General features: G+C 34.3%; 44 protein-coding genes and 1 tRNA gene (2 of these 45 cut by a window edge). 38 read left to right on the plus strand and 7 right to left on the minus strand.

Annotated features, from left to right (window positions below; genetic code table 11):
* On the minus strand, positions 1 to 99 hold the 5' portion of the coding sequence (gene polA, locus ATO12_RS07080; RefSeq protein WP_117590012.1) for a DNA polymerase I. It extends 2,733 nt beyond the left edge of the window; the window shows 99 of its 2,832 coding nt (coding positions 1-99); its start codon is at positions 97 to 99; its stop codon lies off the left edge, out of view.
* Between the two features lie 401 nt (positions 100 to 500).
* Between polA and ATO12_RS07085 the strand changes: the two genes are divergently transcribed.
* Together ATO12_RS07085 and ATO12_RS07090 are read left to right on the plus strand one after the other, a co-directional pair.
* Positions 501 to 1,745 carry a metallophosphoesterase gene (locus ATO12_RS07085; protein WP_051575665.1) on the plus strand — a complete coding sequence of 415 codons (1,245 nt, stop codon included), beginning with the start codon at positions 501 to 503 and terminating at the stop codon, positions 1,743 to 1,745.
* 71 nt (positions 1,746 to 1,816) lie between these two features.
* Positions 1,817 to 2,113, plus strand: a complete 297-nt coding sequence (locus tag ATO12_RS07090; RefSeq protein ID WP_024772315.1) for a thioredoxin family protein — start codon at positions 1,817 to 1,819, stop codon at positions 2,111 to 2,113.
* Here the strand turns inward: ATO12_RS07090 and ATO12_RS07095 are convergent.
* Together ATO12_RS07095 and ATO12_RS07100 are read right to left on the minus strand one after the other, a co-directional pair.
* Positions 2,110 to 2,760, minus strand: a complete 651-nt coding sequence (locus tag ATO12_RS07095) for a polysaccharide deacetylase family protein (RefSeq protein WP_034240712.1) — start codon at positions 2,758 to 2,760, stop codon at positions 2,110 to 2,112. The two genes, ATO12_RS07090 and ATO12_RS07095, sit on opposite strands and share 4 nt — an antisense overlap.
* Before the next feature lie 48 nt (positions 2,761 to 2,808).
* Positions 2,809 to 6,114: a glycosyltransferase family 117 protein gene (locus ATO12_RS07100; RefSeq protein WP_034240715.1), complete on the minus strand. Its 3,306-nt coding sequence runs from the start codon at positions 6,112 to 6,114 to the stop codon at positions 2,809 to 2,811.
* 206 nt (positions 6,115 to 6,320) lie between these two features.
* Here ATO12_RS07100 and ATO12_RS07105 point away from each other — a divergent pair.
* A tRNA-Gln gene (locus ATO12_RS07105) sits at positions 6,321 to 6,393 on the plus strand.
* Between the two features lie 54 nt (positions 6,394 to 6,447).
* On the opposite strand, the gene ATO12_RS07110 is transcribed toward ATO12_RS07105, so the two are convergent.
* Positions 6,448 to 7,281 carry a universal stress protein gene (locus tag ATO12_RS07110; protein WP_316932918.1) on the minus strand — a complete coding sequence of 278 codons (834 nt, stop codon included), beginning with the start codon at positions 7,279 to 7,281 and terminating at the stop codon, positions 6,448 to 6,450.
* Between the two features lie 188 nt (positions 7,282 to 7,469).
* Between ATO12_RS07110 and rimP the strand changes: the two genes are divergently transcribed.
* From rimP to infB, 3 genes are read left to right on the plus strand one after another with little or no spacing between them, the layout of a single operon-like run.
* Positions 7,470 to 7,970 carry a ribosome assembly cofactor RimP gene (gene rimP, locus ATO12_RS07115; protein WP_240486103.1) on the plus strand — a complete coding sequence of 167 codons (501 nt, stop codon included), beginning with the start codon at positions 7,470 to 7,472 and terminating at the stop codon, positions 7,968 to 7,970.
* A 15-nt stretch (positions 7,971 to 7,985) separates the two neighbouring features.
* On the plus strand, positions 7,986 to 9,218 hold the full coding sequence (gene nusA / locus ATO12_RS07120; RefSeq protein ID WP_034240718.1) for a transcription termination factor NusA: 1,233 nt from the start codon (positions 7,986 to 7,988) through the stop codon (positions 9,216 to 9,218).
* Between the two features lie 43 nt (positions 9,219 to 9,261).
* Positions 9,262 to 12,072, plus strand: coding sequence for a translation initiation factor IF-2 (gene infB / locus ATO12_RS07125; RefSeq protein ID WP_034240722.1), 2,811 nt, complete (start codon positions 9,262 to 9,264; stop codon positions 12,070 to 12,072).
* An 87-nt stretch (positions 12,073 to 12,159) separates the two neighbouring features.
* On the opposite strand, the gene ATO12_RS07130 is transcribed toward infB, so the two are convergent.
* On the minus strand, positions 12,160 to 12,624 hold the full coding sequence (locus ATO12_RS07130) for an SPOR domain-containing protein (protein WP_131248786.1): 465 nt from the start codon (positions 12,622 to 12,624) through the stop codon (positions 12,160 to 12,162).
* 222 nt (positions 12,625 to 12,846) lie between these two features.
* On the opposite strand from ATO12_RS07130, the gene ATO12_RS07135 reads away from it, so the two are divergent.
* The 12 genes from ATO12_RS07135 to queG all read left to right on the plus strand — a co-directional run bounded on the left by ATO12_RS07135 (position 12,847) and on the right by queG (position 28,885).
* Positions 12,847 to 14,169, plus strand: coding sequence for a c-type cytochrome (locus ATO12_RS07135; RefSeq protein WP_034240725.1), 1,323 nt, complete (start codon positions 12,847 to 12,849; stop codon positions 14,167 to 14,169).
* 59 nt (positions 14,170 to 14,228) lie between these two features.
* On the plus strand, positions 14,229 to 17,363 hold the full coding sequence (locus ATO12_RS07140; RefSeq protein ID WP_034240728.1) for a TAT-variant-translocated molybdopterin oxidoreductase: 3,135 nt from the start codon (positions 14,229 to 14,231) through the stop codon (positions 17,361 to 17,363).
* 34 nt (positions 17,364 to 17,397) lie between these two features.
* Entirely contained in the window at positions 17,398 to 19,134 is a 1,737-nt protein-coding gene (nrfD, locus tag ATO12_RS07145) for an NrfD/PsrC family molybdoenzyme membrane anchor subunit (RefSeq protein WP_081801995.1), read from the plus strand.
* A 4-nt stretch (positions 19,135 to 19,138) separates the two neighbouring features.
* The gene (locus ATO12_RS07150) at positions 19,139 to 19,678 is read left to right on the plus strand and encodes a DUF3341 domain-containing protein (protein ID WP_034240730.1); all 540 of its coding nucleotides are present in this window, start codon (positions 19,139 to 19,141) and stop codon (positions 19,676 to 19,678) included.
* 5 nt (positions 19,679 to 19,683) lie between these two features.
* Complete coding sequence (locus tag ATO12_RS07155; protein WP_034240734.1) at positions 19,684 to 20,340, plus strand: c-type cytochrome; 657 nt, start codon at positions 19,684 to 19,686, stop codon at positions 20,338 to 20,340.
* 41 nt (positions 20,341 to 20,381) lie between these two features.
* On the plus strand, positions 20,382 to 21,713 hold the full coding sequence (locus ATO12_RS07160) for a hypothetical protein (RefSeq protein WP_034240737.1): 1,332 nt from the start codon (positions 20,382 to 20,384) through the stop codon (positions 21,711 to 21,713).
* Between the two features lie 33 nt (positions 21,714 to 21,746).
* The gene (locus ATO12_RS07165) at positions 21,747 to 22,820 is read left to right on the plus strand and encodes a cytochrome c oxidase subunit II (RefSeq protein WP_034240740.1); all 1,074 of its coding nucleotides are present in this window, start codon (positions 21,747 to 21,749) and stop codon (positions 22,818 to 22,820) included.
* Positions 22,821 to 22,863: 43 nt separating this feature from the next.
* Positions 22,864 to 24,681 carry a cytochrome c oxidase subunit I gene (locus ATO12_RS07170; protein WP_034240743.1) on the plus strand — a complete coding sequence of 606 codons (1,818 nt, stop codon included), beginning with the start codon at positions 22,864 to 22,866 and terminating at the stop codon, positions 24,679 to 24,681.
* Positions 24,682 to 24,912: 231 nt separating this feature from the next.
* Complete coding sequence (gene ruvB / locus ATO12_RS07175) at positions 24,913 to 25,935, plus strand: Holliday junction branch migration DNA helicase RuvB (protein WP_034240746.1); 1,023 nt, start codon at positions 24,913 to 24,915, stop codon at positions 25,933 to 25,935.
* A 39-nt stretch (positions 25,936 to 25,974) separates the two neighbouring features.
* Positions 25,975 to 27,306 (plus strand): cytochrome P450, encoded by a 1,332-nt coding sequence (locus ATO12_RS07180; protein ID WP_034240748.1) that lies wholly within the window; start codon positions 25,975 to 25,977, stop codon positions 27,304 to 27,306.
* 118 nt (positions 27,307 to 27,424) lie between these two features.
* Positions 27,425 to 27,955 carry a mechanosensitive ion channel domain-containing protein gene (locus ATO12_RS07185; RefSeq protein ID WP_034241325.1) on the plus strand — a complete coding sequence of 177 codons (531 nt, stop codon included), beginning with the start codon at positions 27,425 to 27,427 and terminating at the stop codon, positions 27,953 to 27,955.
* Positions 27,956 to 28,885 (plus strand): tRNA epoxyqueuosine(34) reductase QueG, encoded by a 930-nt coding sequence (gene queG, locus ATO12_RS07190; protein ID WP_034240751.1) that lies wholly within the window; start codon positions 27,956 to 27,958, stop codon positions 28,883 to 28,885.
* Between the two features lie 7 nt (positions 28,886 to 28,892).
* On the opposite strand, the gene ATO12_RS07195 is transcribed toward queG, so the two are convergent.
* Entirely contained in the window at positions 28,893 to 29,912 is a 1,020-nt protein-coding gene (locus ATO12_RS07195) for a LacI family DNA-binding transcriptional regulator (protein ID WP_034240754.1), read from the minus strand.
* 274 nt (positions 29,913 to 30,186) lie between these two features.
* Here ATO12_RS07195 and ATO12_RS07200 point away from each other — a divergent pair, with 274 nt between their 5' ends.
* The 10 genes from ATO12_RS07200 (at position 30,187) to ATO12_RS07245 (ending at position 49,586) form a co-directional block, all read left to right on the plus strand.
* Positions 30,187 to 32,814, plus strand: a complete 2,628-nt coding sequence (locus ATO12_RS07200; RefSeq protein ID WP_240486104.1) for a TonB-dependent receptor — start codon at positions 30,187 to 30,189, stop codon at positions 32,812 to 32,814.
* Positions 32,815 to 32,884: 70 nt separating this feature from the next.
* The gene (locus ATO12_RS07205) at positions 32,885 to 34,105 is read left to right on the plus strand and encodes an MFS transporter (protein WP_034240759.1); all 1,221 of its coding nucleotides are present in this window, start codon (positions 32,885 to 32,887) and stop codon (positions 34,103 to 34,105) included.
* Entirely contained in the window at positions 34,095 to 35,978 is a 1,884-nt protein-coding gene (locus tag ATO12_RS07210) for a trehalase family glycosidase (RefSeq protein WP_034240760.1), read from the plus strand. Before ATO12_RS07205 ends, ATO12_RS07210 begins: the two co-directional genes overlap by 11 nt.
* A gap of 204 nt (positions 35,979 to 36,182) precedes the next feature.
* On the plus strand, positions 36,183 to 38,492 hold the full coding sequence (locus ATO12_RS07215) for an NADP-dependent malic enzyme (RefSeq protein ID WP_034240761.1): 2,310 nt from the start codon (positions 36,183 to 36,185) through the stop codon (positions 38,490 to 38,492).
* 728 nt (positions 38,493 to 39,220) lie between these two features.
* Complete coding sequence (gene ruvA, locus ATO12_RS07220) at positions 39,221 to 39,802, plus strand: Holliday junction branch migration protein RuvA (protein WP_034240763.1); 582 nt, start codon at positions 39,221 to 39,223, stop codon at positions 39,800 to 39,802.
* Between the two features lie 4 nt (positions 39,803 to 39,806).
* Positions 39,807 to 46,958: a T9SS outer membrane translocon Sov/SprA gene (gene sov / locus ATO12_RS07225; RefSeq protein ID WP_449371649.1), complete on the plus strand. Its 7,152-nt coding sequence runs from the start codon at positions 39,807 to 39,809 to the stop codon at positions 46,956 to 46,958.
* Between the two features lie 134 nt (positions 46,959 to 47,092).
* Positions 47,093 to 47,476 (plus strand): glycine cleavage system protein GcvH, encoded by a 384-nt coding sequence (gene gcvH / locus ATO12_RS07230; protein ID WP_034240769.1) that lies wholly within the window; start codon positions 47,093 to 47,095, stop codon positions 47,474 to 47,476.
* Positions 47,448 to 47,870 carry a VanZ family protein gene (locus tag ATO12_RS07235; protein WP_051575668.1) on the plus strand — a complete coding sequence of 141 codons (423 nt, stop codon included), beginning with the start codon at positions 47,448 to 47,450 and terminating at the stop codon, positions 47,868 to 47,870. Before gcvH ends, ATO12_RS07235 begins: the two co-directional genes overlap by 29 nt.
* Positions 47,871 to 48,004: 134 nt before the next feature.
* Entirely contained in the window at positions 48,005 to 48,730 is a 726-nt protein-coding gene (locus ATO12_RS07240; protein WP_034240772.1) for an energy transducer TonB, read from the plus strand.
* Between the two features lie 112 nt (positions 48,731 to 48,842).
* Positions 48,843 to 49,586: an energy transducer TonB gene (locus ATO12_RS07245; protein WP_034240775.1), complete on the plus strand. Its 744-nt coding sequence runs from the start codon at positions 48,843 to 48,845 to the stop codon at positions 49,584 to 49,586.
* 49 nt (positions 49,587 to 49,635) lie between these two features.
* Here the strand turns inward: ATO12_RS07245 and ATO12_RS07250 are convergent, their stop codons facing one another.
* Entirely contained in the window at positions 49,636 to 50,505 is an 870-nt protein-coding gene (locus tag ATO12_RS07250; RefSeq protein WP_034240778.1) for an MBL fold metallo-hydrolase, read from the minus strand.
* Between the two features lie 249 nt (positions 50,506 to 50,754).
* Here ATO12_RS07250 and cyoE point away from each other — a divergent pair, with 249 nt between their 5' ends.
* From cyoE to ATO12_RS07300, 10 genes are all read left to right on the plus strand, one after another.
* Positions 50,755 to 51,657, plus strand: coding sequence for a heme o synthase (cyoE, locus tag ATO12_RS07255; protein ID WP_034241327.1), 903 nt, complete (start codon positions 50,755 to 50,757; stop codon positions 51,655 to 51,657).
* Complete coding sequence (locus ATO12_RS07260; protein WP_034240780.1) at positions 51,648 to 52,229, plus strand: cytochrome c oxidase subunit 3; 582 nt, start codon at positions 51,648 to 51,650, stop codon at positions 52,227 to 52,229. Before cyoE ends, ATO12_RS07260 begins: the two co-directional genes overlap by 10 nt.
* A gap of 139 nt (positions 52,230 to 52,368) precedes the next feature.
* The gene (locus tag ATO12_RS07265; protein WP_034240782.1) at positions 52,369 to 53,352 is read left to right on the plus strand and encodes a cytochrome c oxidase subunit 3; all 984 of its coding nucleotides are present in this window, start codon (positions 52,369 to 52,371) and stop codon (positions 53,350 to 53,352) included.
* A gap of 23 nt (positions 53,353 to 53,375) precedes the next feature.
* On the plus strand, positions 53,376 to 53,735 hold the full coding sequence (locus ATO12_RS07270) for a cytochrome C oxidase subunit IV family protein (protein ID WP_034240785.1): 360 nt from the start codon (positions 53,376 to 53,378) through the stop codon (positions 53,733 to 53,735).
* A gap of 220 nt (positions 53,736 to 53,955) precedes the next feature.
* Complete coding sequence (locus ATO12_RS07275) at positions 53,956 to 54,609, plus strand: hypothetical protein (protein WP_034240791.1); 654 nt, start codon at positions 53,956 to 53,958, stop codon at positions 54,607 to 54,609.
* 11 nt (positions 54,610 to 54,620) lie between these two features.
* Positions 54,621 to 55,355, plus strand: a complete 735-nt coding sequence (locus tag ATO12_RS07280) for an SCO family protein (RefSeq protein ID WP_034240794.1) — start codon at positions 54,621 to 54,623, stop codon at positions 55,353 to 55,355.
* Positions 55,348 to 55,896 (plus strand): DUF420 domain-containing protein, encoded by a 549-nt coding sequence (locus tag ATO12_RS07285; protein ID WP_034240797.1) that lies wholly within the window; start codon positions 55,348 to 55,350, stop codon positions 55,894 to 55,896. The genes ATO12_RS07280 and ATO12_RS07285 overlap by 8 nt, the downstream gene beginning before the upstream one ends.
* 16 nt (positions 55,897 to 55,912) lie before the next feature.
* A complete protein-coding gene (locus tag ATO12_RS07290) occupies positions 55,913 to 56,149 on the plus strand; it encodes a hypothetical protein (RefSeq protein ID WP_034241328.1) in 237 nt (78 codons plus the stop codon).
* A gap of 209 nt (positions 56,150 to 56,358) precedes the next feature.
* On the plus strand, positions 56,359 to 57,060 hold the full coding sequence (locus ATO12_RS07295; RefSeq protein WP_034240799.1) for an ABC transporter ATP-binding protein: 702 nt from the start codon (positions 56,359 to 56,361) through the stop codon (positions 57,058 to 57,060).
* Positions 57,053 to 57,671, plus strand: partial view of an ABC transporter permease gene (locus ATO12_RS07300; protein WP_034240801.1) — the 5' portion only. 611 nt of this gene lie beyond the right edge of the window; only the first 619 of its 1,230 coding nucleotides appear in the window; it begins with the start codon at positions 57,053 to 57,055; its stop codon lies beyond the right edge, outside the window. Before ATO12_RS07295 ends, ATO12_RS07300 begins: the two co-directional genes overlap by 8 nt.

The following is a 57,671-nucleotide window of genomic DNA, read 5'->3' on the forward strand; positions in this document are numbered from 1 at the left end:
CCCTTTAGAGTTAATTCTTGGGTTTTTAATAAGTGCATAATACCCTCGAAAAATAAGAGCGAAAGCATCCAGAAGAAAAAGGCGTTTTTGTGACATGATGTGAGTTAAATTTTAGAAATGCAATATAAAAAGAAGATTAATCAAATTAGCGTCAAAAACTATAATAAATATAATAAAGAAATGCCGCCAAAAACTGACGGCATTTCGCCCCAAAATAAAATTGATAACAATGTATCAACTGCTATAAATACGATAGTAATTTTTATATATAGTATATGATTTTTTAAATTGTAATTAAGCCCTAAAAAGGAATATGAAACGAAGTTACAAATAAAAATCTTAGTTCTAAAAGAAATTGTTAAGATTTATGCCGGGTAAAGACATGATTTTAACGCTTTTTGATCGTAAAATTTATTTATCGTTAATTTTTACTTAAAAAATAGCCGCAAATTAAAAAGGAGGGATAGCTTTGTTTAATAATTAAAATTTTACAACAAATTATGCGTTGGTTAGTCCCTATAATTCTATACATACTTATTGAAACTTATGCATATCAAGCCATTCGAACTATCACCAAAAATCAATGGGTGCAAATAGGGTATTTAGTATTGTCATTGCTTATCTTAAGCTATGTTATTTACATCTTTGCTAACTATGATCGCAGTGTTGGTCCAACCAAATACACATTAAGAGCTAGTGCACTTTTGTTACTCACTTTGGTGCCTAAGTTGATTATGATTTTGTTTTTATTTGGTGAAGACATTATTAGGGTTTGTGTGGCGGGATATAATTATCTCACTAATACTTTTTTTGAAGGTACAGCTACTCAATATTTTCCGGATCGCAGAAAATTTATAAGCCAATTGGCACTTGGTGTTGCTGCAATACCTCTTGGGGGATTGTTACATGGTATTTTTAGAGGGAAATATAATTTTAAAGTGATACGTCATGTATTGTATTATGAGGATCTTCCTGCTGCGTTTGATGGATTTCGGATTACGCAAATTTCAGACATACATTCAGGAAGTTTTGATGATGCTGCTAAAATCGAATATGCAGTAGATTTAATTAATGAACAAGAAACAGATTTATTGCTATTTACAGGAGATATTGTGAATACTGTAGCAGAAGAAATGGATGATTGGATAGATACTTTTAAGCGTATTAAAACACCTAAGTATGGCAAATATTCTGTTTTGGGAAATCATGATTATGGAGAATATGTTACCTGGAACAGTCAAGAAGAAAAAGATGCAAATTTTGAAGCAATAAAGGAAGTTCATACTAAAATTGATTTTAATCTGTTACTTAATGATAGTACTTTTGTAGAAAAGGATGGTGAGCGTATTGCTGTGATAGGAGTAGAGAATTGGGGGCATAACTTTAAGAAAGCAGGTGATTTGAAAAAAGCTTCTGAAAAAGTCGCTAAAGAAGATTTTAAAGTTTTGTTAAGTCATGATCCCTCACATTGGGAATATGAAGTGAAGAAACATTCGGATCATTACCACCTTACATTAAGTGGGCATACCCATGGATTTCAATTTGGGATTGAAATTCCCGGATTTGTACGATGGAGCCCAGTGCAATATGTATATAAGCAATGGGCAGGAATGTATGATGAAATGGGAAGGTATCTAAATGTAAATCGTGGTTTTGGATTTCATGCTTTTCCGGGACGGGTTGGTATATGGCCCGAGATTACAGTTATTGAATTGAGAAAAGGATCTAATGGTAAAGGCACATAATTCAGAAAGTGTTATATTTACAACTGTTTAATGGCCAATTATTAAAGGCTCAAACATAAAAGTTTTTGAACATGTCAAAGTTTGGAGATATAATAGGTATTGAAGTTCCTGTCTTATTAGACTTTTTTACCGAATGGAACGAACCCTCTCTGGCAATGCATCCTGTGTTAAGAGATGTAGCTGCGGCACTTGGAGATAAAGGGAAAGTTATAAAGATTGATGTAGATAAGAATGAAGAGTTGGCTACTGCTTTACGTATTAAAGGACTTCCTACATTAATGATTTATAAAGAAGGTGAGATGGTTTGGAGACAAAGTGGCGAGCAAGATGCTAATACACTAATCGGTCTCATGAAAGAGTATGTTTAGAGCCCGATGGTATCAAAAACATATCCTCTTTTAGAAAAATAGTCTAAGATCTCAGGTAGTATAACTGTAAGGTTTTTTGAGGCTTTTATGCTGTCATGAAAAACAATAATGCTTCCCTGTTGTGCATTTTGAAGCACATTTTGTAAACATTCTTCAGGTGATATTGTTTGTTCCCAATCTTTTGATAATACATCCCAAAGTATAATTTTATATCCTAACTTTTCTAGAACTTTAAATTTGGTGCGGCTAATTTGTCCATATGGAGGTCTAAATATTTGCTGTATATCTTTCTTAGGTGAATATTCCTGGATTAGATTTTGACAATCTATAGTGTTTTGAATGTATATTTCTAGATTGGTTTTCCAGGCTTTTAAATGATTCATAGTATGATTGCCTATAGCATGACCCTCTGCTAGAATCTGTCGAAAAACCTCGGGGTGTTTTCTAATATTATCACCTATACAAAAAAAAGTTGCTTTGGCATTATATTGATTTAACTGGGTCAAAACAAATTCTGTAACACCAGGGATAGGGCCATCATCAAAAGTTAAATATAGCTTCTTTTCATTAGTTGTATAAAGATCCCAGATATAATTTGGGAAAAGCTGTTTAATAAGCTTAGGAGTTTTATTTGGAATTATCTGCACTATGAGTGTACTAAAAAAGTGAGTCTTATAAAGACTCACTTTTAATAATTAGTTTGCTATACTGTCTAAAGAGTCTAACGATTTTTCTTGGTTTTGAAACTCTTTAATAAGATCTTCTTCTTGTTGTTTACGTATGGCTTCATCGTCATCATATTCTTCATCTTCAGAATAGAGTCTAGTAAACAATCTCAGGTATTTGTTAAACTCATCTGCCTTTTCTTCTATCATTTCCCGATCCTGATTGATTAGTAATAAATCAACTACACTACGATAGCGTTCTACATTAGTTACAATCTCTTCAGCATAACGATATTGATCTTTAAGTTCTAAACTACCAAAATAGGTGAGTTGCTCCTGGTATTTTTTTGCCAGTTTTATCCATAAGTCTCGGGCTTTTTGTTTTTCTCCTATTTCGTAATATCCAGAGATATAAGGCTCTACCAGAGTGTAATATTCATAGTATTCAATTGGCATTTTGTCCATTGCCAGATCCAAAATTTCTTTGGCTTTATCTTTTTTATCTTCCTGGATTAAAGCTTCTACAAGTCTTGCCAGATTGCTACGATAAGTAATTGCATTTTTTCTGGTTTCTGGATCATGATATATATTCGGATCATTACTATTACCCCAATCCCAGCTAGTTACATTTTTATACATAAGATCGGTGTCGATTCTTCCCATTTCAAAAGGATTTCGAGGGTTTACCTTAGTACGAATAGGGACTAATTTAAAAGTAACTCCATCTAATTGTAAATAATCTTTCATCCATAAGAAATCATCATCACCATAGCTTCCGCCAGTAAAATAAATAGGTCTTTCCCAATTGTTATTAGCTATGATATCCAGCATCAAAAGACGATTTTTAAACAATAAATCTCCGTTAAGATGGATATCTATATAGGGTACAATAAGATCAGCGTCTTTTTGAGCTACAATACCATTTCTAAGCACCGCTTCTTTGTCTACAGGGATTCGTATGTGTTTAGTAGGAAATGTATTTACTTTTTTACCACTTTGCAAATCTCCTTTAGTTCGAGGATCATCTGTTTCTATCCATCTCATCCAGTTTTTGATCAGCATGGTATCAGAAGTTACAGGTTTGTGATAAATAGCATCGTTATTTCCGAATCGATAGAACTCATGAGTTAATTGAGAAGGGATAGGTTTGCCTTCATATGCAGCTTTTTTCATTTGGTCTATATACCAATCTGTTGCAAAAAGACTTGTGTTTACGGTTCTAACATCTGTACGGTAACCTTCAATTTCTTGCGCATACCATAATGCAAATGTGTCATTATCACCTATCGTAAATAGTATGGCATCTTTTTGACAAGATTGCAAGTACATTTTTGCCATAGACTGTGCGGTATATCGATTTGAACGATCGTGATCATCCCAATTTTGAGCTGCTAATAGTACTGGTACGGCTAATAGGCAAACCACGGTAACTATAGGAGCAAGTATTTTGGGTTGTAAGTATTTTTTAAGTAAATCAAACAAAGCATATACACCAAATCCAATCCAGATGGCAAATACATAAAATGACCCTACCAGTGCATAATCCCGCTCTCTTGGCTCAAAAGGTCTTTCATTAAGGTAAATTTTTAGTGCTAGGCCTGTAAATAAGAAAAAAATGAGCAAAGCCCAGAATTTTTTCTTGTCTCTTTGTAACATAAATACAAAACCAATTAATCCTAGTAGTAATGGTAAGAAATAGTAGGTGTTGCGAGCCTTGTTTTTAAGAGCGTCACTAGGTAAATTATCTTGAGACCCTAAGCGAATTTCATCAATAAACTTAATACCACTAAGCCAATTTCCTTCTAGATCAGTAAGTTTACCTTGGTTATCGTCTTGTCGTCCAACAAAATTCCACATAAAATAACGCCAGTACATATAGCCCATTTGGTAATCAAATAAATATACCACGTTATCCCAAAAGGAAGGTTTTTCTACATTGATATAATTACCAAACGATTGTAGAAATTTATTATAATCATCATTGTCTAATTTTCCTGTAGCATATTCCCTTCTAAATTGAGTAACGGCATTAAGCAATTCTTCTTCACCTTGATACTCGGGTTTGATTGTAAATTTAATAGGTCCTGTATACTCCATATAATTAGCAATATGCTCTGTGCTCCACATTCTTGGTAAAATAGCTTTATGTGCATCATCAAGATTCTGTTTTGCATTTTTCCAATCGTTAACTATAATATATTTTCCGGTTTTTAGATCTTTTTCATATTTCGGTTTGCCATCTTCGTATGGATTGTTCTCATCAAGGCCGGCATAGATTTCTGTAAATTGAGGTCCGTAAAAAAGATGAGTTTCTGGATATTGTTCTAAGTTATAATATGCCAGAAGCTCCCTTGCATTATTAGGATTATTTTCATTAATCACAGTTCCTGCATTTGCTCGTATAGGAAGCATAACCCAACTAGAAAACCCTATTAGGATAAACATAACACATAATAACAATGTGTTTAATTGTGTGTAATTTTTTTTACGAGTGTATTTTATACCAAAATAGAAAGCTGCAGCAATTATTAATCCAGCAATAATGGTTCCTGAGTTAAAAGGCATACCTATAGAATTAACAAAAAAGACTTCAGCTGCACCAAAGAATTTAAGTGTAGAAGGTAATAGGAGTTTAAAAATAAACAACAATATAGCTACAACAACGATATTGGCAACAATGAAATTTTTAATAGTAATTTCTTTGTAATTTTTGAAATAATATAATAGCCCAATTGCAGGGATAGAAAGTAATCCCATAAAGTGAACACCGAAAGATAATCCTACAATAAAAGAAATTAATAGCAACCATCTGTTACCTCTAGGGGTATGCATGTCACGTTCCCATAATAATCCAAGATAGAAAAGAACAGATAAAATGCAGGTGGCCATTGCGTATACTTCGGCTTCTACGGCATTAAACCAAAAGCTATCTGTAAAGGAAAAGGCTAAAGCCCCTACCATGCCACTACCTAAAATAGCCATTGCTTTACCTTGTGTTAATTCTTCATCTTTTACAATTACTTTTTTTACAAGAATGGTGATCGACCAAAACATGAAAAGAATCGTAAATGCGCTAGCAAATGCAGAAGTCATGTTTACCATTAATGCAATTTGTGTGGGATCTGATGCAAAAGCGGAAGCAAAAGCTCCAATCATTTGGAAAAGAGGTGCTCCTGGTGGATGGCCAACTTGTAATTTCGAAGAGGTGGCAATGTACTCTCCTGCATCCCAAAAACTAGCAGTGGGTTCTACCGTCATTGCGTAAACGCATAAAGCGATGGTAAAAACAATCCATCCTAATATTTTATTCCACTTGGTAAAGTTGAATGTGCTCATAAGATTTATTCAGTTATATAACGTGTGGCGAATTTAATAATAAAAATACTTTAACCTTAGTTTTTTTAGGAAACGCTTAACAGAAGTTTATATTTTAGACTTATAACCAAGGTTTTGTAAATAGATTATTGATTTAGTAGAATAAATTTTAAAAAATGTTTGCAGAGCCAAAAGAAAATTTTAAATTTGCACCCGCAAACACGTATTGGCCTATGGTGTAACTGGCAACACGTCTGGTTTTGGTCCAGAAGAGTCTAGGTTCGAGCCCTAGTAGGCCAACAAAAAAAGGAGCAAATTTATTTGCTCCTTTTTTGTTTTAGCAGTATGAAGATGTTAAATTTTAAAAGTGAGCACTGGTCTTTTTGCATGATTTACAACGTCTTCTCCTAAACTTCCATTAATAAAGTGTGATATTCCTTTTCTGCCGTGAGTGCTAATACCGATCATACCTGCATTGATAGAGTCAGCAAAATTAAGAATTCCTTTTTCTACGGTATTATCGTTGTAGATGTTTAGACTATAGCCCTCTATGGCTAGATTAGAGATCATATTATTCATTTTTTCTTCAGTTTCATAAGTAGTTTTAAATCCATTAGCTGTATTTATCCATACTAAATGAAGTTTTGCTTGAATTGATTTAGAAAAATCGTGTGCTGCTAAAAGACATGGCTTATCTTCATCATCAAAATTTGTAGCATATACAAAGTCATTAATTTCAAAAATATCACAATCTTCTTTGATAACTAATACTGGTTTTTTTGATGTTCGAACCACTTTTTCAGCATTAGAGCCTATAAATAATTCTTCAAAACCAGTAGAGCCATGAGATCCCATAATAATAATGTCTACATTATTTTTGGTGCTCGAATCAATAATTCCATGCAGTACATCTTCAAAATTTACAGTCTCAATGACGTCAATGTCTTTTAAATAGTCCTGATTTAGTACTTCTTCAAATTTTTTGTGGGTTTGTTTCATAAAAAAAACAGCCTCTGGTGCAGGTCCTGGTGCCCCAGAAGACATTAAATCTGTAAGATGCATCGGGAGTTCTAAAATATGTAACAGATAGATTTTGGCATTATTTTTTTTTGCTATTTGAGCGGCTACTTTTAGTGCACTTTCGGCTTGTTTAGAAAAATCTGTCGGAACTAGTATACTTTTAATCATAATACTGCTTTTTTGAAATATGTTATTCGTTTATCATTTTGAATTTAGAACATATTGATGGTTATATGGATTAAGTAAGAAGCTGTTTGTATAGGGTATCTTAAATTTACGAATAAATTCATTCTTAGCGATATTTTGTATATAAGATATTATTACTATCTTTGCACCGTTGAAATTAAAAAACCAGGATGAGGGGACGAGAAGTCCCCTCTTTTTATCTATTTATGTCATTAAAAGACAAAGTTCAGAATTTATTAGAGGGGGCACTTCAAGAAAATCCGTCCTTATTTCTAATTGAAAGTAAAATCCATCCCGACAATAGTATTGAAATTATTATTGATGGAGATAATGGTGTGAAAGTAGAAGATTGTATCGCTGTGAGCAGGGCAATTGAGCACAATTTGGATAGAGAAGAAGAAGATTTTTCTCTTCAGGTGATGTCTTCTGGTGTTTCTGAAGGGTTGAAACATGTTCGGCAATATAAAAAGAATGTGGGTAGAAAACTTAAGGTGAAAACAACCGAAGAAACAATCGAAGGAGAACTGATCTCGGCAACCGAAGATACAGTTGTCTTAACGTGGAAAACACGAGAGCCTAAGCCAGTAGGTAAAGGTAAAGTAACCGTTACTAAAGAAGCTACTATAGCTTATGAAAATATTGTAGAAGCAAAAGTTATGATAACATTTTAATTATAATATATTGATATGGAAAATATCGCATTAATAGAATCATTTTCAGAATTCAAGGATGATAAATTTATAGATCGTGTTACGTTAATGTCGATCTTAGAAGATGTATTTAGGAATGCTCTAAAGAAGAAGTTTGGTAGTGATGACAATTTCGATATCATTATAAATCCTGATAAAGGAGATTTAGAAATTTGGAGAAATCGTATTGTAGTAGGAGATGGAGAAGTTGAAGATGGTAATCAAGAAATATCACTAACTGAAGCACAAAAAATAGAGCCTGATTTTGAAGTAGGAGAAGATGTATCAGAAGAAGTTAAGCTTATAGATTTAGGAAGACGTTCTATATTAGCATTACGCCAGAATTTGATTTCTAAAATTCATGAGCATGACAATACTAATATTTATAAACAGTTTAAAGAATTAGAAGGAGAGATTTATACTGCAGAGGTTCATCATATTCGCCATAGGGCGATTATAATGTTAGATGATGAGGGTAATGAAATTATATTGCCTAAGGATAGACAGATACCTTCTGATTTTTTCAGAAAAGGAGAAAATGTACGAGGAGTAATCGAATCTGTAGAGCTTAAAGGTAATAAGCCATCTATTATAATGTCTAGAACATCGCCTCTGTTTTTAGAGAAATTGTTCGAATCAGAAATACCAGAAGTGTTTGATGGATTAATTACAGTTAAAAAAGTAGTTAGAATTCCTGGAGAAAAAGCAAAAGTTGCTGTAGATTCGTATGATGATAGAATTGATCCTGTAGGAGCGTGTGTTGGTATGAAAGGTTCTCGTATACATGGTATCGTAAGAGAATTAGGTAATGAAAATATTGATGTTATTAATTATACAAATAATTTACAATTATTTATTACAAGAGCATTAAGTCCTGCAAAAGTAACTTCTATAAAGATTAATGAAGAGACTAGTCGAGCAGAGGTAATGCTAAGACCAGAAGAAGTTTCTAAAGCTATTGGTCGAGGAGGTCATAATATTAGATTGGCAGGGCAACTAACAGGTTATGAGATAGATGTGTTTAGAGAAGGGGTGGAAGAAGATGTCGAGTTAACAGAGTTTTCTGATGAAATCGACTCATGGATTATTGAAGAATTTTCTAAAATTGGTTTGGATACAGCAAAGAGTATTTTAGAACAAGATATTAGTGATTTAGTAAAGCGAACTGACCTTGAGGAAGAGACAGTAAGCGAAGTGATTAGAATATTAAAATCTGAATTTGAAGATTAATAATCACAATTAATTATATTTGAGCATTAAATAAAAGGCATTTATGGCTGAAGCAGGAACAATGAGACTAAATAAAGTATTACGCGAATTCAATATCTCGCTAGATCGGGCTGTTGACTTTTTGAACTCAAAAGGTCATGAGATAGATGCGCGTCCTACTACAAAAATTTCTTCGGAGATTTATCAGCTCTTGTTTGATGAATTTCAAACTGATAAGAGTAAAAAAGTAGCTTCAAAAGAAGTCGGGGAAGAAAAGAAGAAAGAGAAAGAAGCATTGCGAGTGCAGATCGAAAATGAACAGGAAGAAAAGCGTAAACGTGCAGAAGCTCGAGAAGTCGTAAAAGCTAAAGCTCAATTAAGTGGACCTAAACAAGTAGGTAAAATTGAACTGGAAGGAGAAAAACAAGAAGATAATACTGCAAAACCCGAGGAAAAAGCAGTTGAAGCTTCTAAGGTAGAAAAGGTAAAAGAAAAGGAAGAGGTAAAAAGTAAAGCTCCAGAAATAGTTTCAAATCGACCTCAGAAAAAAGGAATTAAAATAACGCGACAAGCACCAAAAGAAATAAAAGAGGAGAAGCCTATAGAGCCTGTTGTAAGCAAAGACAAGCCTGAAGCTCAAAAGCCAGAAGTGGAGTCTGAGGTTTCTGTAGAGCCAGAAAAGGTTAAAACTCAATATAAGAAATTAGATGGCCCTAATTTTACCGGTCAGAAAATTGATTTAACTCAATTTAAAAAACCAGCCAAAAAGAAAGAAGATAAGTCTGATAAGAAATCTTCGAATGCAGGAGATGCAGCAAAAAAACGCCGACGAAGAATTAGTAAAGAAGGAGGTGGCGCTCAAGGATCTGGCGGAGGTAGACCTGGAGGTCAGTCTGGTGGTGGTAACCGAGGTGGAAATAGAGGAAGAGGACCAGCAAAAGGGAAACGACCTGCCATTGTAAAAGAAGAGCCAAGCGAAGAAGAAGTGCAAAAACAAGTACGAGAGACTCTTGAAAAATTACAAGGAAAATCTAATAAGTCAAAAGCGGCTAAGTATCGTAGGGATAAGCGAGATCAGCACCGTCAGAAAGCAGAAGACGATGTAGCACAACAGGAACAGGAAAGCAAAGTGCTTAAAGTAACAGAATTTGTTACAGCTTCTGAAGTTGCTACGATGATGAATGTGCCCACCACCGATATTATTTCGGCTTGTATGTCATTAGGAATAATGGTGACAATGAATCAGCGTTTAGATGCAGAGACTCTTTCTATTGTTGCAGATGAATTTGGTTATGAAGTTAATTTTGTAACTGCAGATATCGAGGAGTCTATAGAAGAAATTGTAGATGCTCCCGAGGATTTAGAAGAAAGAGCGCCAATTGTAACTGTGATGGGACATGTTGATCATGGTAAAACATCTCTGCTTGATTATATTCGAGAAGAAAATGTAATAGCAGGTGAGAGTGGTGGGATTACCCAGCATATCGGGGCCTATGGAGTGCAGTTAGAAAACGGGCAAAAAATAGCATTTTTAGATACACCTGGTCACGAAGCATTTACCGCAATGCGAGCACGTGGTGCGCAGGTAACAGATTTGGCGATTATTGTAATTGCGGCAGATGATGATGTGATGCCACAAACCAAGGAAGCGATTAGTCATGCTCAGGCAGCAGGGGTTCCTATTGTGTTTGCTATTAATAAGGTAGATAGGCCAGAAGCAAATCCTGAAAAGATAAAAGAAAAACTGGCTTCGATGAATTTATTAGTAGAAGATTGGGGAGGAAAAATCCAATCCCATGATATTTCTGCTAAAACTGGATTAGGAGTTAAAGAATTACTTGAAAAAGTACTTCTTGAGGCCGAGATACTAGAACTTAAAGCAAATCCAAATCGATTAGCGTCGGGTACAGTTGTTGAAGCATTTTTAGATAAAGGACGAGGTTATGTGTCTACTATTTTGGTACAAACGGGTACACTTAAAATAGGAGATTATGTTCTTGCAGGTAAAAATAGTGGAAAGATTAAGGCGATGCAGGATGAGCGAGGAAATAGTGTAAAGGAAGCAGGGCCTTCTACTCCAGTTTCAATCCTTGGATTAGATGGGGCTCCGCAAGCGGGAGATAAGTTTAGTGTGTTAGAAGATGAGCGAGAGGCTAAAGATATTGCTTCAAAACGAGCGCAATTACATAGAGAGCAATCTGTACGTACACAACGACATATTACTCTAGATGAGATCGGACGTCGAATTGCATTAGGAGACTTTAAAGAGCTTAATATTATTCTTAAAGGAGATGTTGATGGTTCTGTAGAAGCATTAACAGATTCGTTCCAGAAATTATCTACAGAAGAAATTCATGTAAATATCATTCATAAAGCAGTAGGAGCAATTACAGAAAGTGATGTGTTGCTCGCCTCTGCATCTGATGCTATTATTATCGGATTTAATGTTAGGCCAGCTGGTAATGCCAGACAGGTTGCAGATAAAGAAGAAATTGATATCAGAACATATTCGATTATTTATGATGCCATTAATGATCTTAAAGATGCAATGGAAGGAATGCTTTCTCCGGTAATGAAAGAAGAGGTTACAGGAACTGCAGAGATTAGAGAGACATTTAAGATTTCTAAAGTTGGTACAATTGCAGGATGTATGGTTCTTACAGGTAAACTTTTCCGAAATTCTGGTGTGCGCTTGATTCGAGAAGGTGTTGTAGTGTATACTGGTGAGTTTGCTTCTTTAAAAAGATTTAAAGATGATGTAAAAGAAGTAGCAAAAGGATATGACTGTGGTCTGCAAATTAAGAACTATAATGATATTAAAGAAGGTGATATAGTAGAGGCTTATCAGGAAGTAGCTGTAAAGAAGAAACTATAATATCTAAAATAATATAGTAAATAATATAGTAAATAATAAACCCGATGTGAAAACATCGGGTTTATTATTTATAAATAAGAAAGATTTTTATTTTTTTTCTGGCCTAAATATAAATGCATTAGGAAATTTGGTATGCACTTCTTTTAATGCTCTGTCAGCTTCAAGTCTTGTGCGATAGTTTCCCATCCATACTTTATAATTAGGTGTTTCCCATTGGATCGATGAACTCCATTTAGGGAAAGCTTCTTTTGAAGCTCTGATTATTTCATTTGCCTTGTTTAAACTACCATAATATAACTGAATCTTATAACGATCACTAAATTCTCCATCTTTTTCCATCTTAGATTTTATGTCAAGAAGCATTTTTATTCTCGGATCTTGATTGATAGTTACAGATGCTTCTGGTTGTGGTAATATGTTTACGGGTACAAAATCGGGCTGATTTGGAGTATCAGGAGTAATATTTGTGCCATCTTGAGCGGTTAAAGTGCTGGTAGTTATAAGGTAAAAACCAAACAGAAAAATATGGTTTGTGGTGTTTAACATTCTCATTACAAATTGATTTGATGCAAAGGTAAAGTTTAATAACTCAAAATCCGTAAAAATTATTATTTAGAATTGTTATAAATTAATGGTTAACGGTTCTCTAACATTTCTAAAATCGACTAATTATAGTACTTTTGTCGTCGAATTAAAAGTGCCGGTTTTATATCTTTTTTAAGATATTAATGAAAAAACCATACCAAAATTAAGACGATAATTCTACTTGATAATATGAAACAGGTGAAACACCGAAATTCAGCCTCTAAAATCCTAATCCTAGGAACTGTTTTTTTATTTACTTTTTTTAACCCTGTCTTTGGGCAGGATGAAGCGGCTGTTGATAACGCTGCTGTAACTGAAGCTTCGTCTGGAGGAGATGTAGCTAAGGGAGAAGAGTTGTTTAAATCACTTTGTGCGGCTTGTCATAAGCGTTATAAAAAGGCAGTTGGTCCTGCTCTTTTTGGAGTTGCTGATAAGTATGACAGAGCATGGTTATATTCATGGATAAAGAATAGTGCAGCTATGGTCGCTTCTGGTGATCCACAAGCTGTTGCTGTTTTTGAAGAGTATAACAAAACTGCAATGAATGCTTTTCCGCAGTTAACAAATGGTGATATTGATAATATTTTGGCTTATGTAATGGAGCCTAAGGCTGATCCGCCTGCACCTGTTCCGGGAAGTGATACTACTTCTGGAGGTGGTGAGAACTCAGGAGTTTCTGCTAATGTGATTTTAGCAATATTAGCATTAGTGTTTTTAATGCTGGTTGTAGTTTTATTCCTTGTTAATAAGACGCTAAGAAGTTTTGCAGAAGCTAATAATGTAGAGTTACCTCAGACAGAAGAAAGAACTCCAATCTGGAAAGCATTTATTCAAAACCAATTTTTGGTTATGGTTACTGCTATTTTCTTATTACTGGCAAGTGGTTATTTTGTATATGGATACTTTATGCAGGTAGGAGTTGATCAAGGATATCAACCTGTTCAGCCAATACACTACTCTCATAAAATTCATGCTGGTGATAATAAGATAGAATGTAAATATTGTCACTCTTCTGCAAGAGTTAGTAAAACATCAGGAATTCCTTCTCTTAATGTTTGTATGAACTGTCATAAGTCTATTAGTGAAGTGGCTGATGCTACTGCAACAGAAGAATACTCTAAAGAATTCTATGATGGTGAGATTCAAAAATTATACAAAGCAGTAGGTTGGGATACTAATACGCAATCATATACTGGGGATGCTCAGCCTGTAAAATGGGTTCGTATTCATAACCTTCCTGATTTTGCATACTTTAATCACTCTCAGCACGTAAGTGTTGCTGGAGTAGAGTGCCAGACATGTCATGGTCCGGTAGAAGAAATGGAAATTATGTATCAGCATGCTCCGCTTACTATGGGATGGTGTGTTAATTGTCATAGAGAGACCAATGTAAAAGTTGCTGATAATAAGTATTATGAGAAAATTCATAAAGAACTTTCTAAAAAATATGGGGTTGATCAATTAACAGCTGCTCAAATGGGTGGTCTGGAATGTGGTAAATGTCATTATTAATAATAAAACAATTGTTTTTCGTAAACGGAAGAATAGTAAGAAGCTAATATCAATTATATATGTCATCAAACAAGAAATACTGGAAAAGTGTTGAAGAGCTAAACGAAAACAGCTCTATTGTTGAGACGCTACAACAAAACGAATTCGTTAAGGAGATTCCTACGGACAAGTTTTTAGGTGATAAGTCATCGTTAGAGAATTCATCGACCTCTCGTCGTGATTTTCTTAAATATGTAGGTTTTAGTACAGCAGCTGCTTCATTAGCAGCATGTGAAGGCCCTGTAAAAAAATCAATACCATATGTAGTTCAACCAGACAGAATAGTGCCTGGTGTTGCTAACTACTATGCAACTACAATTGCAGATGGGTATGACTTCGCAAGTGTTTTAATTAAAACCAGAGAAGGTCGACCTATAAAGGTAGAAAATAACAACCTGGCTAAATCTAATTGCGATGCTAATGCGAGAGTACATGCTTCAGTATTATCATTGTACGATAGTTCTCGTCTTCAGGGACCTAGAAAAGGTAATGAAAATGTTGATTGGGATCTTTTAGATAAAGAAGTAAGCGCAAAGTTAAATAGCCTTGGAGGTAAACAAATTGTTTTGTTAACTCAAACATTTGCTAGCCCGTCTACATCAAAGTTGATTTCAGAATTCAAAGCAAAATATCAAAACGTTAAACACGTAGTATATGATGCTATTTCTACTAGTGAGGCTCTAGACGCATATCAAATGATGTATGGGGAAAGAGCACTTGCAGATTATGATTTTTCTAAAGCAAATACGGTTGTAAGTATTGCAGCAGACTTTTTAGGAGATTGGCAAGGAGGAGGATATGATGGCGCATATGCAAAAGGGCGTATTCCTAAAAATGGAAAAATGTCTAAGCATATTCAGTTTGAGGCAAATATGTCTTTAACGGGAGCTAATGCAGATAAAAGAATACAAGCTACTCCATCAGAACAGAAACAAGTACTTGCTGCTCTATATAAATATGTAACGGGATCTGGTTCTAAAGGAGCTTTGGATTCGAAGCTTGATGCAGAAGTAGTTAAAGCTGCAAAAGAGATTCAGAAAGCAGGAAGCAATGCTTTGGTAGTTACAGGAATTCAGGATGTTGATGCACAATTGGTAGTTTTAGAAATTAATAAAGCTATCCAAAGTAAAGCCTTTAATAAAAACACCCCGCGTACAATACGTCAGGGAGATGCCAAGGCAGTTGCTCAATTGGTGAAGGATATGAATGCAGGACGTGTAGGAGGTTTGTTAATTGCTGGTGTTAATCCAGTATATTCATTACCAAATGCAAATGAGTTTAAAAGCGGTCTTGAAAAAGTAGATATATCTGTAGCATTTAGTATGCATAACGATGCTACGGCTGAGTTGTGTAATTATGTTGCAACAACGCCTCATTATTTAGAATCTTGGGGAGATATCGAACTAAAAAGAGGAAGCTATAGTTTAATGCAGCCTACGATCAGACCTTTGTTTGATACAAGACAATTTCAAGAAACATTATTAAAATGGACTGGTAATTCATCTACCTACCATGATTATATAAAAAGCGCATGGACGGGGATTCTTGGAGGTACTTCCTGGAATCAAGCTCTTCATGATGGGGTATTGGTAAAACCAATACTTCCTAAACAAGAACTAGTAGATGCACTTGAAACACCAGAAGGAGATGTAGCAGATATAGAAGCAGCTCCAGTACCAACTTCAGCAGGACCAGATGTTGGTGCTGCATCAAGAAGACTTTCTGTTGCAAAATCTAATGGAATAGAACTTACGTTATATGCAAAAATAGCATTAGGAGATGGTCAACAGGCTAATAACCCTTGGTTACAAGAAATGCCTGATCCTATTACTAGAGCATCTTGGGATAACTACTTAACAGTTTCTCGAGCAGATGCTGCTGAGTTAGGATTAACCAACGAAAATGTTGCAAATGGAGCTCTAAACGGGAGTTATGCGAATATTTCAGTTCAAGGAGGTGAGCCAATAAAAGTTCCGGTAATTATTCAACCGGGACAGGCTAAAGGTTCTGTTGGATTAGCTTTAGGATATGGTAAATCAAAAGGGATTAAAGAAGATATGATAGTAGGTATAAATGCCTATCCTTTATATCAAAATCTTAATGCCGTACAAAATGTTTCAATTACCGCTGCAGAAGGAGTACATGAGTTTGCTTGTGTACAATTGCATAATACATTAATGGGGCGTGGTGATATTGTAAAAGAAACTACGCTTGAAATATTTAATACAAAAGATAAGCACGAATGGAATGCAATTCCTGAAGTGAGTAAAAATCATATAGAATACGAAGTTACTTCTCCAGAGGTTGATCTTTGGGATGAATTTGATCGTTCTGTAGGACATCATTTTAATCTTTCTATTGATTTAAATGCTTGTACAGGATGTGGTGCTTGTGTTATCGCTTGTCATGCAGAGAATAATGTACCTGTAGTAGGTAAATCAGAAGTACGTAGGTCTAGAGATATGCATTGGTTACGTATTGATAGATATTATTCTTCACAAGATAGTTTTGAAGGTGATAATGACAAGAAAGATAATATTGCTGGTTTAGGAAGCTCTTTATCTGAGTTTGGCGAGATGGAAAATCCATCAGATAATCCTCAGGTAGTATTTCAGCCTGTAATGTGCCAGCACTGTAACCACGCTCCATGTGAGACTGTGTGTCCTGTTGCAGCTACATCACATGGTAGACAAGGGCAAAACCATATGGCATATAACCGTTGTGTAGGTACACGATACTGTGCTAATAACTGCCCATATAAAGTACGTAGATTTAACTGGTTCTTATATAACAATAATGACGAGTTTGATTACCATATGAATAATGATTTAGGTAGAATGGTACTTAATCCTGATGTTACTGTACGTTCTAGAGGGGTTATGGAAAAATGTTCTTTCTGTATTCAGTCAACACAAGCTATTATACTAAAAGCTAAACGAGAAGGAAGATTAGTGGCTGCAGGCGAATTTAATGATGCATGTGCTTGCTCTGCTGCTTGTTCATCGGGAGCAATGCGTTTTGGAGATGTTAATGAAGAAGGAAGCATAATTTCAGAATTAATAAAAGATGACAGAGCTTATCATTTATTAGAACATGTAGGAACAAAACCTAATGTTGTGTATCAAACAAAAGTAAGAAACACTACAGAAGCTTAATTAACTAATTAAAGAATCAATTCAATTATAAAGGATTATGTCTCATTACGAAGCACCTATAAGAAAACCTTTAGTAACCGGTGATAAAACATACCATGATGTAACTTTGGATGTTGTGGCAGCGGTAGAAGGAAAAGCAAATAAATCTTGGTGGATTGTTTTTTCTATTTCACTTATTGCTTTCCTTTGGGGGATAGGGTGTATTATTTACACAATATCTACAGGAATAGGAACCTGGGGATTAAACAAAACAGTAGGATGGGCCTGGGATATTACCAACTTTGTTTGGTGGGTAGGTATAGGTCACGCCGGAACCTTAATTTCTGCAGTACTATTGTTATTCCGTCAGAAATGGAGAATGGCAATTAACCGTTCTGCAGAAGCGATGACAATTTTTGCCGTTATCCAGGCAGGATTATTCCCAATCATTCACATGGGACGTCCTTGGTTAGCATATTGGGTATTGCCAATACCAAACCAGTTTGGATCACTATGGGTAAACTTTAACTCTCCATTACTTTGGGATGTATTTGCGATCTCTACATATCTTTCTGTATCACTGGTATTCTGGTGGACTGGATTACTACCAGATTTTGCAATGATTAGAGACCGTGCTATAACACCATTTACAAAAAAAATATACAGCCTTCTATCTTTTGGGTGGAGTGGTAGAGCAAAAGACTGGCAACGTTTTGAAGAAGTATCTTTGGTACTCGCAGGTCTAGCTACACCATTAGTACTTTCTGTACATACTATAGTATCATTTGATTTTGCTACTTCGGTGATCCCGGGATGGCATACCACGATATTTCCACCATATTTTGTGGCTGGAGCGGTATTCTCTGGATTTGCTATGGTAAATACGCTTCTTATTATCATGAGAAAAGTATCAAACTTAGAAAACTACATCACCATTTTACATATAGAATTGATGAATATTGTCATCATGATTACTGGTTCTATTGTTGGTGTTGCCTATATAACAGAGCTGTTTGTTGCTTGGTATTCTGGAGTTGAATACGAACAATATGCATTCCTTAACAGAGCAACAGGACCGTATTGGTGGGCATATTGGGCGATGATGACATGTAACGTATTCTCACCTCAGTTTATGTGGTTCCCAAAACTAAGAAGAAGTATAATGTTCTCTTTCTTTATCTCTATTGTAGTAAACATAGGAATGTGGTTTGAACGTTTTGTGATTATTGTAACATCACTTCACAGAGATTATCTGCCATCATCATGGACAATGTTTTCTCCTACCTTTGTAGATATAGGAATATTTATAGGAACAATTGGATTCTTCTTTGTCTTATTCTTATTATACTCTCGTACCTTCCCTGTAATAGCACAGGCGGAAGTAAAATCAATTTTGAAATCTTCTGGAGAAAAATATAAGAAGCTAAGAGAAGCCGGAAAAGATCACAGAGATGAGTTACCTAAAGGTAAAGCAGAAGTGGTAAAAGAAAAAGCCGCAAAGAAAAATACTGAAACCAAAGTAGAAGCAAGTGAAGAAGATATCAATAGTCTATTGGGTAACCTGGGGACATTTGATCCGTCAACACAAACTGCTGATGATCTTAAAAAAGTTAATGGTATCGGACCAGTAATGGAAAAGAAACTTAATGAGATCGGAATATTTACTTTTGATCAGGTAAGTAAAATGACTGAAACTGAGTACGACTTATTAGACAATATCACTGGATCATTCCCTGGTAGAGCACAACGCGATGATTGGGCCGGTCAGGCAGAAAAACTTAAAAATAACTAGAAGTATGGCATCAAAAGTTATACATGCATTATATATAGACGACGACATTCTAATGGATGCAGTCAAGAAAGTTCGTGCAGAGCATTATCATATCGAAGAGGTATATACACCTTTTCCAGTTCATGGACTAGATAAAGCAATGGGGTTACCTCATACACGATTAGCAATTACATCCTTTATGTATGGCTGTGTCGGGCTTACGGTGGCAATTTTGATGATGAATTATATCATGATCGAAGATTGGCCTCAAGACATAGGAGGTAAACCTAGTTTTAGCTATATCGAAAACATGCCATCCTTTGTTCCGATTATGTTTGAACTTACCGTGTTCTTTGCAGCCCATTTAATGGTGATCACTTTTTATATGAGAAGTAAGTTATGGCCATTTAAAAAGGCCGAAAATCCTGATGTAAGAACTACAGATGACCATTTCTTAATGGAAGTTGATGCAGGAAATCATGATGTTGATCAACTTGCTAACTTTTTGGGCGATACCGGAGCAGTAGAAATTAAAGTAATAGATAAGGAAGAAGATAACCATTAGTAATAATGAAGAATACTATTAAAATATTAACAGCGGCAGTAGTGATGATTTGCGTTGTTTCTTGTCAAAAAGATTCAAAACCTAATTATCAATTTATGCCTAATATGTATGAACCGTTAAGTTATGAAACTTATGGTGACTATGGTATTTTTCCTGGTGGACAGGAAGCCATGTTACCAGCTGAAGGTTCAATACCAAGAGGATGGATGCCATATGATTTTGAGAATTCACAACAAGGTTACTTACTTGCTAAGGATACTTTAAAAAACCCAATCCGATATACAAAAGAAAATGAAGATGCGGGAAAAGAGTTATATGATATCTATTGTGCAATTTGCCATGGTGCAAAAGGAGATGGAAAAGGACCTTTGGTACAAAGAGAAAAGATTTTAGGGGTTCCAAGTTATGATGATATTGGTAGAGCGATTACAGAGGGAAGTATTTATCATGTAATGTATTATGGAATCAACTCTATGGGGTCGTATGCATCTCAAACTAATGAACATGAACGTTGGCAGATTGTTCAATATGTACAAAAATTAAAAGCAGACCTCGAAGGGAAGACCCCTCGAATAGATACAGATGTTACTCCTACTGTTGTAGAAACAAAAGTAAAAGAAGAGCATCATGAATCAACAGAAGATCATAGTAACGCACACTAGTGCACTAGTAAAAAAGTTAAGAATAACGATATTATAAAGATATGTATACGCTATCAAATAGATTAAGATTATTTTCTATCATCCTTATGGTTGTAGGTCTTGTAGGTCTTATTGTTGGATTTGGACAAAGACCTGGATCTATAGAAGAGGTAAAAGAAATGATGGCAGCGCACGACGCTCATGGAGGTGGTCATGGTGAATCACAAGTAGCAGAGAGTGGTCATGGTAATCAAGGACACGGAGAAGAAGATGCTCATGGAGGAGATGCACACTATGAACATGTATTACACCAATTACAAAATAAGCCTTGGGCTTCATTATATGTAGCAGCATTCTTCTTTTTTATGATAGCACTTGGAGTATTAGCATTTTATGCAATACAATTTGCATCACAAGCAGGATGGTCTCCAGTGCTTTTTAGAGTAATGGAAGCAATAACAGCATATTTGGTGCCAGGAGGAATCATCCTTTTTGTAATTTTAGCATTATCTGGATTCCATATTAATCATTTGTTTGTATGGGCAGACCCAGAAGTTGTAGCTCATGATGCATTAATTCAAGGAAAATCTGGCTGGTTAAATAGCTGGGGATTCATTATCAGAGCAGCTATATTTTTAGGAGGATGGTTACTATATCGTCATTTTGCTGTTAAATATTCGAGAAAACAGGATGAAGATACAGAAGGGAATAAGTGGTATAAAAAGAGCTTTAAGATATCTGCAGGATTCTTAGTATTTTTTATCTATACAGAATCTATGGCATCTTGGGATTGGATTATGAGTTTTGATCCACACTGGTTCAGTACCTTATTTGGATGGTATGTATTTGCAAGTTTATTTGTTTCTGGTATTACAACAATCGCTTTAATAAGTATTTACTTGAAATCTAAAGGATATTTAGAATTTGTAAATAATAGTCATATTCATGATTTGGCTAAGTTTATGTTTGGTATCAGTATCTTCTGGACATATCTTTGGTTCTCTCAGTTTATGTTAATATGGTATTCTAATATACCAGAAGAGGTAACTTATTTTATTACTCGTATTGAGGATTATAAACTTCCATTTTTTGGAATGTTAGTAATGAATTTTATTTTCCCAATATTGGTATTAATGAATAGTGATTTTAAACGAGTAAACTGGTTTGTTGTAATGGCAGGTATTGTTATTCTTTGTGGTCACTATATCGATGTTTATAACATGGTAATGCCTGCGACAGTTGGCGAATCATGGTTTATAGGTATTAGTGAAATAAGTGCTGTGTCATTGTTCTTAGGACTATTTTTATTCGTAGTGTTTAGAGCATTAACAAAAGCCCCATTATTACCTAAAGGAAACCCTTATATAGAGGAAAGTAAACATTTCCATTATTAAAATTTGAATTGTAAAAAAAGAAGATAGATAAAAATGACTGTATTCTTAACCATAGTAGTTATAGCACTTTTTGGAATCACGTTGTGGCAAATGTCAAAAATATTGAAATTGTCTCAAGCTAAAATAGATAACTCTCAAGTAGCAAACGACAAAGACAATAATTTGCAAGGTAAACTTATGCTTGCATTTGTGATATTTCTTTATGTACTTATGATATATTGCTTTACGCAATATAACTCATATTTCCTTCCAGAATCAGCTTCAGAGCATGGTGTTGATTATGATAGATTAATGTTGATCTCGATGGTATTGATTATGATTGTACAGATCCTTACACAAGGATTATTACATTTCTTTTCTTATAAATATCGAGGTAAAAAAGAAAATAAAGCATTGTTCTTTGCAGATAATGATAAATTAGAATTTATCTGGACTATTATACCAGTTATTGTATTAGCAGGATTGATTATTTATGGATTGTTTACATGGACCGATATCATGAATATCGATGAAGAAGATGGAGATCCTTTAATTGTTGAGTTGTATGCTTATCAATTCGACTGGCGTGCCCGATATTCTGGTGAGGATAATGAATTGGGTAAAGCTAATGTTCGTTTTATAGAAGGAATAAATACCTTGGGTCTTGATGTTTCTGATACTTACGGAAAGGATGATAAGATAACTAATGAATTACATTTACCTGTAAATAGAAAAGTGATTTTTAAAATGCGTTCTCAGGATGTATTACATTCTGCATATATGCCATTTTTTAGAGCGCAGATGAATGTCGTACCTGGTATGATTACGGAGTTTGCTTATACACCAACTGTTACTTCTGAAGAAATGAGAAATAGCGAATTTATGGTAGAAAAAGTCGCTACAATCAATAAGATTAGAAGAGAAAAAAGTAAAAAATTAGTAGCTGCAGGAGATGAAGCTTTAGAAGAATATACATTCGAATACTACTTATTGTGTAATAAAATATGTGGAGTATCACATTATAATATGCAAATGAAAATTATAGTAGAATCTGAAGAAGATTATAAGGCATGGTTAAAAACACAACCTACCTTTGGAGAGCAATTATCAGCTCAAGCAAGCAACTAAGAAAGAAGAAAATTAATATATTATATTAAAAAGAAATAGCGTTATGTCAGTAACTCAAGGAGATAACCACGATCACGATCACGACGATCACGGACATCATAAAGAAACATTTATTACCAAATATATTTTTAGTCAGGATCATAAGATGATCTCTAAGCAGTACTTAATTACTGGTTTGATTATGGGTATTATTGGTATTGCAATGTCTTTATTGTTTAGAATGCAATTGGCATGGCCAGACCACCAGTTTACTATCTATGAAATTTTATTAGGTAAATTTGGTGAGGATGGAGTTATGGATCCGGGGATATACTTAGCTTTGGTGACAATACACGGTACTATAATGGTATTTTTTGTATTAACTGCAGGGTTAAGTGGTACCTTTAGTAACCTTCTTATTCCATTACAGATTGGAGCTCGAGACATGGCCTCTGGATTCTTAAATATGATATCATACTGGTTATTCTTTTTAAGTAGTATAATCATGGTATTGTCTTTATTTGCAGAAGCAGGACCTGCATCAGCAGGGTGGACGATTTATCCTCCATTAAGTGCATTGCCACAGGCTATAGGAGGTTCAGGAACAGGGATGACACTATGGTTGGTTTCTATGGCTATATTTATTGCTTCATCATTACTTGGTTCTTTGAATTATGTAGTAACAGTAATTAACCTACGAACCAAAGGAATGTCAATGACTCGTTTACCTTTAACTATATGGGCATTCTTTGTAACCGCTATTATTGGTATTGTTTCGTTCCCGGTATTATTATCAGCAGCATTATTGTTAATTATGGATAGAAGTTTTGGTACTTCTTTCTATTTAAGTGATATTTATATACAAGGAGAAGTATTGCATAATCAAGGTGGTTCGCCAGTTCTTTTTGAACATTTATTTTGGTTCTTAGGACATCCAGAAGTATATATTGTATTATTACCTGCTTTGGGTATTACCTCAGAGATTATAGCTACAAATGCACGTAAACCTATATTTGGATATCGTGCGATGGTTGCTTCTATTTTGGCAATTGCATTCCTATCAACAATTGTTTGGGGTCACCATATGTTTGTATCTGGGATGAATCCTTTCTTAGGTTCTGTATTTACATTTACAACCTTATTGATTGCTATTCCTTCAGCAGTAAAAGCATTTAATTATATTACTACCCTATGGAAAGGTAACCTGCAATTTAATCCCGCAATGTTATTCTCAATAGGATTAGTATCTACATTTATTACAGGAGGTCTTACAGGAATTATTCTAGGAGATAGTACATTAGATATCAATGTTCATGATACGTATTTTGTAGTAGCACACTTTCACCTGGTGATGGGTATTTCTGCATTATATGGATTATTTGCAGGAGTATATCATTGGTTCCCTAAGATGTATGGTAAGATGATGAATAAAAACTTAGGATATGTGCATTTTTGGGTGACAGCTATTGGAGCGTATGGTGTATTTTTTCCAATGCACTTTGTAGGAATGGCTGGATTACCAAGACGTTATTATACAAATTCTAATTTCCCTTATTTTGATGATTTAACAGATACTAATGTGTTAATTACAGTCTTTGCTTTTATTGCAGCAGCAGGACAATTAGTATTCTTGTATAATTTTATTAGCTCTATTTTCTACGGAAAGAAAGCAGTTGAGAACCCATGGAAATCTAATACATTAGAATGGACTACACCTGTAGAGCATCTGCATGGTAACTGGCCAGGAGAAATTCCTCATGTATACAGATGGCCTTATGACTATAGTAAGACGAATGAAAATGGAGAATATGTAATTGCAGGACAAGATTTTGTCTCTCAGATTATTCCATTACAAGAAGGAGAAGAAGAGATGCATCATTAATAATATGCATGTTTAAAAATATAAAAAGCCTTTTCATTTTATGAAAAGGCTTTTTCTTTTCTCATCTATTTTCCTATTAATTAACTAGTATTCGAAGTTAATCAGGAGCTCTTTTTAGTATATTTGTTGATGACCTCTGGTGTTGTATTGATTAAACCCAGATTAAATAGTAGTAGTAAACTTGATACCGATATTAAACTAATCGGATTGATGATAAAGAGACTTTTATAAATGAACGAAAACCTGGATCCAACAAACGAAAATTTTTCTAACGAAGACCTGGATATAGAAAGAGCATTACGACCTCTTGCTTTTGAAGATTTTGCTGGTCAGGATCAGGTTCTTGAAAATTTAGAGATTTTTGTTCAGGCAGCAAATTTAAGAAATGAAGCCCTTGATCATACGCTTTTTCATGGCCCTCCTGGTTTAGGCAAAACTACATTGGCCCATATTCTTTCTAATGAACTAGGAGTTGGAATTAAAGTTACTTCGGGACCTGTCTTGGATAAACCAGGTGATCTGGCGGGACTATTAACAAATCTGGATGATAGAGATGTATTGTTTATCGATGAGATTCATAGATTAAGCCCTATTGTAGAAGAATATTTGTATTCTGCTATGGAAGATTATAAGATCGATATTATGATCGAAAGCGGCCCTAATGCACGTACTGTCCAAATTAATTTGAATCCATTTACCTTGGTGGGAGCAACAACACGCTCGGGATTATTAACGGCACCTATGAGAGCTCGTTTTGGGATTCAGTCAAGATTACAATATTATACGACAGAACTATTATCTACCATAGTGCAGCGTAGTGCCCATATACTTAATGTGCCTATTTCTATGGAAGCCGCTATCGAAATAGCAGGCAGGAGTAGAGGAACACCCAGAATAGCTAATGCTTTATTGCGTAGAGTACGAGATTTTGCGCAAATTAAAGGAAATGGTAAGATAGATATCGAAATTTCTAAATTTGCCTTAAAAGCACTTAATGTAGACGCTCATGGCTTAGACGAAATGGATAATAAAATTCTAACTACACTAATCGATAAGTTTAAAGGCGGCCCCGTTGGGATCACAACCCTTGCCACAGCTGTTAGTGAAAGTGCAGAAACGATCGAAGAGGTGTACGAGCCTTTCCTGATCCAGCAAGGGTTTATTATGCGTACACCACGCGGTAGAGAAGTAACAGAAGCAGCTTATAAACACTTAGGGAGAGTAAAAGGAGGAATTCAGGGAGGATTGTTTTGATGAATACTATTTCCTAATTTAATACAAGACTACAGTAAAATGAATACCAATCTCCCTACAGTCTCTTTTTTTAGAGTTCTTAATAATGCAAGTCGTATTCTTAAGAACCCACTTCCTTTTCATCATGAAAATTTTGAAAAACATGGAGACGCTTTTAAAGTTCAATTAGGATTTGGTAAAACCGTTATTTTTACTCGTGATGCTGGTTTTGCTAAGCATATGCTGCAAAAACAACATAGACGATATAGTAAATCCGAATTACAAACAAAAGATCTGGCAAAGTATGTAGGAGAAGGATTATTAACTTCTACAGGAGAAAAATGGCTAAAACAAAGACGTTTAATTCAACCTGCTTTTCATAAGAAGAAGCTGGAGTCTTTGATAAATACGATCAAAGAAGTAATAGAAGAAGAATTTATTAAAATTCCTTCTAATGCAGCGATTGATATTTTTCCTGTAATGAGTGATTTGGCTTTTAAGGTAGTAGCCAAGTCATTATTTGGCTATACAGATACCCGGGGAGATACTATTTCACGGTTGCAATATATAACCGAAGCTGCTCAGAAATCATTGGTACAGGAAATAAGACAACCTTATAAACGATGGTGGTTTTACTTTAGCGGTAAAATCAAAAATACACTTAAGTTAACCCAGGAAGCAAGAGATATTCTTAATACGATTATAGAAGAAAGAAGAAACTCGAATAAAGAGTATAATGATCTGTTAGATATGCTGCTAACATCAAAATATGATGATGGCAGTGTGATGGATAATGAGCAACTAATAGATGAAATCCTAATTCTTTTTGTAGCAGGCCACGAAACGACTTCTAACGCATTAACTTTTACAACAGTATTGTTGGCTCTTCATCCCGAGATTCAGGAGCAAGTGTATCAAGAAGTTTCTGAACTCCCGAATGATTTACCGCCAATGGAACAGATTGCAAAATTTCAATTTACAAAACAATGTATTGAAGAAGCGATGCGCTTATATCCACCCGCTTATTTTTCTGATCGCGTGGCTATTGAAGATGATACTTATCAAGATTTAAAACTAAAAAAAGGAACAACTATTCTGGTTTCATTTTTTGAAATCCACAGACATAAAAGTTTCTGGAAAGATCCTTCGATATTTAATCCTGATCGATTTCATCCTGATATAGATAAAAAAGAATATTCTGATTGGTATTTCCCTTTTGGATCAGGACCCAGAATGTGTATAGGTAATAATTTTGCGATGTATGAAATGATTCTGGCCATAAGTGATCTAGTAGGAAAGTATAAAATAAATACCGACCTTCATAAAGTCGATATAAAACCCTTAATCACTTTAAAACCTCAAAATAGTATTGTGAAATTTACCATACGATAAATTTTGCAAGACGAAGAACCCTCTATACAAATCAAAGTGGTTCTAACACTTTTCCTCTACATTTTATATTTGTGTATTTTTGTATATATAAAAATGCTATACGCTAATAAACCAAATGATGATCGCTTATAGAGATGAAATTTTACTGACTATTATAGTATTGATACTATTATTTTTTGTGTTGCTGGTAACGAAAAGAGTAATCAAAAAGTTTGCGAAATTAAAATCTATAAATGCCGACAGAAGAAAACTAATACGTAACCTGTCTTACCTGCTTCATTATCTTATCGCTGGGACAGCTCTGGTAATTATTTGGGGAGTAGAGTTCAAGCAATTTAGTGTTTTTATGTCTTCGGTACTTGCAGTAATAGGGATTGCCTTTTTTGCGCAATGGTCGATCTTATCTAACCTTACTGCGAGTATTATTTTATTTTTTAGTCATCCCGTAAGGATAGGAGATAGAATACGGGTTTTGGATAAAGATTTTGACTGGACTGGAGAAGTACAGGATATTACAGGTTTTTATCTTTTTATGGTTACCGATAAAGGCGAAAACTTAACTTTACCTACATCTCTGGTGATACAGAAAGGAATCCAGATCATGAATAAACACATAGAAGAAGAAAATGATCATAAAGAAGAAGTGTAATTGAATCCTAAAGCCAAATACACTCAACGCATTAAATCCGAGGCAAAACGCCTGGGGTTTCTTTCTTGTGGTATTTCTAAAGCAGAATTTCTAGAACAAGAGGCTCCACGTTTAGAAAAGTGGCTCAACCAGAATATGCACGGTGAGATGCGGTATATGGAAAATCATTTTGATAAACGACTGGATCCGACAAAATTGGTTGATGATTCAAAAAGTGTAATATCCTTATTGCTCAATTATTTCCCTTCAGAACAACAAAAAGATCCTGAGGCACCCAAATTGTCTAAATATGCTTACGGTACCGATTATCATTTTGTGATTAAAGATAAGCTGAAGCAGCTATTACAGTTCATTCAAGAAGAAATTGGTGAAGTTCACGGGCGAGCCTTTGTAGATTCTGCACCTGTATTGGATAAAGCGTGGGCCGCAAAAAGTGGATTGGGTTGGATTGGTAAAAACAGCAACCTGTTAACACAACAGGTAGGTTCTTTTTATTTTATTGCAGAGCTTATCATAGATCTTGATTTAGAATACGACACTCCCGTAACAGACCATTGTGGTACATGTACAGCATGTATTGATGCCTGTCCTACGCAAGCAATTGTAGAACCTTATGTGGTAGATGGAAGTAAATGCATATCGTATTTTACGATAGAACTTAAAGAAGAGATTCCTAACAGTTATAAAAATCAATTTGATAATTGGATGTTTGGTTGTGATGTGTGCCAGGATGTATGCCCATGGAATCGCTTTTCTAAACCTCACAATGAACCACTTTTTAATCCAAAACCAGAATTACTAGAGATGTCAAAAAAAGACTGGGAAGAGATTACACAAGAAGTGTTTTCAAAGGTGTTTCAGAAATCTGCTGTAAAAAGAACTAAATTCTCAGGGTTGCAAAGAAATATTGATTTCTTATATGGTAGTTAAAGTACGCTTAGCATGATTCTCTAAGAATAAGTTTAGTAGGTAGAATTACTTCTTTGTGAATACAAGGTGTATTCTCTTTATTTAATTCTATTTCATTTAGTAAAATCTCGGTGGCAACAACTCCCATTTGATGTGCAGGCTGATGCACAGTGGTTAATGCAGGAGAGACAACAGAGGACATAAACCAGTTACTAAACCCAAAAACAGCTACATCATCTGGGATTTTGATGTTATTTTCATTAAAATATTTTATAGCACCAATTGCCACAAGATCTGTTATTGCGAAAATAGAATCAACCTCGGGATTTTCCCGAATTAATTTTTTGGCATTAGTATATCCGTCTTCAAAATCTGTATTGTTATTACACAAATATACCAACGAAGGATCATATGTGATCCCATGATCTTCTAAGGCTTCTCTGTATCCTTCAAAACGATCGTTAGAAATTTTTGGATTAAGATCACCTCTGAAATGTGAAATCTTTTTATATCCTTTGGAAATAAGATAAGAAACAGCCTCGTATGCAGCTTTTTTATCATCGATACGCACTTTAGAGCACGATATAGAAGGTTCTATCTTGTCAAAAAGAACCAAAGGGATATTTCTGCTCAATACTTTTTTTAGATGAACAAATTCGTTAGTCTTATTAGATAAAGACATTAATATACCATCTACCCGTTTATCAAGTAATAAATTTACTTGCAGTTTTTCAAGAAATAATTTTTCACTTGATTGTAGAATAATAACCAGATACCCTTTTTTTTCTGCTTCTTCTATGATGCCGTCTATTACTTTAGAAAAAAAATGATGAACCGTAGTCGGGATAATAACACCAATCGTTTTTGTTTGCTTGGTTCTTAAATTTACAGCTAATTGATTAGGTGAATAATTCAGTTTTCTGGCGATCTGAAGAACCTTTTCTTTTGTATCTTTATTTACATCTGGATAATCCTTTAAAGCCTTAGATACAGTTGCTACAGATATTCCTAATTCATTAGCAATATCTTTTAGAGTAGTAACTTTCATAGACTAAGTGTTATAATTTATTAAATATACAATTTAAGCTAAAATACAATTAGATTAATAAAATATAAAAAATTAAAAGCCTCTCTTATTAGTGAAAAGGGACAAAAAGAATAAGAAAAGTATTTTTATACAGGCTTTTTACCCTAAATGAATAGTTCTTTCGAAATCGTTTTCGATCCCATCGAAAACGATTTCGAACCCTGTGAATCTTAAAGAAAAAATAAATTATCATTAAGGTTTTATGAAATTGCAGAGAACTAAATACTTAAAAATTATGAGAACAAGACTATGTATTATTCTCTTCTTAGTTTTCGGAATAGGGGATTCCATTGCTCAGGGAGGAAAAAATGTGTCAGGAACGATTAAAGACAATAAAGGCGTTCCGGTAATTGGAGTTAATATACTACTCGAAGGAACCAACAGAGGAGCAACATCAGATTTTGATGGAGAATATATAATTAGTAATCTAGAAACCAATGCTACTTATGTTCTAATAATTTCTTCTGTTGGATTTAAGACTGTAAGAGAGGAGATTGTTATGACAGATAACATTGTAAAAGATATTGTCTTAGAAGAAGACCTGCTTTCATTAGATGAGATCGTAGTTACCGGATCATCTAATCCACGAACAAAGTTAGAATCCAGTGTAGCAATAACCACAATGGGAGTTAAAGAACTAGAGCAAAAAGCTCCGCAGAGTACTGCCGATCTACTACAATCAGTCCCAGGATTTGTAGTTGAAACTTCTGGAGGAGAAGTAGGAAATAACCTTTTTGCCAGAGGAATTCCATCTGCCGGAGCATATGAATTTGTTCAGATTCAAGAAGATGGACTTCCTGTTTTTGAAGATGGAGCCTTACAATTTGCAAATGCTGATAACTGGTATAGATTAGATGAAACCGTTAAAAGAATGGAAGCTATACGAGGAGGATCTGCTTCTGTTTTTGCTACAAACGCACCAGGAGGAATTATTAATTTCATCTCTAAAACCGGTCAAAATGAGTTGATAGGAAGGGCTAAAATGACTGTAGGAGATTATGGGCTTTTTAGAACAGATCTCAACATTGGAGGAGCAATTGTCGAGGATAAATTACTTTTTAATATAGGAGGGTTTTATAGAGTGGATCAGGGAATTCGAGATCCAGGATTTGAAGCTAACAAAGGAGGGCAGATGAAATTTAATCTTACCTATAAATTTGATGGAGGCTATGCCAGAATCAACTATAAAAAACTAGATGACAGAAACCTCTTCCTACTTCCTATTCCATTACGAGGAGATAGTGATGGAAACCCAGAAGAATTCGAAGGATTCGATGCGAATTACGGAACATTAGCCTCTAGAAATTTTAGCAGACTTCGAGTGCCCCAAATAGGAGGAGGTTTTTTTGAAAGAGATTTAGAAGATGGTGTAAATCCCAATGTAGATGCCATCGGAGGAGAGTTTAAATATCGTATCTCTGATGTGGTATCAGTAAAGAACACTTTCAGGAACACAAGTATTGATTTAAATTATAATGCGATCTTTAGTACAGGAGGGCCAAATACACAAGCCGATTTTGCTACAGGAACAACGCAGTTTCCGCTAACCGATGCAGCAAATGCCGAGTACACCTATGTAGATACTGGTGCAGCTTTGGATCCAAATACATTGGTAATGCGTGCAGATCATTGGGCAATTGATAAAGACATGTCTAACTTTGCAAATAATCTGGCATTTTCATTTAATTTTGAAAAAATAAATGTCACTCTGGGGTATTATTATTCTAATTGGAAATCAAACCAATATTGGAACTGGAGTAATTACCTGGTGGATGTGTCTGATAATCCCAGATTGGTAAATCTGGTAGATACTAGTACGGGAGTTTCTAGAACTTATAACGGAATAGAAAGAATTACCTGGCTAGAAAGAGATGCACAAACCAAAGGAAGATTAAATGCTCTTTATCTAGATGCAGAAGTTAATTTTACAGATAATTTAACTGCTAATTTTGGCCTTCGTTATGACGATGATAAATATTCTGGATATCGCGATAATGCACGATTTTTTTCAACAGATTTAGGTTTATTGCCCGATAATACTGCCGATGATGCACTTACCGTTGTAGATGGTAATCCATATACATATTGGAATTATGATGTAGACGAGTTATCGTATACTACTGCATTAAATTATAAGTTTAGTGATAATATGGCGATCTATGCAAGACATAGCCACGGATTTAGATCACCCATAGAAGAGTCTTACTACGATAATGCTTCTGACCTAAGTAATATTAAGGTTACCGAAGTAGATCAATCAGAATTAGGATTTAAATATTCTTCTTCCAACATAGGTGTTTATGCAAACTTTTTCTATATGAATATGGATAATATTGCCTTTACAGATATTTTGGCAGATGGGACTTCAGAAAATAAATTTGCCGATGTAAACAATATAGGAGTTGAGTTAGAAGCTAATGCTAAATATAAAGCTTTTGCAGTAGAGGCCAATATAACAGTTCAAAAACCAGAGTATGATAATTTCTCGGGAACCAATGCAGATGGTACAACTTTTAACTATGAAGGAAATAATGCAAGGAGAATCCCAAATGTGTACTTCACACTAAGACCACAAGTAGAAATTATTAAAGATCTTGGACTATATACACAATGGTCACATTTTGGTAAAAAATATCAAGATGAAGCTAATATCACAGAACTCCCTGCTTTTAATGTTTTTAATGCTGGAGCATATTACAAAGTAAAAAACTTACGATTTGGATTTGATGCATCTAATTTATTTAATGAAATAGGGTTAACAGAAGGTAACCCAAGAGGAACAACTAATGCTAATGATGATGTCTTTCTGGCGAGACCAATTTTGGGTCGGGCCTATAGACTATCTGTAGCAATAGATTTTTAATTGTTTGGAGCCATAAACTGCTCGTATTACTCGGGCAGTTTAAAATTAATAACCAGTCACGACCATTTTAATGAAGAATGTATCTATAAAAATATCCTTGTTTATCAACTATTTTATTTTTGCTATCCTCCTTAATAGTGTAGGAATAGTAATTTTAAAATCTTTAGAGAATTACCATGTTGATGAGATCGAGGCAAGTACTTTAGAATGGTTTAAAGATTTGCCAATAGCATTGGTCTCATTTTTAGTTGCTTCTTTTTTACCAAGAATAGGATATAAGAAGGCAATATTATCAGGATTACTGATTTCTTTTATTGGATGTCTAGGAATGTACTATGGTAATTCTTTCTGGTCGGCAAAACTTCTTTTTGCTGCAATAGGAGTATCTTTTGCTTTGGTAAAAGTTTCGGTATATACCCTAATTGGGATCATTACAGAAACCAAACGAGATCACAATAGTTTAATGAGCATTATAGAAGGGGTTTTTATGATAGGAATTGCTTCGGCTTATTTTCTGTTTCCTGCATTTAATTATGATAATGATCCAGATGCATGGTTGCGTGTGTATTTGCTTTTGGCGGTATTCATTATTGTATCTTTTCTATTATTGTTCTTCACCAGATTTGAAGAAGGAAACGAAATTCCGGGCGTAAATCTATTAGATGATGTTAAGCAGATGATGCTTTTGTGCACCAAAATGTTAGTGATTGTATTTGTTGGTAGTGCTTTTTTATTTGTAATGGTAGAACAAGGAGTGATGACCTGGCTACCTACATTTTATAAAAGAGTGTTGCAGCTTCCTCCTAATGTAAGTATTATGATGTCTAGTGTTTTTGCGATGTCATTAGCTATAGGAAGGATTGGAGCAGGGATTTTATCAAAACGAATACCTTGGGTTTATATTCTTATAGTATGTATAAGTATAGCTGTACTTATGGTAGCTTTTATATTACCAAAAACTCTTAATGTAGAGGTGCAAGAGATTCAAAACATTACAGATATACCATGGATAGGATATGCGTTTCCGCTTATCGGATTATGTCTTGCTCCAATATATCCTTTAATAAATTCTGCTGTACTAAGTGCTTTACCCAAAAAATTACATAGCCCTATGACCGGGCTTATAGTAGTTTTCTCTGCCTTGGGAGGAACTACGGGATCTACAATAGTAGGCTGGTTATTTAAAAATGTTGGCGCCCAACAAGCATTTTATTATACGATAATACCAATGATCTTATTGCTATTGACATTACTGGTATTACACAAATTAACAAGAAATAATGTTGATTAAAATATATAGAAAAGATGTCTTGCATAGTTTGCTTCAACAAGAAGATACTGATCAAGACAAGAGGATTACTATTGATGATCATGGTCCAAAAGAATTTGAAATTCACACCATTAATAATGAAGTTTATACCATTAAAGGGACCTATCACTTGTCTAACCTGCTTCAGGAATTAAAATTGGCAAAAGAAGACAAAAAAGGGGTCATAGAAATTTCCTTAACAGAGATTAAACAACTGCCAGGTGTAAGAATCTCTAAAATGATAAAAGAGCACTATTGGGATCGATTAACTAGAAAATTAGATCGAAATGGTATTGAAAAAATCCTGTCCGATGATAAACGGGATATAAAAGAAAGACGATTATATGTCCCTTTTCATGATAAAGAAGCCTATTCTTTTTATCAAGAAGTAACAAAAGGAATAGATCATATTATATTAGAGACACTACCTCAAAAAATAACACCAGAATTTGTGCGATCCATTAATGATAAGCCTGGGATTTTAGGATTAGCATTAACCACCGATGATCATGAGAAAAAAGCTGTCCCGTTTTTAGTGCCAGGAGGAAGATTTAATGAGATGTATGGATGGGATAGTTATTTTATAAATATAGGACTTTTACTAGATGGCAAAAAAGAACTTGCCAAAGGGATGATTGATAATTTTACATATCAAATCAAGAATTATGGTAAAATTCTAAATGCTAATAGAAGTTATTATTTGACAAGAACCCAACCTCCGTTCTATACATCTATGGTTGTAGAGTATTATGAAAAATATAAAGATCAAACACCTATTTCGTGGCTAAAAGAATGTACAAAAACAGCTATTTATGAATATGAAACTGTTTGGATGCAATCTGGAAAAAGATTAGCATCGAATGGATTAAATAGGTTTTATGCAGAAGGAATAGGTATAACAGCAGAAGTTGAAGAAGGACATTATGATTATATATTACAAAAATATAAGAACGACGACTCACAATCTGTCGAAGAATTTAGAAAACTATACCTGCACAGAGAGGTTGATAGAGTAGAGCTAGATCAATATTTTTTGCATGATCGAAGCGTAAGAGAAAGTGGGCATGATACAACCTATAGATTAGAAGGTATATGTGCTGATCTTACTACTGTAGATCTTAACACACTATTGTATAAGTATGAAAAAGATTTGGCATATATCATAAAAGGTTTTTTTAATGATGAATTTATATATAAAGAGAGGAAATTAGATTCTGCGTATTGGAATGGTATTGCATCTCAACGAGTAGCGCTGATAAATCAATATTTGTGGGATGAAAAAACAGGGAGTTATTTTGATTATAATCTATTAGAGAAAAAGAAAATTCATTTTGAGTCGGCAACCGGATTTTATCCATTATGGGCAAAATTATGTACCGCAGATCAGGCAAAAAGTGTTGTTGAATATTTGATACCTCGGTTAAAGTGTAAATTTGGGATTGCCGGAAGCTCTAAATTTTCTCTTCGAGATGTTCCAAAAGATGCTCCAAAACGACAATGGGACTATCCTTTTGGATGGGCTCCGCATCAAATGATTGTTTGGAAAGGATTGCTTAATTATGGGTATCAGGATTTGGCAGAAGAACTTGTCTATAGATGGCTGTGGATGATTACCAGGAATGCAGCAGATTATAATGGTGTAATTCCAGAAAAATTCGATGTAGTTTATGGGACATTTAAAGTAGATGTAGAATATGGTAATGTAGGATCCGATTTTAAATACGTTCCCGATGGTGGCTTTGGATGGATGAACGCTTCTTATCAATTAGGGTTAAGTCTTCTACCTGTAGCATATACGTATAAGTTGAATCAACTTGTAGATCCTGATAAAATATTCAATAAAACCAATAATTAATTGCTAAATCTTTAATAAGATTGTTAAATGTGGGGTATTTTTTTTCAATCTTTATTTTTCGCAAAGATTCCTTAGTATTAATTTTTGCATCTCATACAGACTTGTACCTTTGTATATGTATTAGTATCAAAATATCATGACCATTAAAGCCGGTGTTATGGTATTTTGATCTTTATTTTTATTAGCACATTTATCTTATTTAGTATGAGTATCGAAAGTAAAAGAAGAGAGGCATTAGTATATCATGCCAAACCTACCCCAGGTAAAATTAAAGTCGTTCCTACTAAAAAGTATGCAACTCAGCGAGATTTGTCTTTAGCGTATTCTCCTGGTGTTGCCGAGCCTTGTTTGGAAATCGAAAAGGAAAAGGCAGACGTTTATAAATATACTGCAAAAGGAAATCTGGTTGCTGTAATATCGAATGGTACAGCGGTATTAGGATTAGGAGATATTGGTCCCGAAGCGTCAAAACCTGTAATGGAAGGAAAAGGGTTATTGTTTAAGATATTTGCCGATATCGATGTGTTTGATATCGAAGTAGGTACTAAAGATGTAGATGCTTTTATCGAAACGGTTAAAAATATTGCTCCAACATTTGGAGGAATAAACCTTGAAGATATTAAAGCTCCTGAAGCCTTTGAGATCGAAAGACGACTAAAAGAAGAACTGGATATCCCGGTGATGCATGACGATCAGCATGGTACAGCCATAATTTCTGCTGCCGCATTATTAAATGCATTAGAAATTGCAAATAAAAAGATTGAAGAGGTAAGGATTGTAGTTAGTGGCGCCGGTGCAGCAGCAGTATCTTGTACAAGATTGTATAAAGCTTTTGGTGCCAAAGCCGAAAATATTGTGATGACCGATAGTAAAGGTGTGATTCGCAAAGATCGAGAGAGCCTTACTGTGGAAAAAGCAGAATTTGCTACGGATCTTGATCTTAATAACTTAGAAGATGCAATGCAAGATGCAGATGTATTTATCGGTTTGTCGATGGCTAACCTGGTAAGTCCTGATATGCTTATATCGATGGCAGATAATCCAATTGTTTTCGCAATGGCAAATCCTGATCCCGAAATAAAATATGACCTGGCAATTAAAGCTCGTAAAGATGTAATCATGGCTACGGGGAGAAGTGATCATCCCAACCAGGTTAATAATGTACTAGGATTCCCTTTTATTTTTAGAGGTGCCCTGGATGTAAGAGCTACGGCTATTAATGAAGAAATGAAAATGGCCGCTGTAAAAGCATTAGCCGAACTAGCAAAAGAGCCTGTTCCAGAGCAAGTAAATATAGCTTACGGAGAAACACGTCTAAACTTTGGTAAAGAGTATATCATACCAAAACCTTTCGACCCAAGACTTATTGCCAAAGTGCCTCCTGCAGTAGCTAAAGCAGCTATTGAGAGTGGTGTGGCAACAGCACCTATTACCGATTGGGAAAAGTATGAAAGTGAATTGCTTGAACGAATGGGTAATGATAATAAAATAGTTCGATTATTATTAGATAGAGCAAAAACGAATCCTAAACGTGTTGTTTTTGCAGAAGCAGACCATCTGGATGTGCTAAAAGCGGCTCAGACGGTTAAAGAAGAACGTATTGCTTTTCCGGTTTTATTAGGGCGTAAAGATATCATACTCGAATTAATGAAAGAGATTGATTTTGATCCGACAGGTATTGATATCATCGATCCCAAAGCAGACGAAGAATGTGAGCGTAAAAACAGATATGCCAAGCAATATTGGGAGACCAATAAACGAAAAGGAATTACGCTCTATGATGCAGAAAAATTAATGCGTGAACGTAACTATTTTGCTGCCATGATGGTTAATGAAGGAGATGCAGATGCATTGCTTTCTGGGTATTCTAGAAGTTATCCTACTGTGGTTAAACCTATGATGGATTTAATAGGACTTGCCAAAGGAGCAACTCGTATCGCTACTATGAATGTAATGATGACTGATAAAGGTCCATTGTTTATAAGTGATACCTCTATAAATATCGAGCCTTCTTCAAAAGAATTGGCAAAAATAGCGCAGATGACGGCAAGAACAGTAGAGATGTTTGGGGTAAAACCCGTGATTGCTATGGTTTCATACTCTAATTTTGGATCATCAAAACACCCTACTGCTTCAAAAGTACAGGATGCAGTAGCCTATTTACACAGGTATTACCCTAATCTGGTAGTAGATGGTGGACTGCAAATGAATTTTGCATTAAACAGAAAAATGAGAAAGGACAAATTTCCATTTTCTAAGCTTAATGGGCAAAAGGTAAATACATTGGTATTTCCTAATTTAGATTCGGCCAATAGTAATTATAAATTATTAAGTGAAATTAATAATGCAGAATCAATAGGACCTATTATGATGGGGATGAATAAACCAGCTCATATCCTGCAATTAGGAGCAAGTGTAGAAGAAATGATTAATATGGCGGCAGTTGCTGTTATTGATGCTCAGCAGAAAGAAAAAAGAGATTTGCAACTATCATTGATCTCTGATATAGCATAAGCAAAATAATACATTGTTTTTAAAGTGATTTAAACTTTTTTGATTTTGATGAGAAAGAGCATTTCTGTAACAAATTGAAAAAGTTTAAATCATTTCTTTATATCGGATAATGAGTTTTTAAGAATAACCTCTATTTCTGTCTTTGGGATCTCCAAAGAGAGCTAAATAGAGAAGCAGCCCCGGCATGAGGTGGTTCGAAGGGAGATCGAAGTATTTCGAGCAATGATTTTAATAATTGTTTACCCTAATTACAAAGATTCTAAAGCCTTTTGGAAAGCTTCGTTACCCATTTTGTAAGCCCTTTACCCCTGCCCAAGGGAGGCTTGATCCCTTACAATATCCCTTCGAAGTATTAAAACAACGTATCGAAATACTTCGGTAACTCTTAAAAGGAGTTTACCAAGGGGCTATAGCAGTTTCAGAAAGGGAGAAAAGAGTACTAGAAAAGCCTATGTCTCTGCCATACAATAATAACACTTCTTAATGTAGCTATTTTTTTATCCCTTGTATGTAGTAGAATTTTATTACATTTGGTTGCTTAACACTCAACTCTTCTTGAATTTTAATATTCAAGCAAAAATAATTATGATTTTATGCTCTGATGAAGAACTTTTTTAGTGGTATTAACGATATCACTAAAAAAAGATAAGAGTAAAAACTAACCCCTGATGAAGGTCAGGATTTATTTTGCAGTATTAAAATTCAAAAAGAGTACATTAACTTAACAAATGATCACACATATCAAGGGGAGGCTTGTTGAAAAAAATCCTACTGATGTAGTAATAGATTGTGGCGGAGTAGGATATTTATTACATATCTCATTACATACTTTTTCTTTGATTCCCGAGGGAGAAGTGCTACAATTATATACACATCTGCAGGTAAAAGAAGATTCTCATACCTTATTTGGTTTTGTAGAAAAATCAGAAAGAGAAATTTTCAGGCTTTTAATCTCGGTTTCGGGAATAGGAGCAAGTACAGCCAGAACCATGTTGTCGTCCTTACACCCTGATCAAATTAAAGAAGCAATAGCTTCTAATGACGTAGCTACAATTCAATCTATTAAGGGAATCGGAGCCAAAACTGCCCAACGTGTTATTATAGATCTCAAAGATAAAATACTCAAAGTATATAATATCGACGAAGTTTCAGTGTCACAAAGCAATACTAATAAAGAAGAAGCGTTATCTGCTTTAGAAACCCTAGGATTTAATCGAAAAATTGCAGAAAAAGCTATTGATAAAGTTCTAAAACAAAGCCCCAAAGAAACAGTTGAAAATATTATTAAACAGGCACTAAAAAATTTATAAAACATTGAGTTTTTCGAATTACTTACGCGTTGATTTTTTTAGGATATTAGTATGTTTGATAGCACTTTATAGTGGGGTGTTACAGGGTCAGGACAATCAAACTGTTCGGGATTCTACAAGTACTACATTTTCTTTAGGAGCATTATCTTTACCAGATCCAAATAGTATTGTAGCCAAGTATGAATATGATCCGATTACGAATCGATATATCTATCGGGAGAAACTTGGGGATTTTAATGTGAGATATCCTATTTTTTTAACACCATCAGAATACGAAGCATTAGTAGAACAAGAACAACGAAGAGCTTATTTTAAAGAAAAAATTGAAGCTTTTAGTGGTAAAAAAGATGGTAGTGAAGAGAAAAGAAAGAATTTACTTCCTATTTTTTATGTTAATTCTAATTTTTTCGAATCTATTTTTGGAGGAAATGAAATTGAAATTATTCCGCAGGGATCTGTAGAAATAGATTTAGGGCTACTTTATACAAAACAAGATAATCCTGCTTTTTCACCTCGTAACCGAAGTAATTTTACGTTCGACTTTGATCAAAGAATCAGTTTAAGTTTGCTTGGTAAAATAGGAACCAGGTTGCAAGTAACAGCTAATTATGATACAGAATCTACTTTCGATTTTCAGAATCAACTTAAATTAGAATATACGCCTACTGAAGATGATATTATCCAAAGTATTGAGGTAGGTAATGTAAGTATGCCGCTTAACAGTACATTAATCCAGGGGGCACAAAGTCTTTTTGGAGTTAAAATGGGACTGCAATTTGGGCGAACCACTATTACAGGAGTATATTCTGAACAACGCTCTGAAACAAGGTCTGTAAATGTTGAAGGAGGAGGGACTGTAGAAGATTTTGAGCTTTTTGCATTAGATTATGACGAAAATCGACATTTCTTTTTATCACATTATTTTAGAGATACATACAATACTTCTTTGGCAAGTTATCCTTTTATTAATAATAATATACAGATAACCAGGATCGAAGTATGGGTAACCAATAGAGCAACAAGTGCACAAACCTTGACTAATGCACGTAATATTGTAGCACTTCAGGATATAGGAGAAGCACCAGATGCAGGTAATTTTACAATACCTGTTTCTTTGTTTAATACGGGTGCAGGAGCTTTTCCTGATAATAGTAATAACGATCTGGATCCAGCAGCTATCGGCCCTGCGGGACCTGTTACCGAAGCGGTTCGGCAAGTGCCTACTGTACAACAAGGATTTGTTGGTGCAATAGCTAATTTTAATGAAGGATTTGATTACGCAATTTTAGAAAATGCAAGAAAATTAAACCAAAGCGAGTATACGTTAAATACTCAATTAGGATATATCTCTTTAAATCAAAAGTTGAATAATGATGAGGTTTTGGCAGTTGCATATCAATATACCAGGAATGGAGAAGTTTTTCAGGTTGGTGAATTTGCAAATGATGGAGTTGATGCAACCATAGGTGATAATACAGGAGGAGCTGTAGATGCAGGTTCAAGTCAAAGTTTAGTAGTTAAAATGCTTAAAAGCCCGATTGTTAATGTGACATTGCCAATATGGGATCTGATGATGAAGAACATCTATAGCACAGGAGCATTTAGATTAGAACAAAATGATTTTAGATTAAATATTTTATATTCAAATCCTTCTCCAGTAAATTATATTACAGCAGCAGAAGGGTCATCGGTTGCGCTGCCAGATGATGTAGAGCAGACCACATTGCTTAAAGTTTTTAATCTGGATCGCCTTAATCCTAATAATGATCCGGTACAAGGAGGAGATGGGTTTTTTGATTATGTGCCGGGGATTACTATTGATTCACAAAATGGGCGCATTATTTTTACTACTATAGAACCCTTTGGAGAACACCTGTTTGATAAACTTGATAACGGACCCGTTGGGGCAGATTATACCAATCCTAATTCATATAATCCCAATCAGGCAAAATATGTTTTTCGTGATTTATATACGCAAACCAAAGTTGTAGCAGAACAGAAATCTGCTGATAAGAATTATTTTCAATTAAAAGGAAAATATAAATCTTCTGGTCAGGATGGAATCCCTTTGGGAGCATTTAATGTTCCTCAAGGTTCTGTAACCGTTACTGCGGGAGGAAGAACTTTGCAAGAAGGGGTAGATTATACGGTGAATTATCAATTGGGAAGAGTAAATATTCTTGATGAAGCATTGCTGTCTTCTAATACGCCTATCCAGGTTTCTACCGAAAATAATGCTGTTTTTGGTCAGCAAACAAAACGTTTTACAGGACTAAATATAGAACATAAATTTAGCGACGACTTTATCATAGGAGGAACCTATTTAAACCTTAATGAAAGACCAATTACTCAAAAATCTAATTATGATTTTGAGCCTATTAATAATACAATACTAGGGTTTAATGTAGCGTATTCTACAGAAGTTCCTTTCTTAACCAGGATGGTGAATAAACTCCCTAATATCGATACAGATGTACCTTCTAATGTTTCGGTTAGAGCAGAAGGGGCTTACCTGATTGCAGGAGCGCCAAGAGGAGCTAATTTTGATGGAAAAGTAACTACATATATAGATGATTTTGAAGGGGCACAAACCAGAATAGATGTAAGTTCGCCATTGTCATGGGAGCTTTCTAGTGTACCTATTGGTTTTGGCGATCCTAGTAACCCTAATAGTGATGTTGTTGTTGATGGGATAGAATCAGGATATCAAAGAGCAAAATTGTCGTGGTATTCTATTGATCCTATCTTTTATAGTAACGGAAGACCAAGTGGAGTGTCTGAACAAGATTTGGCTACTAATGCTACCAGAAGAGTATTTATTAATGAAATTTTCCCACAGACCGATATAGCGCAAGGGCAAACCTTGGCATTGTTTACGCTGGATCTTAATTACAGACCAGGGCAAAGAGGACAATATAATTTTAATCCAGCATATGCACCGGGAAGTTCGTTACCGCAACCCGATGCAAGAAATAATTTTGGAGGAATTACCAGGCAATTAACATCTACTAATTTTGAGCAAGCTAATGTAGAGTTTATTGAATTTTGGCTAATGGATCCTTTTGAATATGATGATGTAAGTAACCCAGGAGGTACCATCGTATTTAATTTAGGTAACATTAGTGAAGATGTGCTTAAAGATGGTAGAAAACAATATGAAAACGGATTACCTAAAGGAGGCGTTGGTAGTACAATAGATACAGAGTATGGGCGAGTTCCTGTAAATCAATCCTTGATCTATGCTTTTGATTCTGATGGTTCGGATAGAGTGGATCAGGATGCTGGATTTGACGGTTTGGGAGATCAGGATGAAAAACTAAAGCCAGAATATGCTGCGTTCCAATCCTTAGATGACCCTTCGGGAGATAATTATACCTATTTCCTTCAGGCAGGTGGAAGCATCTTGGAACGATATGATAAGTATAATGGTACAGAAGGTAACTCACCGACTAATGTGTCTAATGATGATCGAGGAAATACTACGTTCCCTACTGCAGAAGATGTAAATAGGGATAATACCATGAATACTATTAATAGTTATTACGAGTATGAGATTCCGATTTTTAGAGGAATGGGAGTAGGTAATGATAATGGTACAGGTTACATATCTGATGTTAGAGATATTCCTGTTACGGTGCAGGGAGGTCAAATAAATACAAAATGGGTACGTTTTAAGATTCCTATATATAACCCGGATAGAGCTATAAATATTAGTGATTTTAGATCGATTCGATTTATGAGGATGTATCTTACTGGTTTTGCTGAACCTACATTGTTACGATTTGGTAGTCTTGATTTGGTAAGAGGTGATTATAGAAGATATGTTGTAGAAGGTAATACTACAAATGATCCAACAAACGGTCTTAATGTAACAGGTAATAGTGATGTAATTGTGACCTCGGTAAGTGCAGAGGAAACTGCAAATTATGTGACACCACCAGGTGTTGTAAGAGAGCAGTTAAATAACAATAATAATATTATAAGAGATGATGAGCGATCATTGGCACTTACGGTAAATAATCTACAATCTGGTGATGCCCGTGGGGTGTATAAGAATTTCAATGTTGATATGCGTCAGTATGAAAATCTTGAAATGTTTTTGCACGCAGAATCGCTTCCTGAACCTGCAATCCCAATTCAGGATGGAGACCTAAAAGCTTTTATAAGAATGGGTAATGATTTTACCAATAATTTCTATCAGATAGAATTGCCCTTAACCGTTTCTGATCGTAATGATGGTAGTCAGAATGGCGCATGGCCAGAAAATAACCGATTAAGCCTTCCTTTAGAATTTCTTCAGCAAATAAAATCTAATGTATTAGGGAATGAAACTCTTAACGCGAATGATCTTAATTTCTTTACAGGTCCTAATAACCTTAGAGTAGGGATTAAGGGTAATCCTAATTTTGGAGATGTACGAGTGATGATGGTAGGGGTCAAAAATGATAGTGGTAGTGATCAATCAGGAACAGTTTGGTTTAATGAAATGCGCTTAAGCGATCTTAAAAACAGAGGTGGTTGGGCTGCTGTAGGTAGTCTGGATGCGAATATTGCAGATTTTGCAAATGTTAGTGCATCAGGAAGAATTAGTACCATCGGATTTGGAGGGATTGAACAAGGACCTAATGAACGAAGTAGAGAAGATGTTAAGCAATATGATCTAACTACTAATGTTAATTTGGGACAATTGTTGCCTAAAAAATGGGGAATGCAAATACCATTTAATTATAGCCGTGGAGAGGAAATAGTTACTCCTCAGTTTGATAGATTTTATGAGGATTTGGAGCTCAAAGATATTTTGGATAATACACCATCACAACAGAAAAAAGATTCTATTCTAAATGTTAATACTAATTATACCAAAAGGCAAAGTTTTAATGTTATTGGATTACGTAAAGAGAGAACAGGAGATGGTAAACCTATGCCTTATGATGTAGAAAATTTTGCATTCTCGGGAACGTATAACCAAACAGATCATCGGGATTTTGAGATAGAAAAATCATTAGATCAAAATGTAAAACTAGGAGGAACCTATGATTTTAGTTTTCAGCCAAAAGAAGTAGAACCTTTTAAGAAAGTTAAGTTCTTAGGCAAGAGTAAATATTTTGATCTCATCAAAGATTTTAATGTAAACCTGCTTCCTACGAGTATCTCGATAAACTCTAATATCACCAGGCAATATAATGAGCAGGTTTTTAGAGATATTACTTTACCTCAAGGAGCTATTAAGCCAATACTATATCAGCGTAATTTTCTCTTTGATTGGCAATACGGAGTTAACTATAATTTGACTAAGTCTTTAAATTTTAATTTCACTTCTGCTAATAATCGTATTGTTAAAAACTTTATTGATGAAAATAACGAAGTTGATAATACCATAGATGTATGGAGTGGCTTTTTTGATATAGGAGATCCCAATACACATAGCCAACAGCTTCAGGTTAATTATGAAGTTCCTTTTAAGAAAATACCAGTGTTAAAATTTATACGTGCAACATATGCGTATAATGCAGATTTCCAATGGGTAAAAGGAAGTGAGGCTTTAAAGACTTTAGAAGGTATTCCAGATTTAGGAAATACGGTTCAGAATGCTAGTGTACATACGTTAAATGGTTCATTAGATATGAATACATTGTACAAGTATGCAGGATTAACCAAAGTAAAACCTGGGAGAAAAAGTGCAAAAAAGAAGAATAAAGATTCGAAGGATGAAAAAGAAAGAGCTCGAGTGCCTGGGAGCCCACAAAAAAGTAAAGCTAAAAGAGGTAAAAGTAAGTTAAGTGTTGGTGATAAAGCATATAATACGCTTATTGGGTTAGTTACTGCTGTGAAAAAGGTAAATATAAATTATCAACAAGATGATGGTATTTTCCTTCCTGGATATACCAGAGAACCTGGTTTTGTAGGAACACTTAAACCAACAGTTGGATTTACTTTTGGTAGCCAATCTGATATTCGAGATCTCGCTGCACGTAACGGGTGGCTTACATTATATCAAGAATTTAATCAACAATATCAAGAAGTAGAAGGGAAACAGCTTAATATACAGGCTTCCCTAGGATTGTTAAAAGGGCTTAAGATTGATATTAGTGCCAATAGAAACTCTTCTCAAACCTATACCGAAAACTATCGGGTGAATACAAATTCTGATGGTAGTATTTTTACCGATGATCCATATGAGTCACTTACCGGGAATACCTTTGGCAATTTTACAATTTCAACGGTACTGGTTAAGACTGCATTTAAGAAGAGTGATGAGTTTTCATCAGAGGCGTTTGATAAATTTAGAGAAAACAGATTGATTATTGCCAGGCGATTAGCAATAGAGAGAGGAAATAATCCAAATGTAGATAGTGACGGAGATGGTTTCCCCGATGGTTATGGAAGAACGAATCAAGCGGTATTATTACCTGCGTTCTTAGCAGCTTATACCGGTGGAAACCCAGAAAAAGTTAAAAAAGGAGCTTTTAGAGATATTCCATTACCTAACTGGGATATTAAGTATACAGGTTTGATGAATTTAAAATGGTTTAAGAAACGTTTTAAGAGATTTTCTGTAGCACATGGGTATCGAGCTAATTATACTATTAATCAATTTCAAACCAACCTTGAATTTGGTAAGAGTGAATTTGATGAAGCAAATAACTACCGAAATCCAGAGTTGTATTCTAATGTTAATTTAACCGAGCAGTTTAGTCCGCTTGTTAGATTAGATATGGAAATGAAAAACTCGATCAAAATCCTTGCAGAATGGAAAAAAGATAGAGCATTATCATTAAGTTTTGATAATAATCTACTTACCGAAATTCAAGGAAATGAGTATATCATTGGATTAGGGTATAGATTAAAAGACCTTACGTTTGTAACTAAAATATCTGGAAGAAAAAAAGTGATAAAAAGTGACCTTAATCTAAGAGCTGATTTATCGCTACGTCAAAATGAAACGCTGATTAGATATCTTGATCTGGATAACACTCAAGTAACCGCGGGACAAGATATTTATGGAATAAAGTTCACCACAGATTATTCATTAAGTAAGAACTTAACAGCGTTATTATTTTATGATCATACCTTTTCTAAGTATTCTATTTCTACTGCATTTCCTCAGACTACAATTAGGGGTGGGTTTACATTAAGATATAATTTTGGGAATTAAGATTTTGCAATTACCTATTGTTTAAGGCAGTGTAATGTTGTTTTTTCATAATTTTTTATCCGGTTTTCTCAAAATTTAATAAAATAGATTTATTTTCGTCATCATAATATTAACAACATATAAATTTTTTTGAAATGAATACTCCTGGAGATTTAAAATATACCAAAGATCACGAATGGATCAAAATTGAAGGCGATATTGCAACTATTGGGATTACTGATTTTGCACAAAGTGAATTAGGTGATATTGTTTATGTAGAAGTAGAAACGGTTGGTGATGAATTAGAAGAACAAGAAGTTTTTGGTACGGTAGAAGCAGTAAAAACAGTATCGGATCTATTTTTACCATTAGCAGGTGAAATTATCGAATTTAATGAAGCTTTAGAGGATGAGCCAGAATTAGTAAATAGCGATCCTTATGGTGCTGGTTGGATGGTAAAAGTTAAAATATCTGATGTTTCGCAAGTTGACGATCTATTACTATCTGCAGATGAATATAAAGAGGTTGTTGGGGCATAACATCCTTCTTACTCTGGTTGTAGTATTAACCGCTATGGTGACGTGGGCGTCACTGGCAAAATTTATAAACCCGGTTACATTTACGATAGAAGGAAGTGATAAAATAGGTCATTTTATTGCGTACTTTACTTTGACTATAGCATGGACTTTGTTTTTCTTTTTTTCAGAAAAAATGAATAAAAGCTTAAAACAGAGTTTAATTATTACTTCGATGATATGCATCCTTTATGGTGTCTTGATGGAAGTATTACAAGCAGTTTTAACAACATATCGTAGTTCTGATTGGTATGATGTAGTTGCAAATACGAGTGGTACAATTTTTGCAGTACTTGTTTTTGTAGTGTTTAAAAGTAGAATAGTAAGATTTAAACAAAATAAGCAGGAAGTCAGGTAGATACAGTCTTGTTTTTACTGAAAAGTAGATAACATAAAAGTTAAAAAACTTGTTTTTTGTTTTACATTTTAATCTTTAGTTGGAAATTACAAAAGAAATTAGCTATTTTAGCAATCCTATAACGATTATATAATATGGAACCAAAGAAAAATCCAAAAGCAGATTTAACTAAGAAAAGCATCTTATTCCTTCAATTAGGACTTATTTTAGTTCTTTTTATAACATGGCAAGGAATAGAATGGAAAACCTATGATAGAACTAATATAGATATAGGTCAGGTTAATCTTGATGAATTGGAAGAAGAAGATGTGCCAATTACACAGAACTTGAATACGCCTCCACCTCCACCTCCACCACCACCTGCACCAGAAATTATTGATGTAGTAGAGGATGAAGAAGAAGTAGAGGAAACTATTATCGAATCTACTGAGACAAATCAGGAAGAAGAGATTGTAGAGGTTGAAGAAATCGAAGATACAGATGAAGAAGAAGTAATTGCTGATGTACCATTTGCAGTTATCGAGAATGTGCCAATCTTCCCTGGTTGCGAGAATGCAGGAAACAATGCAGCTAAGAAGAAATGTATGAGTGATAAGGTTAAGAAGTTTGTTAACCGTAAATTTAATACAGAAATAGGAAGTGAATTAGGTCTTACAGGTGTTAATAGAATCTATGTAAGGTTTAAGATTGATAGAAGTGGTAATATTGTTGGTGTTCAGGCAAGAGCTCCGCACCCAAGATTACAAAAAGAAGCACAAAGAGTAGTTAAGCTATTACCTAAAATGACTCCAGGAAAACAAAGAGGAAAAGCAGTAGGTGTACTGTATTCTTTACCAATAGTTTTCCAGGTACAAGACTAAAAAGGAAATACCTTTGTAAAATATTCGAATCCCGTTTACATTACGTAGACGGGATTCTTTTTTTTGGTATGCTTGTTGATTTAGATTAATTGTAACGTTAAAACTAAATATTATGAGTAACAAGCACGATGCTAATGTACGAAAAAGTACATTGGTGAATTTTCAGATTGGACTTATAGCAAGTCTTTTATTTACCTATGTAATGTTTGAGGTATATACTGCTACACCAATAGTTAATGATAGTAATATTGATCTTACAATTGAAGAGCCTGATGTAGAATGGGATGGAGTTTACAAAATTTATGAAGAACCCAAACCAAAAGAAGTTGCCAGAAAGTATACAAAACCTGTAGTGATCCCAGAGCAATTTAAAGTTATTGATGATGATACAAAAATAACTGATCTAGACAAGGTGTTTAAAAATGAACCTATCGAATCTACACCAATTGATCCTAGTTCTATTATTGATGCGGATCCTGTTGATGAAGATCCACCTTTTTTTGATTTTGTAAAAGTAGAGTCGGTTCCTGTTTTTCCTGGTTGTGAAACATTAGGAACTAATAAAGAAAAGGCAGCTTGTTTTTCTGAAAAAATCAGAAAAATCGTTTCCAGAAAATTTAATACAGGATTAGGAGAAAAGTATGGTTTAACAGGAGTACAAAGAATCTATACTCAGTTTGATGTTGATGCCGATGGAATGATTAAAAATATCCAGGTTAGAGCAGCGCATCCAAAATTAAAAAAAGAAGCACAAAGAGTGATTAACTTGTTCCCGCAGATGACTCCCGGTAAACAACGAGGTAGAGCTGTAACTGTAAAGTATCAGTTGCCAATTGTGTTTAAAATACAGAATTAAAAATAAAAGCCTGCTGGTATTATCAGCAGGCTTTTTTAATCGATTCTTTTTATTTTGTGAGACTGGTGTAAATTGTTTTTCGCATACGTTCTGAATTAATAAATCCATCTCCATATCCTTTTGCATCATAGGTTGCCGTAAGCGAAGTGTTTTTTGTGATATCTTCTTCAGATTTTCCGGCTTCAATTTCTTTTTGAATACCATTTGTGATTTCTTTTAGCATTTTCAAAAACATTGCCAGATCTTTTGTTGTTGCCAGTTTTCCGTGTCCGGGAATGATTTTAGTATCATCATTTGCGATAAGTAATGCTTTTTCTGATGCTTTTATATATCCTTTAATACTTCCACCAGATTTTAAATCTATATAAGGATACCGTCCATTAAAAAAAGTATCTCCCATGTGTAATACATTTCCATTTACAAAGTAGATAAGAGCATCTCCGTCGGTATGAGCATTATGTACATGAAATGCCTTCACGTTTTCATCTTTAAAATACAATTGTAAGCCTTCGTTAAATGTGATTACGGGTAAGGACGAAGGGATAATGTGCCCTTTTTTCTGTTGTCCTTTCTCCATTCGGGATCTTACATTTTTTTGAGCAAAGATGGTAGCACCTTGACTCGCCATATTTTCATTTCCGCCAGTATGATCCCCATGATAATGTGTATTGATCACCATGGTAACGGGTTTATTACTTATTGTTTTTAGATTGGTAAGAATTTTATCAGATAATCTTGCAAATTGGTCATCTATGATAAACAATCCTTTTTCGTTTTTGAAAACACCAATGTTTCCTCCTTGACCAGTTAGCATATAAATATGATCAGACAAAGAGTCTATAGTGATTTTAACTTCTTTATCTTGTGCATTAGCCACAAAAAAAAGTGTAGACACTGCAAGAATCAGTAATTTTTTCATTAGAGATGATTTTATGTAGTTTTTGTAGTGGTTTGTCGTGAATAAAGTACAAAAATTACTCCTGGCTATTGGGGTGATTATCAAAATGTTCGGTGAGAAGAAATTTTGACCAGCTCCTGTAGCTATTTATTTATTGTGACAGGAAGTTTGTTAAAAGGTGAATTATAAGTAGTTATAAGTTGTCTAAAATGCTTTTAAGATATATCTTTGCACCACTTTAAAAAAAGCTATTTAGAAAACGTGCAAGATTTGAGCGTGACCCAAACGGATACTATAAAAATCTCTGTTGTTCAGGATTTTAAAGAAATTACAAAAATGCGTCTGGCATTAAGTGTGGTTTTTTCGTCTGTGGCAGGATATTTATTAGGTGTAGAAACAGTTTCATGGAGTACCTTGGTTCTTCTAGCTATAGGAGGATATTTTATGGTAGGAGCCTCAAATGCGTATAATCAGATTATAGAAAGAGATTTAGATAAGTTGATGGATCGTACTAAGAATAGACCGATTCCGTCAGGAAGAATGTCTGTTAATACAGCTTTTGCGATTGCTACACTTTTTACAATTGCAGGAATATCTGTATTGTATACGATTAATCCTCAGACAGCAATGTTTGGTGCGATATCTATATTTATATATGTAAGCTTATATACACCTTTAAAAACAAAGACACCATTATCTGTTTTTGTAGGTGCTATTCCAGGTGCTATTCCTTTTATGTTAGGTTGGGTAGCGGCGACGAATAATTTTGGGATAGAGCCAGGAACATTATTTATGGTGCAATTCTTTTGGCAATTTCCTCATTTTTGGGCAATCGGATGGTTTTTGTTTGATGACTATAAAAAAGGAGGATTCTTTATGCTTCCTACTGGTAAAAGAGATCAAGGTACAGCAGTGCAAGTTATTATTTATACCGTATGGACCGTGGTAACCTCTTTAATACCTGTTTTTGGAGTTACTGGTAAACTTTATCTTACACCGGTATCAGGAGTAATTATTCTACTTTTAGGAATAATTTTGATTAGATCTGCAATCCGATTATATAAGGTTAGAGATGCTAAGACAGCAAAACAATTAATGCTAATGAGTGTTTTGTATATTACATTGTTACAAGTCATTTATGTAGTAGATAAATTTGTTAGAATATGGATTTAACACAAGGAACAACACAAGAAAAGGTTAATAGGTCCAAAAAAACCATGATGTGGTTTGCTATGATTAGTATGGCTATGGTATTTGCAGGGCTTACCAGTGCTTATGTTGTGAGTAAAAGCAGGAAAGACTGGGGGATAGATCTTGTTTTTCCAAATGCATTTATATATAGTATATTAATAATAGTAGCAAGTAGTGTTACATTCTACTTTGTGAAAAAAGCGATAGAGAAGGATAATAGAGGCCTGGCTACATTATTACTACTCTCTACACTTGCATTAGGAATTATATTTATATTCTTGCAGTTTGAAGGGTTTAGCGATATTATTAGGCAAGGATATCATTTTACAGGTCCGACATCTAATATCGTTACTACATTTATGTTTATAATTGTAGTAACACACCTGGCACATATTATCGGAGGGATTTTAGTGCTTTTAGTTGTAATTTATAATCATTTTAAACAAAAATATAAAACAGGTCAAACTCTTGGATTAGAACTAGGTGCAATGTATTGGCATTTTGTTGATTTTCTGTGGGTTTATCTCTTTTTATTTTTGTATTTCGTGAAATGATCTTATATCATTGATTTGATACTGTATAGGAGATTGTTTTAAAGAAAAGCATCTGCGAGAATTAAAAAATAAATTTGAGGAGGTGAAATGATAAAATTGATTATTTTTGTGGAAAATTTAACAATACCAAATTCTTTATATGGAAACAACTGTTACTAAAACAGGTACTGAAGATAAAATCTGGGGAGGTGGTAATCAACCACTCAAGGTAAGTTATGGTAAGATGATGATGTGGTTTTTTATCCTTTCGGATGCACTTACATTTTCAGGTTTTCTTGCCTCGTATGGTTTTTCGAGATTTAAGTTTATAGATTCATGGCCAATAGCTGATGAAGTGTTTAACCACTTTCCATTCTTGCATGGAGTAGATGCTCCGATGTATTATGTGGCTTTAATGACTTTTATTCTTATTTTTTCTTCTGTAACTATGGTATTAGCCGTAGACGCAGGACATCGTATGCAGCAGAAAAAAGTGATTTTTTATATGTTCTTAACTATAATTGGTGGAGCAATATTTGTTGGATCACAAGCCTGGGAGTGGAAAAACTTTATAAAAGGAGAATACGGTGCAGTAGAAACCAAAGGAGGACAGATTTTACAGTTTGTAGATGGAGAAGGACATAGAGTAGGTTTAAAAGATATTGCAATTGTCGATACACATAAAGATAGAGCTCAGCATGAGCGAAAAAATGGAATTTGGTTCAAAAAAGAAGCAACTCTTCCTACGTATACTATCGAAGAAATAAGAAATGGTTTTGAAAAAAGAAAAGATCTTTTGATAAGAACTCAAACCTTAACAGAAAAAGGGCAAAAAACAATCTTATCAAGAACAGAATCCTTAAAAAGAATGCAAGCAGATGCTATTGGTATCGTAGAAGGAGCAAATCTTACGCATAATGAATATGGTACTCCGTTATTTGCTAACTTCTTCTTCTTTATTACAGGTTTTCACGGTTTTCACGTATTTTCTGGAGTAGTTATTAATATCATCATCTTTATTAATGTAATTCTTGGTACCTATGAAAGAAGAAAGAATTATGAAATGGTAGAGAAGGTTGGTTTATACTGGCACTTTGTAGATTTGGTATGGGTATTTGTATTTACATTCTTTTACCTGGTTTAATAAAAATTTAGTAGTTATACAGCATGGCACACGATACAGCACATCACGAATCAAATACAGGAAGAATCTGGAAAGTATTTATCCTATTATCTGTGGTTACGATAGTAGAAGTAATACTAGGGATTATAAAACCAGCATTTTTAGTAGAAACTACTTTAATTAGTATGAAACTATTAAACTGGATTTTTATCATTCTCACAATTTATAAAGCATATTATATCACCTGGGCATTTATGCATATGGAAGGTGAAACCAAAGGTTTAAGAAGATCAGTGGTTTGGACCGGAGTTTTCTTAATTTGCTATTTGGTATTTATATTGCTTACCGAAGGAGACTATGTATTTGAAGTCTTCAAAAACGGATATGTAAGCTGGGATTTTTAATCCTATAAATATATAAGTTAAAAGCATTGTAAAAAGACGGTTTGTTAAGCCGTCTTTTTTTATTTTTGCACAATTATTCTGAGCATATTTCAGAACTTCATACCTTTCTGTCGTTTGAGTTTCTTAGAAAAGAAAAATGCATTATGGTAAATTCGAACAATGAACGGTATGCGATATCGATTGTATAAATATCTGAGTAGAAAATAAAACTACTTATCAAATGAAAAAATTTCTTGTTTTAGGAGTCTTATTCGTATTACCCTTAGTAGCTTATTTATTTTTTGCTTCCGGAGTACATAATTTTGCCAAACTTCCTGTACTAAATGAATCTATAGGAAATCTTAAAAGCTTTGAACCATTAACTGAAAAAGAAGTTAGTTTTCCTAATAAGATTACCGTGCTTGGTTTCTTAGGAAAAGATATTCATAACAAACAAGGAAATGCCTTCAATCTAAATCAAAAGATTTATAAAAAAAATTATGGATTTCGAGATTTTCAATTTGTAATGGTTTTACCTTATGGTAGCGAGAATGCTGCAAAAGAACTGTTAGACGAATTAGACAATATTACCGATGTTTCTGAGTGGAATTTTGTTTTTGGGACACCAGAAAGTATAAAAACCCTGTTTAAGAGTTTAAAGACGCCACATCAATTAGATGATAATTTAGCGACACAGTATGTGTATATAGTCGACAAAAACGGAGGGCTAAGAGGTAGAGATGGTAGTGTGAAAGAAGACGAATCAATGGTGTATGGCTATGATGCAAGTTCTGTTGCTGATTTGTCAAATGTTATGAGTGATGATGTAAAAGTGATTCTTGCAGAATATCGCCTGGCTTTAAAAAAATATAAAGCAGATCGCAAAGAGAAATAAAGAGTAAGCACATGAAAAAAAATTCATATATCGGGATATCATTTATCATATTAATCTTTGGAATCATTTTTATTCCAAAGATTGTAAATAGAATTAAGAGTACTTCGATTGTTAAAAACGATAGGATGAGCGCCAGTAATCCTGTTGCTAATGAAAAACTTAGTTATATAAAAATTAACGGAGCGCCAAAAAAAGTTCCTGAATTTGCATTCTTAGATCAGGATAGTATCTTAATTACAAATCATGACTATAAAGGTAAAGTATATATAGTAGAGTTTTTCTTTACCAGTTGTCCAACCATTTGTCCTAAGATGAATAAAAACTTAGTATATCTGCAAAATAAGTTACGGGACTATGATAATTTTGGAGTAGCTTCTTTTACCATCAATCCTAAGTTTGATACACCAAAAAGACTTAAGAAATATGCAGAAAATTATAAGGTTACAGATCCAGACTGGCATTTTTTAACTGGCGATAGAGAAGATATCTATGAGCTAGCCAATGCGGGGTTTAATATCTATGCTGCAGAGAATCCCGATGTACCAGGTGGGTTCGAACATAACGGCTACTTTGCTTTAATTGATCAGGAAGGGTATATAAGATCAAGATATGATGCATCGGGTAACCCAATTATTTACTATAGAGGAACAATTGGAGTAAAGGAAAAAGTAGATGAAAACGGAGAAGAAGAGCAAATAACGATTTTATTAGAAGACATAAAGAAACTATTAAATAAAAATGAGTAACAATAGTCAATCAGATGTAGAAAAAAAATACAATAAATGGATTGTAATTTTATCGATTTTTATTCCTCTTGCTGTAGCGGCATTATTTGGAGTTAATCTAAGAAGGCTAGGAGTTGATGTACAACCTCTTACTTTTTTGCCACCCATATATGCGACAATTAATGGCTTAACTGCAGTGATTTTGATAGCCGCTTTATGGGCAATAAAAAATAAGAATATTGCATTGCATGAGAAACTCATGAAAACAGCTATTTTATGTTCGGTATTATTTTTACTTATGTATATCGCATATCATATGACTAGTGATTCTACTCGATTCGGAGGAGAAGGGATGATACGGTACGTATATTATTTTATTTTGATTACGCATATAATTCTCTCTGTTGTAGTTATTCCTTTTGTATTGATTACTTATGTAAGAGCACTGGCAAAACGATTTGATAGGCATAAAAAAATTGCGAGAATTACATTTCCGATTTGGTTGTATGTGGCTGTTACAGGAGTGATTGTATATTTTATGATATCACCATATTATGTTTAGTTTGAATACATTGTGTATGCGAATAAAAACCTTTTACATATTAATTCTTTTTTTGGTATTTACTATCCCGGTAGAAGCTCAATGTGCAATGTGTAGAGCAGTTTTAGAGAGCGAAGAAGGGCAAGAAGCGGCAAAGGGAATCAATAATGGAATTGTATATCTTATGATTATACCGTATGTTTTAATAGGGGTTGTGGGGTATATTATTTATAGAAATAAAAGAAAATCGGCAACTACAAAAAGCCTTAATTAAAGAGTTCTTAATTTTTTAACATTTTCATAACAAGAAAAGATGTAACAAAAATACCATGTAGTTAGTCTTATGTAACAAGACGACGCTAACCAATCAATAAGTCTTCAGGGGAAAACTGTAAGATTGATCTAAATACTGTACCGTATTTTTAGGCTAGTGGGTCTCAGTTTTATCAAGGTATTTTGCCTTACATATCTTAATCCAGTATTATGATTGAAATAAAAGACTTACATAAATCTTACCAAATGGGAAGCAATTCGCTTCATGTACTTAAAGGAATAGATTTTAATGTAAAAGAAGGCGAGTTGGTCGCTATAATGGGATCTTCGGGGTCTGGAAAATCTACATTGTTAAACATCTTAGGAATGCTGGATGAAGCAGATAGTGGAAGTTATTTCCTGGATGAAGTTCCTATCAAAGGATTAAATGAAACCAAAGCAGCACAGTATCGTAACAAATTCTTGGGATTTGTTTTTCAATCTTTCAATTTGATTAATTACAAGACGGCTCTAGAAAATGTTGCCCTTCCGTTATATTATCAACGTAAAAAACGAAAAGAAAGAATTGATAAAGCAATGGAATATCTTGGCAAAGTTGGATTGGCAGAATGGGCGACACACTTACCAAGTGAACTTTCTGGAGGACAAAAACAACGTGTAGCAATTGCCAGAGCATTAGCGGCAGATCCTAAAGTATTATTGGCCGATGAACCTACAGGGGCTTTGGATAGTAAGACTTCTTACGAAGTAATGGATATCATCCAGAGTATTAATGATGAAGGTAAAACCATATTAGTAGTAACCCACGAACCAGATATTGCCGATATGTGTAAACGTATAGTACACCTTAAAGATGGTGTTATTGTAGAAGATAAAGAAGTAGAACAAGTTAGAGCATCTCAATATGTTTGATAGAGATAGATGGGGTGAAATATTTGAAGCTATAGGAAAAAATAAGCTACGTACATTTCTTTCGGGATTTACTGTAGCTTTAGGAATCCTGATCTTTACAATTCTATTAGGGTTGGGTAATGGCCTTCTTAATAGCTTTTTAAGCAGTTTTGTAGACGATGCCCAAAATATTATATTCATTCGTGGTGGGAACACATCAAAAGCATACAAAGGCTTTCAGGAAAATAGAAGAATTCAGTTTAAAAATGAAGATTTCGAATTTATAAAAAGCAATTATATAGGTAAAGTTGAGTTCGCTACCCCTAGAATATATAGAAATGGTTCTGCAAAATACAAGAAAGAATCTGGCAGCTATAGTATAAGAGCTGTACATCCCGATCATCAATATCTTGAGAAAACCATAATGATGAATGGGCGATATCTTAATGAATCAGATATTAATGAGCGTACCAAGAATATTGTTATTGGAAGACTAGTAGAAAAAGATCTTTTTAAAAACGAAAAGGCCTTAGGTAAAATGCTAAATGTAGATGGGATCGCTTATAAAATAATAGGAGTTTTTCAGGATAGTGGTGGTGATAACGAAGAGAGAATAATCTATATGCCATATA

Origin of the sequence: Aquimarina atlantica (genome assembly GCF_000626715.1) — a bacterium.
GTDB classification, from domain to species: domain Bacteria; phylum Bacteroidota; class Bacteroidia; order Flavobacteriales; family Flavobacteriaceae; genus Aquimarina; species Aquimarina atlantica.

What these genes read in the sequence shown, in the direction of transcription:
- ATO12_RS07235 (WP_051575668.1), top strand. Translation starts at nt 47,448, where the DNA reads ATGAATATAAAGAGGTTGTTGGGGCATAACATCCTTCTTACTCTGGTT.
- ATO12_RS07290 (WP_034241328.1), top strand. Translation starts at nt 55,913, where the DNA reads ATGCGAATAAAAACCTTTTACATATTAATTCTTTTTTTGGTATTTACT.
- ATO12_RS07240 (WP_034240772.1), top strand. Translation starts at nt 48,005, where the DNA reads ATGGAACCAAAGAAAAATCCAAAAGCAGATTTAACTAAGAAAAGCATC.
- ATO12_RS07295 (WP_034240799.1), top strand. Translation starts at nt 56,359, where the DNA reads ATGATTGAAATAAAAGACTTACATAAATCTTACCAAATGGGAAGCAAT.
- ATO12_RS07280 (WP_034240794.1), top strand. Translation starts at nt 54,621, where the DNA reads ATGAAAAAAAATTCATATATCGGGATATCATTTATCATATTAATCTTT.
- ruvB (WP_034240746.1), top strand. Translation starts at nt 24,913, where the DNA reads ATGAACGAAAACCTGGATCCAACAAACGAAAATTTTTCTAACGAAGAC.
- ATO12_RS07100 (WP_034240715.1), bottom strand. Translation starts at nt 6,114, where the DNA reads ATGAGCACATTCAACTTTACCAAGTGGAATAAAATATTAGGATGGATT.
- infB (WP_034240722.1), top strand. Translation starts at nt 9,262, where the DNA reads ATGGCTGAAGCAGGAACAATGAGACTAAATAAAGTATTACGCGAATTC.
- ATO12_RS07160 (WP_034240737.1), top strand. Translation starts at nt 20,382, where the DNA reads ATGTATACGCTATCAAATAGATTAAGATTATTTTCTATCATCCTTATG.
- ATO12_RS07150 (WP_034240730.1), top strand. Translation starts at nt 19,139, where the DNA reads ATGGCATCAAAAGTTATACATGCATTATATATAGACGACGACATTCTA.
- ATO12_RS07185 (WP_034241325.1), top strand. Translation starts at nt 27,425, where the DNA reads ATGATCGCTTATAGAGATGAAATTTTACTGACTATTATAGTATTGATA.
- ATO12_RS07200 (WP_240486104.1), top strand. Translation starts at nt 30,187, where the DNA reads ATGAGAACAAGACTATGTATTATTCTCTTCTTAGTTTTCGGAATAGGG.
- ATO12_RS07285 (WP_034240797.1), top strand. Translation starts at nt 55,348, where the DNA reads ATGAGTAACAATAGTCAATCAGATGTAGAAAAAAAATACAATAAATGG.
- ATO12_RS07270 (WP_034240785.1), top strand. Translation starts at nt 53,376, where the DNA reads ATGGCACACGATACAGCACATCACGAATCAAATACAGGAAGAATCTGG.
- ATO12_RS07250 (WP_034240778.1), bottom strand. Translation starts at nt 50,505, where the DNA reads ATGAAAAAATTACTGATTCTTGCAGTGTCTACACTTTTTTTTGTGGCT.
- ATO12_RS07155 (WP_034240734.1), top strand. Translation starts at nt 19,684, where the DNA reads ATGAAGAATACTATTAAAATATTAACAGCGGCAGTAGTGATGATTTGC.
- ATO12_RS07195 (WP_034240754.1), bottom strand. Translation starts at nt 29,912, where the DNA reads ATGAAAGTTACTACTCTAAAAGATATTGCTAATGAATTAGGAATATCT.
- gcvH (WP_034240769.1), top strand. Translation starts at nt 47,093, where the DNA reads ATGAATACTCCTGGAGATTTAAAATATACCAAAGATCACGAATGGATC.
- ATO12_RS07260 (WP_034240780.1), top strand. Translation starts at nt 51,648, where the DNA reads ATGGATTTAACACAAGGAACAACACAAGAAAAGGTTAATAGGTCCAAA.
- ATO12_RS07275 (WP_034240791.1), top strand. Translation starts at nt 53,956, where the DNA reads ATGAAAAAATTTCTTGTTTTAGGAGTCTTATTCGTATTACCCTTAGTA.
- ATO12_RS07265 (WP_034240782.1), top strand. Translation starts at nt 52,369, where the DNA reads ATGGAAACAACTGTTACTAAAACAGGTACTGAAGATAAAATCTGGGGA.
- ATO12_RS07180 (WP_034240748.1), top strand. Translation starts at nt 25,975, where the DNA reads ATGAATACCAATCTCCCTACAGTCTCTTTTTTTAGAGTTCTTAATAAT.
- ATO12_RS07090 (WP_024772315.1), top strand. Translation starts at nt 1,817, where the DNA reads ATGTCAAAGTTTGGAGATATAATAGGTATTGAAGTTCCTGTCTTATTA.
- ATO12_RS07245 (WP_034240775.1), top strand. Translation starts at nt 48,843, where the DNA reads ATGAGTAACAAGCACGATGCTAATGTACGAAAAAGTACATTGGTGAAT.
- rimP (WP_240486103.1), top strand. Translation starts at nt 7,470, where the DNA reads ATGAGGGGACGAGAAGTCCCCTCTTTTTATCTATTTATGTCATTAAAA.
- ruvA (WP_034240763.1), top strand. Translation starts at nt 39,221, where the DNA reads ATGATCACACATATCAAGGGGAGGCTTGTTGAAAAAAATCCTACTGAT.
- ATO12_RS07085 (WP_051575665.1), top strand. Translation starts at nt 501, where the DNA reads ATGCGTTGGTTAGTCCCTATAATTCTATACATACTTATTGAAACTTAT.
- ATO12_RS07130 (WP_131248786.1), bottom strand. Translation starts at nt 12,624, where the DNA reads ATGAGAATGTTAAACACCACAAACCATATTTTTCTGTTTGGTTTTTAC.
- nusA (WP_034240718.1), top strand. Translation starts at nt 7,986, where the DNA reads ATGGAAAATATCGCATTAATAGAATCATTTTCAGAATTCAAGGATGAT.
- ATO12_RS07135 (WP_034240725.1), top strand. Translation starts at nt 12,847, where the DNA reads ATGAAACAGGTGAAACACCGAAATTCAGCCTCTAAAATCCTAATCCTA.
- ATO12_RS07110 (WP_316932918.1), bottom strand. Translation starts at nt 7,281, where the DNA reads ATGATTAAAAGTATACTAGTTCCGACAGATTTTTCTAAACAAGCCGAA.
- ATO12_RS07210 (WP_034240760.1), top strand. Translation starts at nt 34,095, where the DNA reads ATGTTGATTAAAATATATAGAAAAGATGTCTTGCATAGTTTGCTTCAA.
- ATO12_RS07205 (WP_034240759.1), top strand. Translation starts at nt 32,885, where the DNA reads ATGAAGAATGTATCTATAAAAATATCCTTGTTTATCAACTATTTTATT.
- ATO12_RS07165 (WP_034240740.1), top strand. Translation starts at nt 21,747, where the DNA reads ATGACTGTATTCTTAACCATAGTAGTTATAGCACTTTTTGGAATCACG.
- ATO12_RS07215 (WP_034240761.1), top strand. Translation starts at nt 36,183, where the DNA reads ATGAGTATCGAAAGTAAAAGAAGAGAGGCATTAGTATATCATGCCAAA.
- ATO12_RS07140 (WP_034240728.1), top strand. Translation starts at nt 14,229, where the DNA reads ATGTCATCAAACAAGAAATACTGGAAAAGTGTTGAAGAGCTAAACGAA.
- ATO12_RS07170 (WP_034240743.1), top strand. Translation starts at nt 22,864, where the DNA reads ATGTCAGTAACTCAAGGAGATAACCACGATCACGATCACGACGATCAC.